General features: G+C 53.6%; 64 protein-coding genes, 2 pseudogenes and 1 riboswitch (2 of these 67 only partly in view). Of the genes and pseudogenes, 26 read left to right on the plus strand and 40 right to left on the minus strand.

What is annotated here, in order from left to right; genetic code table 11:
• Positions 1–1943: the 5' portion of a nuclease-related domain-containing protein gene (locus tag F384_RS10270; protein ID WP_046481377.1), read on the minus strand. The gene continues 121 nt to the left of window position 1, outside the view; the window shows 1943 of its 2064 coding nt (coding positions 1–1943); its start codon is at positions 1941–1943; its stop codon lies off the left edge, out of view.
• Between the two features lie 416 nt (positions 1944–2359).
• Here F384_RS10270 and F384_RS30220 point away from each other — a divergent pair.
• A pseudogene (locus F384_RS30220) lies at positions 2360–2665 on the plus strand (IS3 family transposase); the annotation flags it as partial.
• Positions 2656–3096: pseudogene (locus tag F384_RS29845) on the plus strand (integrase core domain-containing protein); the annotation flags it as partial. The pseudogenes F384_RS30220 and F384_RS29845, both read left to right, overlap by 10 nt.
• Here F384_RS29845 and F384_RS10275 read toward each other — a convergent pair.
• Complete coding sequence (locus F384_RS10275; protein WP_046481378.1) at positions 3086–4462, minus strand: hypothetical protein; 1377 nt, start codon at positions 4460–4462, stop codon at positions 3086–3088. The pseudogene F384_RS29845 and the gene F384_RS10275 overlap by 11 nt on opposite strands.
• Before the next feature lie 229 nt (positions 4463–4691).
• On the opposite strand from F384_RS10275, the gene F384_RS30225 reads away from it, so the two are divergent.
• Positions 4692–4880, plus strand: coding sequence for a hypothetical protein (locus F384_RS30225; RefSeq protein ID WP_080949923.1), 189 nt, complete (start codon positions 4692–4694; stop codon positions 4878–4880).
• Positions 4881–4894: 14 nt separating this feature from the next.
• Here F384_RS30225 and ldtA read toward each other — a convergent pair whose 3' ends face one another.
• The 23 genes from ldtA to pduF form a co-directional block, all read right to left on the minus strand.
• The gene (gene ldtA, locus F384_RS10280; protein WP_155403990.1) at positions 4895–5827 is read right to left on the minus strand and encodes a L,D-transpeptidase; all 933 of its coding nucleotides are present in this window, start codon (positions 5825–5827) and stop codon (positions 4895–4897) included.
• Between the two features lie 129 nt (positions 5828–5956).
• Complete coding sequence (gene cobT / locus F384_RS10285; RefSeq protein WP_046481379.1) at positions 5957–7024, minus strand: nicotinate-nucleotide--dimethylbenzimidazole phosphoribosyltransferase; 1068 nt, start codon at positions 7022–7024, stop codon at positions 5957–5959.
• A gap of 25 nt (positions 7025–7049) precedes the next feature.
• Entirely contained in the window at positions 7050–7793 is a 744-nt protein-coding gene (cobS, locus tag F384_RS10290; protein WP_046481380.1) for an adenosylcobinamide-GDP ribazoletransferase, read from the minus strand.
• On the minus strand, positions 7790–8335 hold the full coding sequence (gene cobU / locus F384_RS10295) for a bifunctional adenosylcobinamide kinase/adenosylcobinamide-phosphate guanylyltransferase (protein ID WP_046481381.1): 546 nt from the start codon (positions 8333–8335) through the stop codon (positions 7790–7792). Before cobU ends, cobS begins: the two co-directional genes overlap by 4 nt.
• The gene (locus F384_RS10300; protein WP_046481382.1) at positions 8332–9852 is read right to left on the minus strand and encodes a cobyric acid synthase; all 1521 of its coding nucleotides are present in this window, start codon (positions 9850–9852) and stop codon (positions 8332–8334) included. The genes cobU and F384_RS10300 overlap by 4 nt, the downstream gene beginning before the upstream one ends.
• Complete coding sequence (locus F384_RS10305) at positions 9849–10664, minus strand: energy-coupling factor ABC transporter ATP-binding protein (RefSeq protein WP_046481383.1); 816 nt, start codon at positions 10662–10664, stop codon at positions 9849–9851. Before F384_RS10305 ends, F384_RS10300 begins: the two co-directional genes overlap by 4 nt.
• An 8-nt stretch (positions 10665–10672) precedes the next feature.
• On the minus strand, positions 10673–11350 hold the full coding sequence (locus tag F384_RS10310; RefSeq protein WP_046481384.1) for an energy-coupling factor ABC transporter transmembrane protein: 678 nt from the start codon (positions 11348–11350) through the stop codon (positions 10673–10675).
• A complete protein-coding gene (locus F384_RS10315) occupies positions 11337–11618 on the minus strand; it encodes an energy-coupling factor ABC transporter substrate-binding protein (RefSeq protein ID WP_042318217.1) in 282 nt (93 codons plus the stop codon). Before F384_RS10315 ends, F384_RS10310 begins: the two co-directional genes overlap by 14 nt.
• Before the next feature lies 1 nt (position 11619).
• A complete protein-coding gene (gene cbiM, locus F384_RS10320) occupies positions 11620–12357 on the minus strand; it encodes a cobalt ECF transporter S component CbiM (RefSeq protein ID WP_042318216.1) in 738 nt (245 codons plus the stop codon).
• Entirely contained in the window at positions 12354–13067 is a 714-nt protein-coding gene (locus tag F384_RS10325) for a cobalt-factor II C(20)-methyltransferase (RefSeq protein ID WP_046481385.1), read from the minus strand. Before F384_RS10325 ends, cbiM begins: the two co-directional genes overlap by 4 nt.
• Entirely contained in the window at positions 13064–13858 is a 795-nt protein-coding gene (gene cbiK / locus F384_RS10330; protein ID WP_046481386.1) for a sirohydrochlorin cobaltochelatase, read from the minus strand. Before cbiK ends, F384_RS10325 begins: the two co-directional genes overlap by 4 nt.
• Before the next feature lie 11 nt (positions 13859–13869).
• Positions 13870–14655, minus strand: a complete 786-nt coding sequence (locus F384_RS10335) for a cobalt-precorrin-6A reductase (RefSeq protein ID WP_046481387.1) — start codon at positions 14653–14655, stop codon at positions 13870–13872.
• Positions 14652–15377, minus strand: coding sequence for a precorrin-3B C(17)-methyltransferase (locus F384_RS10340; protein WP_046481388.1), 726 nt, complete (start codon positions 15375–15377; stop codon positions 14652–14654). The genes F384_RS10335 and F384_RS10340 overlap by 4 nt, the downstream gene beginning before the upstream one ends.
• The gene (cbiG, locus tag F384_RS10345) at positions 15377–16432 is read right to left on the minus strand and encodes a cobalt-precorrin 5A hydrolase (protein WP_046481389.1); all 1056 of its coding nucleotides are present in this window, start codon (positions 16430–16432) and stop codon (positions 15377–15379) included. The genes F384_RS10340 and cbiG overlap by 1 nt, the downstream gene beginning before the upstream one ends.
• On the minus strand, positions 16413–17186 hold the full coding sequence (locus F384_RS10350; protein ID WP_046481390.1) for a cobalt-precorrin-4 methyltransferase: 774 nt from the start codon (positions 17184–17186) through the stop codon (positions 16413–16415). Before F384_RS10350 ends, cbiG begins: the two co-directional genes overlap by 20 nt.
• Positions 17179–17748: a decarboxylating cobalt-precorrin-6B (C(15))-methyltransferase gene (locus tag F384_RS10355; protein ID WP_046481391.1), complete on the minus strand. Its 570-nt coding sequence runs from the start codon at positions 17746–17748 to the stop codon at positions 17179–17181. Before F384_RS10355 ends, F384_RS10350 begins: the two co-directional genes overlap by 8 nt.
• On the minus strand, positions 17738–18343 hold the full coding sequence (locus F384_RS10360) for a cobalt-precorrin-7 (C(5))-methyltransferase (RefSeq protein ID WP_046481392.1): 606 nt from the start codon (positions 18341–18343) through the stop codon (positions 17738–17740). The genes F384_RS10355 and F384_RS10360 overlap by 11 nt, the downstream gene beginning before the upstream one ends.
• The gene (cbiD, locus tag F384_RS10365) at positions 18337–19476 is read right to left on the minus strand and encodes a cobalt-precorrin-5B (C(1))-methyltransferase CbiD (RefSeq protein ID WP_046481393.1); all 1140 of its coding nucleotides are present in this window, start codon (positions 19474–19476) and stop codon (positions 18337–18339) included. The genes F384_RS10360 and cbiD overlap by 7 nt, the downstream gene beginning before the upstream one ends.
• Complete coding sequence (locus F384_RS10370; RefSeq protein ID WP_046481394.1) at positions 19473–20105, minus strand: cobalt-precorrin-8 methylmutase; 633 nt, start codon at positions 20103–20105, stop codon at positions 19473–19475. The genes cbiD and F384_RS10370 overlap by 4 nt, the downstream gene beginning before the upstream one ends.
• Positions 20106–20117: 12 nt before the next feature.
• Positions 20118–21077: an adenosylcobinamide-phosphate synthase CbiB gene (gene cbiB / locus F384_RS10375; RefSeq protein WP_046481395.1), complete on the minus strand. Its 960-nt coding sequence runs from the start codon at positions 21075–21077 to the stop codon at positions 20118–20120.
• Positions 21074–22453, minus strand: coding sequence for a cobyrinate a,c-diamide synthase (locus F384_RS10380; RefSeq protein ID WP_046481396.1), 1380 nt, complete (start codon positions 22451–22453; stop codon positions 21074–21076). The genes cbiB and F384_RS10380 overlap by 4 nt, the downstream gene beginning before the upstream one ends.
• Positions 22454–22541: 88 nt before the next feature.
• Positions 22542–22717: riboswitch (cobalamin riboswitch) on the minus strand.
• 304 nt (positions 22718–23021) lie between these two features.
• Complete coding sequence (gene pocR, locus F384_RS10385; protein WP_046481397.1) at positions 23022–23939, minus strand: transcriptional regulator PocR; 918 nt, start codon at positions 23937–23939, stop codon at positions 23022–23024.
• A 207-nt stretch (positions 23940–24146) separates the two neighbouring features.
• Entirely contained in the window at positions 24147–24956 is an 810-nt protein-coding gene (gene pduF, locus F384_RS10390; protein WP_046481398.1) for a propanediol diffusion facilitator PduF, read from the minus strand.
• Positions 24957–25479: 523 nt separating this feature from the next.
• Between pduF and pduA the strand changes: the two genes are divergently transcribed.
• From pduA to F384_RS10495, 21 genes are all read left to right on the plus strand, one after another.
• Positions 25480–25764: a propanediol utilization microcompartment protein PduA gene (gene pduA, locus F384_RS10395; protein WP_012906330.1), complete on the plus strand. Its 285-nt coding sequence runs from the start codon at positions 25480–25482 to the stop codon at positions 25762–25764.
• Entirely contained in the window at positions 25761–26573 is an 813-nt protein-coding gene (gene pduB, locus F384_RS10400) for a propanediol utilization microcompartment protein PduB (RefSeq protein ID WP_046481399.1), read from the plus strand. The genes pduA and pduB overlap by 4 nt, the downstream gene beginning before the upstream one ends.
• A gap of 18 nt (positions 26574–26591) precedes the next feature.
• A complete protein-coding gene (gene pduC, locus F384_RS10405) occupies positions 26592–28256 on the plus strand; it encodes a propanediol dehydratase large subunit PduC (protein WP_042318193.1) in 1665 nt (554 codons plus the stop codon).
• 10 nt (positions 28257–28266) lie between these two features.
• A complete protein-coding gene (gene pduD, locus F384_RS10410; protein ID WP_043000237.1) occupies positions 28267–28935 on the plus strand; it encodes a propanediol dehydratase medium subunit PduD in 669 nt (222 codons plus the stop codon).
• A 13-nt stretch (positions 28936–28948) separates the two neighbouring features.
• Positions 28949–29470 carry a propanediol dehydratase small subunit PduE gene (pduE, locus tag F384_RS10415; protein WP_046481400.1) on the plus strand — a complete coding sequence of 174 codons (522 nt, stop codon included), beginning with the start codon at positions 28949–28951 and terminating at the stop codon, positions 29468–29470.
• 9 nt (positions 29471–29479) lie between these two features.
• On the plus strand, positions 29480–31312 hold the full coding sequence (locus F384_RS10420; protein WP_046481401.1) for a diol dehydratase reactivase subunit alpha: 1833 nt from the start codon (positions 29480–29482) through the stop codon (positions 31310–31312).
• Positions 31302–31652, plus strand: a complete 351-nt coding sequence (locus F384_RS10425; RefSeq protein WP_046481402.1) for a glycerol dehydratase reactivase beta/small subunit family protein — start codon at positions 31302–31304, stop codon at positions 31650–31652. Before F384_RS10420 ends, F384_RS10425 begins: the two co-directional genes overlap by 11 nt.
• A gap of 19 nt (positions 31653–31671) precedes the next feature.
• Positions 31672–31947: a propanediol utilization microcompartment protein PduJ gene (gene pduJ, locus F384_RS10430; RefSeq protein WP_042318188.1), complete on the plus strand. Its 276-nt coding sequence runs from the start codon at positions 31672–31674 to the stop codon at positions 31945–31947.
• A 23-nt stretch (positions 31948–31970) separates the two neighbouring features.
• Complete coding sequence (locus F384_RS10435) at positions 31971–32462, plus strand: BMC domain-containing protein (RefSeq protein ID WP_046481403.1); 492 nt, start codon at positions 31971–31973, stop codon at positions 32460–32462.
• Between the two features lie 5 nt (positions 32463–32467).
• On the plus strand, positions 32468–33100 hold the full coding sequence (locus tag F384_RS10440) for a phosphate propanoyltransferase (protein ID WP_046481404.1): 633 nt from the start codon (positions 32468–32470) through the stop codon (positions 33098–33100).
• Positions 33097–33588 carry a microcompartment protein PduM gene (pduM, locus tag F384_RS10445; RefSeq protein WP_046481405.1) on the plus strand — a complete coding sequence of 164 codons (492 nt, stop codon included), beginning with the start codon at positions 33097–33099 and terminating at the stop codon, positions 33586–33588. The genes F384_RS10440 and pduM overlap by 4 nt, the downstream gene beginning before the upstream one ends.
• A 3-nt stretch (positions 33589–33591) precedes the next feature.
• A complete protein-coding gene (pduN, locus tag F384_RS10450; RefSeq protein ID WP_012906340.1) occupies positions 33592–33867 on the plus strand; it encodes a propanediol utilization microcompartment protein PduN in 276 nt (91 codons plus the stop codon).
• A gap of 9 nt (positions 33868–33876) precedes the next feature.
• The gene (pduO, locus tag F384_RS10455; RefSeq protein ID WP_046481406.1) at positions 33877–34884 is read left to right on the plus strand and encodes a two-domain cob(I)yrinic acid a,c-diamide adenosyltransferase PduO; all 1008 of its coding nucleotides are present in this window, start codon (positions 33877–33879) and stop codon (positions 34882–34884) included.
• Positions 34881–36266 (plus strand): CoA-acylating propionaldehyde dehydrogenase PduP, encoded by a 1386-nt coding sequence (gene pduP / locus F384_RS10460; protein ID WP_046481407.1) that lies wholly within the window; start codon positions 34881–34883, stop codon positions 36264–36266. The genes pduO and pduP overlap by 4 nt, the downstream gene beginning before the upstream one ends.
• Before the next feature lie 10 nt (positions 36267–36276).
• A complete protein-coding gene (locus F384_RS10465; protein WP_046481408.1) occupies positions 36277–37389 on the plus strand; it encodes a 1-propanol dehydrogenase PduQ in 1113 nt (370 codons plus the stop codon).
• Positions 37386–38741 carry a 4Fe-4S dicluster domain-containing protein gene (locus tag F384_RS10470; protein ID WP_046481409.1) on the plus strand — a complete coding sequence of 452 codons (1356 nt, stop codon included), beginning with the start codon at positions 37386–37388 and terminating at the stop codon, positions 38739–38741. The genes F384_RS10465 and F384_RS10470 overlap by 4 nt, the downstream gene beginning before the upstream one ends.
• A 2-nt stretch (positions 38742–38743) precedes the next feature.
• A complete protein-coding gene (gene pduT, locus F384_RS10475; RefSeq protein WP_046481410.1) occupies positions 38744–39298 on the plus strand; it encodes a propanediol utilization microcompartment protein PduT in 555 nt (184 codons plus the stop codon).
• Positions 39298–39648: a propanediol utilization microcompartment protein PduU gene (pduU, locus tag F384_RS10480; protein ID WP_042318179.1), complete on the plus strand. Its 351-nt coding sequence runs from the start codon at positions 39298–39300 to the stop codon at positions 39646–39648. The genes pduT and pduU overlap by 1 nt, the downstream gene beginning before the upstream one ends.
• A gap of 4 nt (positions 39649–39652) precedes the next feature.
• Positions 39653–40105, plus strand: a complete 453-nt coding sequence (pduV, locus tag F384_RS10485; RefSeq protein WP_046481411.1) for a EutP/PduV family microcompartment system protein — start codon at positions 39653–39655, stop codon at positions 40103–40105.
• Positions 40090–41304 (plus strand): acetate/propionate family kinase, encoded by a 1215-nt coding sequence (locus F384_RS10490; RefSeq protein WP_046481412.1) that lies wholly within the window; start codon positions 40090–40092, stop codon positions 41302–41304. Before pduV ends, F384_RS10490 begins: the two co-directional genes overlap by 16 nt.
• A gap of 91 nt (positions 41305–41395) precedes the next feature.
• Complete coding sequence (locus F384_RS10495) at positions 41396–42262, plus strand: L-threonine kinase (RefSeq protein ID WP_046481413.1); 867 nt, start codon at positions 41396–41398, stop codon at positions 42260–42262.
• 34 nt (positions 42263–42296) lie between these two features.
• Here the strand turns inward: F384_RS10495 and F384_RS10500 are convergent, their stop codons facing one another.
• From F384_RS10500 to dacD, 4 genes are all read right to left on the minus strand, one after another.
• A complete protein-coding gene (locus F384_RS10500) occupies positions 42297–42632 on the minus strand; it encodes a DUF496 family protein (RefSeq protein WP_046481414.1) in 336 nt (111 codons plus the stop codon).
• A gap of 160 nt (positions 42633–42792) precedes the next feature.
• A complete protein-coding gene (locus F384_RS10505; protein ID WP_046481415.1) occupies positions 42793–43851 on the minus strand; it encodes an FUSC family protein in 1059 nt (352 codons plus the stop codon).
• Between the two features lie 125 nt (positions 43852–43976).
• Complete coding sequence (gene sbmC, locus F384_RS10510; RefSeq protein WP_046481416.1) at positions 43977–44450, minus strand: DNA gyrase inhibitor SbmC; 474 nt, start codon at positions 44448–44450, stop codon at positions 43977–43979.
• 122 nt (positions 44451–44572) lie between these two features.
• On the minus strand, positions 44573–45745 hold the full coding sequence (gene dacD, locus F384_RS10515; protein WP_046481417.1) for a serine-type D-Ala-D-Ala carboxypeptidase DacD: 1173 nt from the start codon (positions 45743–45745) through the stop codon (positions 44573–44575).
• A gap of 443 nt (positions 45746–46188) precedes the next feature.
• On the opposite strand from dacD, the gene F384_RS10520 reads away from it, so the two are divergent.
• On the plus strand, positions 46189–46437 hold the full coding sequence (locus F384_RS10520; RefSeq protein WP_044258215.1) for a DinI-like family protein: 249 nt from the start codon (positions 46189–46191) through the stop codon (positions 46435–46437).
• A 788-nt stretch (positions 46438–47225) separates the two neighbouring features.
• Here the strand turns inward: F384_RS10520 and F384_RS10530 are convergent.
• Genes F384_RS10530 through F384_RS10570 form a run of 9 tightly spaced genes read right to left on the minus strand, consistent with a single transcriptional unit; the run spans position 47226 to position 54188 of the window.
• Positions 47226–47408 (minus strand): hypothetical protein, encoded by a 183-nt coding sequence (locus tag F384_RS10530; RefSeq protein WP_046481418.1) that lies wholly within the window; start codon positions 47406–47408, stop codon positions 47226–47228.
• A gap of 28 nt (positions 47409–47436) precedes the next feature.
• Positions 47437–47679, minus strand: coding sequence for a hypothetical protein (locus F384_RS10535; RefSeq protein WP_046481419.1), 243 nt, complete (start codon positions 47677–47679; stop codon positions 47437–47439).
• On the minus strand, positions 47672–47971 hold the full coding sequence (locus F384_RS10540) for a hypothetical protein (protein ID WP_052746917.1): 300 nt from the start codon (positions 47969–47971) through the stop codon (positions 47672–47674). Before F384_RS10540 ends, F384_RS10535 begins: the two co-directional genes overlap by 8 nt.
• The gene (locus tag F384_RS30350; protein ID WP_226991642.1) at positions 47968–48915 is read right to left on the minus strand and encodes a hypothetical protein; all 948 of its coding nucleotides are present in this window, start codon (positions 48913–48915) and stop codon (positions 47968–47970) included. Before F384_RS30350 ends, F384_RS10540 begins: the two co-directional genes overlap by 4 nt.
• A 9-nt stretch (positions 48916–48924) precedes the next feature.
• Complete coding sequence (locus F384_RS10550; RefSeq protein WP_046481420.1) at positions 48925–49887, minus strand: DUF6453 family protein; 963 nt, start codon at positions 49885–49887, stop codon at positions 48925–48927.
• Between the two features lie 7 nt (positions 49888–49894).
• On the minus strand, positions 49895–52606 hold the full coding sequence (locus F384_RS10555; protein WP_046481421.1) for a DUF1983 domain-containing protein: 2712 nt from the start codon (positions 52604–52606) through the stop codon (positions 49895–49897).
• Positions 52606–53004 (minus strand): DUF6950 family protein, encoded by a 399-nt coding sequence (locus tag F384_RS10560; RefSeq protein ID WP_046481422.1) that lies wholly within the window; start codon positions 53002–53004, stop codon positions 52606–52608. The genes F384_RS10555 and F384_RS10560 overlap by 1 nt, the downstream gene beginning before the upstream one ends.
• A 6-nt stretch (positions 53005–53010) precedes the next feature.
• Positions 53011–53595 carry a hypothetical protein gene (locus tag F384_RS10565; RefSeq protein ID WP_046481423.1) on the minus strand — a complete coding sequence of 195 codons (585 nt, stop codon included), beginning with the start codon at positions 53593–53595 and terminating at the stop codon, positions 53011–53013.
• A complete protein-coding gene (locus F384_RS10570) occupies positions 53595–54188 on the minus strand; it encodes a hypothetical protein (RefSeq protein ID WP_046481424.1) in 594 nt (197 codons plus the stop codon). The genes F384_RS10565 and F384_RS10570 overlap by 1 nt, the downstream gene beginning before the upstream one ends.
• A 166-nt stretch (positions 54189–54354) precedes the next feature.
• On the opposite strand from F384_RS10570, the gene F384_RS10575 reads away from it, so the two are divergent.
• Positions 54355–54570: a hypothetical protein gene (locus tag F384_RS10575; RefSeq protein WP_046481425.1), complete on the plus strand. Its 216-nt coding sequence runs from the start codon at positions 54355–54357 to the stop codon at positions 54568–54570.
• Here F384_RS10575 and F384_RS10580 read toward each other — a convergent pair.
• Positions 54562–54927: a hypothetical protein gene (locus F384_RS10580; protein WP_046481426.1), complete on the minus strand. Its 366-nt coding sequence runs from the start codon at positions 54925–54927 to the stop codon at positions 54562–54564. The genes F384_RS10575 and F384_RS10580 overlap by 9 nt on opposite strands.
• A gap of 45 nt (positions 54928–54972) precedes the next feature.
• Positions 54973–56570, minus strand: the final stretch of a protein-coding gene (locus tag F384_RS10585; RefSeq protein WP_046481427.1) for a phage tail tape measure protein. Its footprint extends 1732 nt past the window's final position; the window shows 1598 of its 3330 coding nt (coding positions 1733–3330); the start codon falls outside the window, past its right edge; the stop codon is at positions 54973–54975.

The following is a 56570-nucleotide window of genomic DNA, read 5'->3' on the forward strand; positions in this document are numbered from 1 at the left end:
TTAAAGAACACTTTTCTCCGTTTAATTATCAATGGATATTCACCTATTTTTTCATATTTTATAAAGTCCTGTAATTGCACTGGATTATTGAAATGGTTAATAATATCTGAAGCTTTTAAAGTATCGCTTCCCCACATGGAAAAAACAGGATTGTGGTCTGTAATTCTATATTCATCTTGATGGCTGATTATACCTGAGTTAATATAGCGAGACCTAAGAAGCCGGCCAAATGACGATGAGTCAGTCACGAATACCCCGTCAACGCTTCCCGGTATTGAAAATGGTAGATTGTTCATGATGACAGGTATTATCTCATAATCACCGATATCTTTATCAAAATGTTCCTTGAATACCTCGGGGTGTGAAGTGAGCCCCACAACTAATCGTTTTACTTGTAATGCAGTATCGAAAATAAACTTTTTCTTTTGATAGGCTCTTGTTACTGAACCCCCTGATAAATTTGTATTTTTACATTCTAATATAAAAACCTTATCATCCAGTAAGAAAATAACATCATATTCAAACTCATCATTACCACGTTTAAATTTAAAACTTCTATTTTCTAATTTTTTATCATTTAATATTTCGATAATGTCTTTTTCAAATCCGTAACCTTTCTTCGTGAGATCTGCTTGTTTAGATGAAAATTTTGAAAGTATTATATTGCTGATAAGTGGCGATGTGTATGCTGGTGTATATAGAAAAAATGAATAATCGGATATTTTTACAAGTGGTGAGTCATAAAGATCTCGACTATCATCACCAAAAGTGATGTGTTTAATAAATGTTTCGGCTTTTTTCTCCTTAAATCCACCTAGTCGCAGCATACTCATCAGTTCCCCTTTTGTGTATAGAACTTTCTGTTTAATTTCCTTAGATAAGTAAGCGATAACAGAATAACCCCTTACCCATTCGCGCAAGCTAAGTCCCAAAACCATATGATCTTTATCATGACTTGCAATAGCTTCCATCAGTGAAATCAAAAATTGGAACTCCTCAAGTAGAATGGGATTGTCCAGAGTTCCAGACCAACCGGTTACATATTTAGGTATTATTTTTTCGATATTAGAGCTTGCAATACCCTCCCAAAGGTTCTGACTTAACCGCCTCGAGAGCCTTTCATTTGAAATTGCATCATATCGCTCAAATTTATCTATGGTTCTATTAAATAACACACCGCTATCTATACCTTTTTCTTTAATAAAGTCAGGAATTTCTTCTACTTTAGCAATTTGAATATTATTATCAAATAAAATACAACTTTTAGCACATGTAATTAGTTCGTGCCAGAGTAACGAGCAATAGAATACCTCGGTAGCATTGCTTACAACAGGTTCTTCAACGCCAATTTTACTCGGGATGACAATTTCCCCTGAAGATAATAAATTATGCTCATAGGAAAACATTTTTAGCGTCAGTGTCAAAAATTGCACAATTTTATCTAGGGATGAATCTGGAGAAAATGACTCGCCATCTTGTGTAGTAATGTTTTTATTATTTAAGCTAAAAGGTTTTTTGTTTCTTCCAATGTTCTGAATATGGTCCTCCATTAGACCCTGAAGAGAATACCCATCTCTTAATGCACACTCAATTACAGCCCAGCACTGCGTCTGAACGTCCAGTTCCATGAGTGGGATTGATTTAAGTTCTGTCTTGATGTCGTCAATATAACTTTCCGAAACTTGGCATACAGACAATATTTTCTTTAATTTTTCTACAGTGCCATGACAATTAATATTGGCAATTAATTCACTGAAAAACTCATTCCTCTTTTCCCTTTTTTTTGTATCGTGTATGTGAAAATTTTTAAAATTCGTCGTTTCATATTCAACTAAATTTCTGAGAGAGGCATTATTGGAATATTCTGGCAAAGCTTTCAATAACTCTTTGTTTATATAAGCCTTGCACTCTTTCGATATTTTTTCAAAGTTTATACTTGACATCAAAATTTCCTTTTTTAAACAAGCAGCAGAATTTATTGTATTGAAGATTATGATATACCTCTTGAGTCAATTACTTCCAGCGCATTTTTCAGCGTTTTTTCGTTACCCAACTTAGCGGGCTTTATCACTTCATCCTCGTCTCTACTGCACCCTGCTCTTCCTCGTCCGGCAAAACGGGTAAAGATCCGTAAACGCTGCATTCCTCGATTTTCACCTATGTAGTATCAAAACAATGAGTGACGCTCTAAATGTGAAATTTATTCGCCTTGCCCGTCAATTCGATAAAAATGCCTGAGGCAAAACGACATATAGGAAGAAACTTCCACACAATGAGGTACAATTTATGGTAATTAGGATGGCCGGTTCCTCTGGCATAATAATGGTGGATCAGTCATTTCGGGCGGTGTTGTTGACACTATCCATCTAAAAGAAATCTAAGACGCTGGATCCGTTTACGGGAAGCGAGTGGCGGTACGACAAAAGGTATACGCCGTAAACCCCGTTACTCTGATACTCAAAGGAAGGCTGCTGTCGAACATTATCTTAGCCACGGTTGCTGCCTGACATTTAGCAGGACGCTTGGATATCCCTGCTGTGATGTACTGTCTTGCTGGATTAATAAACGTCATCCCGACAGACGGCGTATCTTCATTAGTAAGCTCAATCCGTGTGCCCCCTTGGAACCGGAATTTAAACGTCAGGCAGTTATGGCGCTCTACACGATGTGTATCCGGCTACGATAAGAACTTACCAGGGGCCGGAGCTTACCGCAGAGCACTGGACCAGTGGGCTTATGAGCATGGTGTAGACCTGCGGCTTATCCAGCCCAGAAAGCCGACGCAGAACGGATTTATTGAGAGTTTTAACGGACGCTTTCGCGATCAATGCCTGAATGAACACTGGTTCAGCGATGACAGTCATGCCAGGAAAATCATCAGTGAATTGCGTAAAGATTATAATGCGTGTCGCCCTGTCAACACGGCTTAATGACCGCTTTGGAGGTGCAGACAGCCCGCACTCCGCGCTGAATTATCTGACACTATCTGAATTCGCAGTTGGCTGGAGAAAGGGAAATTCGGAGAGTGAAGGAACCGGCATTACTGAGACCGTATCTAATCCTGGGGGGCAGGTCAGTGCATCCATCATTTTTTGAACTCACTAACGACCCTTTCTTTAAGCTCTTTGATGCTTATGAATTTTGTGCCTAACCCAAGAACTGAATAGATGAAAGTACCACGTATACGTAGTCTCTTGTCATCAGTAACAAAATAATCGGCCTTCCATGCATGTTTCAAGTGCTCCGTATCCTGCAGGCTGCTACGGATTTTGCTCAGTTCAGAAAGAGGCTCCGTCTTATAATTTATCAAGTCAAGGAAGTCGCAAAGATGCTCAATGTGCGTCATGCATTCAGCGTCGCTCTCATACTTGATCGATTTATCAATAAGTTCCTCCAAGGAAAATGACTTCTCGATAGTTGCCGCGCTCAGCCTTTGACACAACGCTTGATCACTTTCATAGTCATTGAAATCAAAGTCACAGCCGCTGTCATCTAAATAGGGACGAAGAGAATCCAAAAACTTATCAATATTCTCATTGGCCCTATCCGATAGTTTTGATTGCCTTGAATAATGAGGATATCCCCAATGATTAAAGTGCATTCTTTGCACCTTTAAATCCTCAGCAGCTCTCGTTGCATTTCTCCAGAGAAAAACACGATCGAACGTAACCTTAATATCCTCCCTCGCAAGCATCACACCGCTCTCAGAGGGAACCAGCATAGTGTTATCTGTAAGTACTTCGATCGTCTCGAAGTACTCGGCAAGTCGAACACGGCTCATTTTTACACCATCTTCAATCACATAAGGACTATAGACGAACTTGCAATCCACCTTGCTTTTAAAATTATCAACCTGCCGACTAAAATTTTCATCTCGCCCATATTTACTGACAACATTTTGATCAACGTAAAATAATTCCTTCCCGACAGGCATTTCTATTGGCTCATAAGCAATGATTTGCTCTCGCTCCAGATTTGCGTAACCAAGAATTGTGTCATTACACTTCTCCCTTTCATGTTGAAAATGATCCAACGCCAAGCTAATAACCTCTCCCTTGACCTTGCCCACGTATGTTTCATAAACTGGCATGGACTTTTCAGGAATTTTTGATTTCACATAGTCAGGAGAAACAACTAAGTCCAGCGCAAGGACGATAGGATTGGAATCATCCGGAATGGCAAAGATACGGCATAATTCAGTTACGAGCGCTTCACTTTCCTTGTTTGCACTCAATATCCCATTAATGAAATTGGAGAGCATCGTCACCATCCTAGCGAACTTCAGGCAGCCCAGACACTGCTTCTGACAAATCTGCCGTTCAACAACAGATTTATCCAAACTCATCAGCAACCGCCAATCTTCCATTGTCAGTAAATAAGAGTACTCATTGACGTCCTCGATTAGTCGCTTGACTACACTTTCAATAACAAAGCTCTGGCAGCGCTTAATTAGGCAATTCATTTATTCTCCAAAACTCAAACTTTATCGTAATTTTCCGCCACCAAACATGAAACGTGAGACACGGTCATACCGGGTTCCATAGTCTGCTGAATAATAAAAATTTTTTACTGCGGTGTACGACGCTGACACCGTTCAGGTCCTGATAACACTTCAATCATCTTATTTATTCTGACCAGTGTTAAACATAGATCCAAGACTACCTCTTATTTTAGGAGAGGAGAAGTGTCAGGTGCTCTATGGAGCCAGTCTAACTACTTATATCCCCTCGTTAAATTTGGTGGTCACTCTGGTAGTCTTGACAGAAACGGACTTCTGGTTTAGCTTAATTATTAGCCAGTTACTGGCAAAGGCGATCCCAGTCAGAGGAGCCAGATTAAAAAAAGCCCGCTTTTTAGCGGGCTTTTTGCTTTTCGGATAGCAACCTCTGCACCATCAAATTCTGGTTTGCCCCTGGCTAATATTGACGGGCATCCCCGAGCGGCGTTCGAGCGCTTCGCTGGCGCGATGAACATCCACACCCTCACCGCTCATAAAGCTACGCATCACGGGCGTGATCGGCAGTGGGACTTTTCTGTCTGATTCATATTCCGCGCGGTTACGGGACAGGGGTTCGTGCACTTCTATCCAGCGACTGCCATCCGGTTCCGTGGTGGTTTTCACCGGCTGATCGATGATCTGCACGCGAGTCCCGACAGGTACATTCTGGAACAGATGTTCGATATCATCGTTGCGTAAACGAATGCAGCCCTGGCTTACGCGCAGACCAATACCGAAATTAGCATTGGTGCCATGAATAGCGTACAGCTTGCCGATATAGATGGCGTACAGCCCCATGGGATTATCCGGCCCGGCAGGAACGAAGGCGGGCAGGCTTTCTCCCCTTCTCGCGTATTCACGACGGGTATTCGCCGTTGGCGTCCAACTCGGCGCTTCTTGCTTACGCTCAACTCTCGTCACCCAGTTACGCGGCGTTTCCCGCCCTGCCTGACCAATACCAATGGGGAAAACCTCAACGGTATTACTGCCGTTCGGATAGTAGTAGAGACGCATCTCCGCCACGTTTACGACAATGCCCTGACGAACGGTAGCCGGCAGAATGATGTGCTGCGGTACAACCAGCGTTGAACCCGACTTCGGCAGGAACACATCCGCATCCGGATTCGCTTCCAGCATATTGCTCAGCCCTTGTCCGTACTGCGCGGCAAAAGCTTCAAGCGGTTGCGTATTCTTGTCAGGGACAGTGATCGTCAGCGGATTTCCGACCAGACGACTTCCTTCAGGCGGTAGTGGATAGCTGACAGCCAGCGCGCTCTGGCTTGCAAGCAGCATAAATAATGAACAGAACAATTTTACACGAGGCAACATTTCCCTTTCCTCAGTCGCGGCAGATGTAGGGAAATTATAGCTTTTTTAGCGGTCGTAAACCTACACTCTCTGTCGCCTTCTGAAACTGGCCAGCGAGCTACACAGTGCGCAGGCCAGAAAACAGACGCATCAGACGGTCTCTTTACCATCCGGCAGTACGATATTGCTGGCAGCCAGTTGCCCCATGTTGCTGTACATCGCGCAGGCGGCCTCCACGATCGGCATAGCCAGTGCGGCACCGCTGCCCTCCCCCAGGCGCATCCCCATATTGAGATAGGGATCGAGCTCCAGATGCTCCAGCGCAATCCGCGCCCCTTTTTCGGCGGAGAAGTGCGAAGGAATCAGATACGGCTTGATCTCAGGTGCAATCTGGCAGGCTGCCAGCGCAGCGGAATAGGACAGGAAACCATCCAGCAACACCGGTAAACCGCAGGACGCGGCCCCCAGAATGACCCCCGCCATGCCCACCAGATCAAAACCACCGACTTTCGCCAGCACGTCCAGCCCATCATACGGATTGGGTTGGTTGACGGCAATCGCGCGACGAACCACCTCCACTTTATTGCCCACGCGGGAAAGCGGTAAATTAGCGCCAATCCCTACCACGGCTTCCGCCTTGCTGCCTGTCAGCACGCTGACAATCGCCGCAGCAGGCGTGGTATTCGCCATCCCCAATTCACCGACGCCAAACAGCGTCACGCCGCGCTGTGCCTGTTCGCGCGTGTAGCGAATAACTTCCAGCAACAGCTCTTCCGCCTGTGTACGACTCATTGCCGGGCCGGTGGCGATATTCCCGCACCCTCGCGCCACGCGCATGTTCACCACGCCGGGGATGAGTTCAGCATCTATCCCCACGTCGATCACATGAACCTTTGCACCGGCATGGGCCGCAAGTACGCAAACGCCCGTCGTACCGCGCGTCATATTTGCAGCCTGAATCGCAGTCACCACTTTGGGCGAAACGGCAACCCCTTCATCCCAGACACCGTGATCGGCACACATCACCAGTATCGCTTTCTCACCGACATGCGGTACACCGTTCAAACCCGGCATACCCGCCAGTTGTACCGCCAGCGCCTCCAGTCGCCCAAGACTACCCGGCGGCTTAAGCAGGCCATCAATATGCTGCTGAGCACGCGTCATGGCGTCATGGTTTATCGGCGGAATGTCGCACAGTAAAGAGGTTAACGTTTGCATAAGGGTTCTCATTGTGTTGGCTGACTCACAGCAGAGCCAGCAGGAATATCAGCTCACCAAGTTCGATTGCCGCACCCAGCGTATCGCCGGTTTGCCCACCCAACGTACGTTTTAACAGTTGTCCCAACAGGAAGATCGCCACCATCGTCACGACCAGCGCCGCAATGCCCTGCATTCCGGGCAGCAAGACCGCCGCCAGAATCGCCGCAAGGCCAAGGGTAAAGCAGGTTTGTGTCCCGGTGACATGACCGATGAACACATTGCCTAACCCCTCTTCACGGGCGTAGCGATGGCGATACATCAACAGCACGGCCGTCCCGCGCCCTACCGCACAGGCGGCCGCCAGCGCCGCCAGCATAGGGGTACCGCGTAGTGCCAGTTCGCTGACCACCAGTACTTTCGCCAGCAAAACAAAAATGAGCGCCAGACCGCCGTGTGTGCCCAGGCGGCTGTCGCGCATAATCTCCAGCATACGTTCCCGGCTGCGGGCAGAGAAAACGCCGTCACAGGTGTCGGCCAGACCATCGAGGTGAAAGCCTCCCGTCATCAGCGCCAGCGCTAACACGGTGAAAAGCGCCGCCAGCGGTGCGCCGCACCAGGGTTGAAAGAGCATGAACACCAGTCCACTCAAAACGCCAAGCAGTAAACCAATGAGTGGGAAAGTCACAATACCGCGTGAATACTGATCGAACTCCAGTCCTTGCGACCAGCGACCAGGAACAGGCAAACGCGTAATAAAAGAGAGCATTGCCCAGAACAACTTACTCATTTAATTTTGACTCCAATACCCGATACCACCAGCCAGACCTCATCCGCCGCAGCCGCCAGACGCTGATTCACGCGTCCGGCGATATCCCGAAAGTGCCGTGCCAGACGGTTTTCCGGCACGATGCCCATCCCGACTTCGTTGGTCACCAGCACCACCTTCGCTGGGCATCGCTGGCAAGCCGCAATCAGCGTCTGGATTTCCGCCTCAATCGTCGTTTCCAGCGCCGCGTAGTCCCAGCCGTCAGGATCACTGTCACCGCCAAAGGCAAACAGCAGGTTAGTGACCATCGTCGTGATACATTCCAGCAGAATGGCTTCATCCGGCGCGTTGTCCGCAGTGATCAGCGTATCAAGATGTTGCCAGCGCTCGGCGGTACGCCAGTGCGCAGGACGTCCATCACGATGATGCTGAATACGTGCTGCCATCTCGTCATCAAAAATCTGCGATGTCGCGATGTACAGCACCTGCGGGAAATCCGCAATCAGGTTTTCGGCATGACGACTCTTCCCGCTGCGCGCACCGCCAGTCACCAGAATCATCATACGGACTCCCGGTGTTGCTGCATGATGGTATAAATTTTCTCAATATCGATGTGTTGCCGCATCGCATCCGCCAGCAGATCAAACTGCTGCGATTTATATTGCGCGTATTGGAAGGCAGGATCCAGGGGAGCTAGCCCTTTACGCACGCGCAGGCCATTGACCAGCGCCCGCGTAAAGCCATCGCTATCGAACAGACCGTGCAGATAAGTGCCAAACGCCCGTCCGTCTGCCGTGACAGCGCCATCCGCGACGTTCTCACCGTGCTTCTGGAGTTGCATCACCGACTGACAGTCACCGTTCAGCGTCGTTTCACCCATGTGAATTTCATAGCCGCGTACCGGAAACCCGGACGCCGCAGACAGCCAGTCAGGCAGTGTCGACGACATCGTCGCCGTCACCTGAGTGGTGGTTTTCCGCTGGGCAAAGTGGGTGACAGTATCAAGTAACCCCAGCCCCGGCAGCGTTCCCAGTCCCGATTCAACCTCATCAATGATGGTCTCGCCGAGCATCTGATAGCCACCGCAGATCCCAATGATGGGAATATTTTGCTGGTGCGCCTGCAACACCGCATGGGCCATGCCGCTTTCACGTAGCCATACCAGATCGCCGAGCGTATTTTTGCTGCCCGGCAGGATAACCAGATCAACGTCCGTCAACTCTTGCGGATGGCGTACATAGCGCACGCGCACATCAGGTTGCGCTGCCAGCGCGTTAAAATCGGTGAAATTGGAGATATGCGGGATTTGCACTACAGCAATGTTGATATCGCGTTTTTCCGTGCGCAGGTATTTCCCCTTCTGCAACGCCACGCCGTCTTCATCTTCGAGATCGACATCCAGCCACGGCATTACGCCCAGCACGGGAACACCGGTCAGACTTTCAATCTGTTCGATACCGGGATTAAGCAGCGCCACGTCGCCGCGAAACTTATTGATGATCACCCCTTTCACCCGCGCACGCTCGTGTTCATGCAGCAGCGCCAGCGTACCGTAAATGGAGGCGAACACCCCGCCGCGATCGATATCGGCGACCAGAATCACCGGGCACTGCGCCATCTCGGCCATCCCCATATTAACGATGTCCCGATCGCGCAGATTGATCTCCGACGGACTGCCCGCCCCTTCCAGCACCAGCACATCAAACTCCTGCGCCAGACTGGTGTAAACGGAGAGGATTTGCTCGCGCAGACGCGGTTTGTATTCGTGATAGCTGACCGCGTCCATATCGGTCGCCACCTGGCCCATTAGCACCACCTGCGCCTTGCGATCGCTGGTCGGTTTCAACAGCACCGGATTCATGCGGACATCAGGCACAATGCCCGCCGCTTCGGCCTGGAAAATTTGCGCGCGACCCATCTCTTTCCCCTCCGGCGTGATGCCGGAGTTGAGCGCCATATTCTGCGACTTGAACGGTGCGGTCCGCCGACCGTCCTGATAAAAAATGCGGCACAGTCCCGCCACCAGAACGCTCTTGCCGACGTCAGACGCCGTTCCCTGCAACATAATGGCCTGCGTCATGACGCCTCCTTGATTGCGCGTTGTCGCATACAACTGAAAAATTCATCTTCGGTTTTGCATAGCGGCATGCCTAACTGCGCGTGCAGTTTCACCAGCCAGGGCTGCGTTAACCCAGCCTCTTCAATCAGCGCCGTGCGGGCAAAGACCTCGCCCGGTTCACCGTGCACCAGCACTTCGCCATGACGCAAGACGTAAACGGCGTTGCTGACCTCATAAATCAGATCAATATCATGGCTGGAGATAACCACATGGTTTCCCTGCGCCACAATCCGCTTGATGATGTCAATCATCTGACTGCGCCCCGAAGGGTCAAGACCCGCCGTGGGCTCATCCAGTAACAGGTATTTCGCCCGTAATACCAGCGCACCGGCGATGGCCACCCGTTTCTTCTGCCCGTGGCTTAGACACTGAATCGGCTGCTGGCGAAAATGCTGGGCATCGACCAGCGTTAACGCCTCGTCGACTCGTCGGGCAATTTCCGCTTCCTCTACGCCAAGATTGCGCAGGCTGAAAGCGATATCACTGTCGATATCGGTGTAGAAAATTTGCTGATCGGGATCCTGAAACACCGTCGCCACCTGCTGACGTAACGCCAGCAGGCCACGCTTGCTGTAGTCCAGCGGTTTTCCCTGCCACAGTACCGCGCCCTGCTGCGGTCGCAGTAAGCCGCTCAGATTCATAAACAGGGTGGATTTCCCACAGCCGTTGGCCCCGACCAGTCCGGTAACAGCGTGCTGCGAAAAATCCAGCGTCAACCCTTTAAGTACCTGCGCATCCTGATAACGAAACCAGAGTTCGGTGGTGGCAAGCATGTTTTTCCTTACAGGTGAAAATCACCCTGATACAATTTGATATCTAACGTCGCCGCCATTTGCTGATAACGAATCAGCACCCGGGTAAACAGAACGCCCACCAGCATAGCCAGCGAACGATAGCCAATCGGCAAACTACGATAGCCAAAACGCAGCGTTTGCGCGCGATGAATTGCCATCGCTTCATCTAACAGAATAAAAATAAAGCGCCAGGTCAGCAGGATCTGTTCCGTCAGCAGTCGCGGTACCCGCGCCCGTTTGAGCAGTAATATCAACTGCGGAAACGGCAGGTTAAGCACCAGCCAGAACGTGGCGGCCAGCGCAGCCAGACTGCGCCAGAACGTCTCATTGGCGGTATGCAACCCAGACGCCGTCACGCCCAGCCAGTAACTGCCGACCGGAAAGCTCACCAGCAGCGTTTGCGGATCGCGACTGACGCTGAACAAAATAGTCACTACGCCGACCAGCAAAAAACCAAACGGCAGCGCCATCCACCGACACCAGCGGCGCAGGGAGATACGCAGCAGCCAGCAGGTCAGCCCGGCGATCAACGCCAGTTCGATCCCCTGCCCCCAGGCTGGCAGAGTAAACGCCAGCGTCATCAACAGCAGCCAGAACAGAAACTTACGCTCCGGCGCAACGTGAAACCAGCGGCTCTGATAGCTCAGTCGATCAAGCCCGGTCATCACGGCGCTGTCTGCCTTTGGTGTAGCCCAGAATATAGAAAATCACCGCCGCGCCAATCGACCCCTGCAACGTAAACAGCAGGCTTTCAATTTCCCCGCTCGCCGGTTCGTACAGCGGCTGGAACCACGGCTCATAATGCGGAGCCACTACCTGAATCTGGCTTTCCGCCTCGCCGTCTGAGCCACCAAACTCTCCGCCATGGTCAATAAAAAACGGCAGAATAACCAGAGCAATCACCATGGCTAACAATATCAGCGTCTTTTTCATCTTAATGTCCTTGCGCGGTAATCAGTTGCCGTTTCGTCAACTGGTCGTAGATCATCACGGTCAGCAGCCCTTCGGCGATAGCAATTGGGATCTGCGTCAGGCAGAAAATCCCCATAAACTTGACGACAGACCCTGTCGCACCCGCTTCGGGATCCGGGAAGGCCACGCCCAGCTGCACCGACGTGACAAAGTAGGTCACCAGATCCGCCAGCATGGCGCAGAGGAAGACGCCGACATCCCGGCGGATCCCGGCACGGCAGGCCATTTTCCACACCATATAGCCGACAACCGGGCCAATCACCGCCATCGACATGCCGTTCGCGCCCAGGGTGGTTAAGCCGCCGTGCGCCAGCAGCAGCGCCTGGAACAGCAGCACAATAGCGCCGAGAACCGCCACCACGCCAGGACCAAACAGGATAACCGCCAGCCCGACGCCTGTCGGATGTGAGCAGCTACCGGTGACCGACGGGATCTTCAGTGCGGACAGCACAAAGATAAACGCCCCACACAGCGCCAGCAGCACCTTCTGATGACTGTCGTCCATCACGATATGCCGCAGGCGCACCAGTCCATACCACAGGCACGGTAAAAACAGCAGCCACCAGGCCAGTGCCCACATCGGCGGTAAAAAACCTTCCATAATGTGCATGGCGAACGCCTGCTCCGGCACAATCATCAGCAATAGCGCCGCAGCCAGCCCACTGAATGACAGCTGTTTCAGCTGTTGTTCGAGTTTCATTCTGCATACTCCCACTGTTTGTTGACCAGGATGGTCGAGAAATAAGGCAACGGCCGATCGTCGCTGACCTCGTTGAGATGCCGCCAGCATTGCTCACCAGGGAGCGTGGCCTCAGACATCATCAGTGCACAGCCCAGTAATCCGGCCTGATCCAGTAGCGCTTTGATGCGCGCGAAACGGCCATAAACCTTCATCAGCACCAGGCTGTCGTGTTGACGGAGCGCCTGGGCGATGTCCGCTTCCGGCGCGGTACAGGAGATCACCGCCAGTGACTGTTGTTCCATCGCCAGCGGCGTTTTGGATCGTGCGGCAATAGCGGCAAACGACGTCACGCCTGGGACAATCTCCAGCCAGTCAGGACACCCGATGCGCTGTAGCAAAAAGACCCAGGTGCTGAACAGCATGGCGTCACCGAGGGTGATAAATCCCACCTGTTTGCCCGCCTTCACTTCCTTAACCAGCGCAGCGGCTACCTCATCCCAGACCGCCTCTTTTTCCGCGCTGTCTGCGCTCATGGGAAAATGGCAACAGCGCACGTCGGTGTTTTCACCGATGTATTCCCGCACGATGGAAAGCGCGAGGCTGTCGCCGCCCTTACGCCCCGCAGGCGCATAGAGAATATCAAGCGTTCCCAGGATACGTGAGGCGCGAACGGTAATCAGATCGGCCGCACCGGGGCCGGTGCTCAGGGCGTACAGTTTGCCGCTCATGCCGCTTCCTCCATCGCCACGCTCAGCGCCTGCTGCAGGTGCGCGACGAACATCTCCCGCACCGCCGGGTTTTCGCCAAGACCGCTCAGCCACGGCGTTGCCGTGATCCCCGCCGCCGTAAACAACGTTTTCCACGAGTCATCGTCGTCAGAGGCCATATCGTTGATGGCGTGATCCCCTGCCACCAGCATCAGTGGCATCAGATGGACGGCGTTGACCCCCTCTTTGCTCAGGCTCTCAATCAGAATGTCGACTTCCGGATAGCTCTCCACCGCGCCGACGCGCGCCGGGAATCCCTGTGCCATCATCATGTGATCGAGGCAGGCATAGGCGGCAAACGCGTGATGGCTGGCGCCGTGGCCCATGAATACCACTTTTTCATTGTCGGCAGCTGCGGGCATCTGCTGTTGCAGGGCCAGCATTAACTGCGCGTAATCGTCATGGCTACTCAGCAGCGGAACGCCCAGCGTCAGGCGGACAAACAGCGGACGCAGGCTCTGCACTTCACGGACAATTTTTTCGTATTCGTCGCCGTTAATGATGTGCAGTGACTGAATCGCCACATCCTGATATCCCTGCTCAGCCAGCTTTTGCAGTGCCTGCAATGGGGTGTCTATTTCGATACCATCACGCTGTTTGAGCTTGCGAATAATCATTCCCGAGGTAAAGGCACGAAACAGATCGCGGTCAGGACAACTGGCGGCCAGATCGCGCTCGCAGGCCACAATGTTCTTCTCGCAGGTATCGTGATAGCTGGTGCCAAAGCTTATCACCAGAAGCGCTTTTTTCATTTTCTGACTCCTTAAGCAGCGGCCAGCCAGCGCGCCAAACGCTGCGCAAATGCGGCCTGACTTTCCAGTAACTCATCTCCCGTCACCAGCGGCGCCGGGCGGGTAATCACGATGCAGGGAATGCCCGCATCCAGACAGGGTTGAACCTTTTCCTGATAACCGCCCTCTGCGCCAGAAGCCTTGGTTATCACGACGTCAGCCTGACACTGACGATAAAACGCGGCGTTGAACTCGGCGCTGAACGGTCCGCACAGCGCGAACGTCTCACCAACGCCAAAGCCAAGATCGGCGCATTGTTGAATCACTTCGGGTACGGGCAACACGCGGGCGAGCAGCGTTTTTTCCGGTAAACCCGCGCGCCACGTCGCCAGATCTTTACTCCCGGTGGTCAGCAGTACCCGCTCGCCAAACCGCCGCGCAACGTCGCACGCCTCATTAATGCTTTGTACGGCAAAGAGCAGCGGATGCGTCAGATTACTGAGCTGCTCCGGGCGCTGGTAACGACTGAGCAGCACCCCTGCCCGTTCGCAGGCACGCAGAATGTTGCGGCTCACCACTTCGGCATACGGGTGCGAAGCGTCGATCACCCATCGCGTTCCGTTTTCCTTCAGCCAGTTCACCATTTCATCCTGCTCAAGCCGTCCGCAGCGCACCTGCCCTTTGATGTCGCCAGCCAGTTGTTTCCCGGTCGGCGTCGCCACCGACAGGGTGTACGCCACGTTGGCGGCATCGAGTTGCTGGCACAGCGCGCGGGCATCGCTGGTGCCGCCCATGACCAGAACCTCACCAAAATTCACAACACGTAACCTCGTGGCGTGATCATCAGACCGTCCTGCACATAGGTCGCTTTGTTACCAACGATCACCAGACTGGTCATGTCCACCGGTTCAAAATCCATCTCACCCAGCGTGGTCAGCCATTTCTCCTGTTTTTTACGCCCGGCAGATTTCACCACCCCCACCGGCGTTTGCCCGCTCTTGTTGGCGGAAAGCAGTTCAAATGCGCGCGCCAGATGGCCCTCACGACCCCGGCTGCGCGGGTTGTAGAAGCAGATAACGAAGTCCGCTTCTCCGGCGGCAATAATGCGTTTTTCGATAACCGGCCACGGCGTCAGGAGATCGCTCAGGCTGATGTGGCAAAAATCGTGCATCAGCGGCGCGCCGAGCAGCGACGCGGCAGCGATGCTGGCAGTCATCCCTGGGATCAGGCGTACTTCAACGTCCAGTTTCTGTTTGCTGACCAGTTCCAGCACCAGACCCGCCATGCCGTAAATACCGGCGTCACCGCTGCTGATCAGCGCCACATTGTGCCCGGCCTGCGCCAGTTCAATCGCCGCATGGCAGCGCTCGATCTCTTTACACATACCGGTTTTGATCACCTGCTTGTCACCGGTAAACGCTTTGACGAGGTGGGTGTAGGTTTTGTATCCCACAATAATCTCTGCCGCCTGCAGTGCTTCAACGGCTTCCATGGTCATCATGGCCTGTGAGCCGGGGCCGATTCCGATTACGGTTAACATCAGTGTGAAACTCCCAAAGTGATAGTGACGCCCTGCTCACGCAGGGTTTCGCCGGTCAATTGCCCATGACTCAGCAGCCACGCTGCCGGACCCGAGACGCTTCCGACGCCAACCGTCTGGCGAACAAACGGTGATGCCGGAAAGTGATGTTCATGCTCACGCAGCGCGTCAGCGGTAAAGGTTTCAAACGGTACGCGCCAGCAGGAAGCAAGCTGGATCAGCCCCTCTTCGTCTTTCTTGAGCGACACGCTGCCGATGGCTTTCAGCGCCAGCGGGTCAAAACGCTGCGCTTCAAGCTGACGGGCCAGAAGAGCCGCCAGTAGTGGGAACGGCGTATCACGACGACAACCAATGCCGGCGACCACACGCTGCGGCACCAGTTTCCAGTGCTGAACCGGGATGTCCGGCAGGTCGTTACGTAACGTGACGCACACCAGCGCATCCAGTTCTGGCAAGTGCTGGAGATCGGTGACGGTAATGAACCCACGGCGATCGCAGTGACGGACGTCTTCATCCAGTTCTTCATCCCACCACAATCCCACTCGCTGATTGCTCACCAGCATCTGATTCACCACTTTCACCGCCGTGCGCAAGTCAGTCATGCGGGCATTAAGCTGAAACGCGAGGGTATCCAGCGCCGCCATTTCATTGACGTCAGTGGCGGTCGTAATCACCGGATCGGCCCCCAGCATGCCGGCGAGATAACGAGTCAGCGCGTTCGCGCCGCCCGCGTGACCGGAAAGTAGGCTGATCACATGCTGCCCGCGCTCGTCGATCACCACCACCGCCGGATCGCTGAACTTGTCATTCACCAGCGGGGCCAGCACGCGCACCGCAATGCCGGTCGCCCCGATGAAAATCAGCGCGGAATAGTTCGAGAACGCATCGCGCGCGGCGTGGGCGAACCCGCCGTCGAAAGGCAGAAAACCGTCCTCCAGCAGTTTTTCACTGGTAAAACAGGTCAGCGGCAACATCGCTGCCAGCCGTTTTGCCAGTTGAACGCCGCCGGGCGTCAGGCAAAACAGCGCGATTGATTCAGGCTTTACGGTATTCATGGCTAAAGTCCGCGGCATAGAGTCTGGAGTAGTGATACTCATCTCCGAGGAAATTCCCGACCAGGATGAGCGCCGTTTTGCGGATCCCGGCATCGCGCACTTTATCGGCGATGTCCGCCAGCGTGCCGCGCACGGTCTGACTTTCCGGCCAGGTCGCTTTATAGATAACCGCCACCGGCGTGGTCGCCGGATAACCGCCCTCGATCAACCGTTCCGCCACCCGATTGATGCGCTGGACGGAGAGATAAATCGCCATCGAGGTCTGGTGGCTGGCGAAGGATTCCAGTTGTTCGCGTTCCGGCACCGGCGTGCGGCCTTCGAGTCGCGTGATAATCAGACTCTGCGAGACTTCCGGCACGGTGTATTCGACGCCCAATTCCGCCGCTGCGCCGAGGAAAGCGCTGACGCCAGGCACCACCTGCCAGTTGATGCCGCGTTTGGTCAGCTCTTCACCCTGTTCGCGCACCGATCCATACAGCGACACGTCGCCAGTTTGCAGGCGTACCACCGTTTTCCCGGCCTTCACGCCCTCTTCCATCAGGGAGAGGATTTGCTCCAGGTGCAGTTCCGCACTGTCGTGACACTCCGCGCCCTCCGGGCAATATTCCAGCAGTTCGGTGTTGATAAGCGATCCGGCGTAAATCACCACCTGCGCCTGTTGCAGCAACCGGTAACCCTTGAGGGTAATCAGCTCACGGTCACCGGGACCTGCGCCGACAAACCACACACAACGGGGATCAAATGTCTCAGACATGGTGTTCTTCCTTCTGACAGGCGATAACAAAAACGGGATTATTCGGTTTGAAGTAGTGACCCGCACCCAGCGTGGTCAGTGACGAAATCTGCATTTGCAGGCAGTCCACCTCCTGCATGCCGAGCTGTTGCAGATGAGCCAGCGCGGTGTTGAGGTTTTCCTGCAGGATAAAGGTCATCACCAGACGCCCGCCAACGTGCAACTGGCGCATGGACCAGTCGATCAGTTCCGTGAGATGCCCCCCGCTGCCGCCCATAAAGACGGCATCGGCTTTCTCGGTCATCGTCATCGGCGCTTCGCCCGGCAGAATATCGATATTCGCGCAGGCGAAATGCTGACGATTTTCGTCGAGCAAACGCAGCGCCGCCGGATTGCGCTCGATAGCCGTGATGTGCAGAGACGGAAACTGCAGCGCGGCTTCGATGGATACACTGCCGGTCCCGGCACCAATATCAATCAGGTGGCTGGCCCGGTGCAGCTCAAGTTTTGCGAGAGCGAGCGCACGTACCGCTTCTTTGGTCATCGGCACCTTCTCACCGCGCAGGAAAAGCTCATCTTTCATCAAGGATCACCACTGCATTCATCTCGTATTCGGCATGGACCTCGCTGACGCGCAGCCAGTGGATCCGTTCGTTTTCCATCGCCAGGTTTTCGCCAATCACCATCCAGCGATCGCCCTTTCCTCGTGCAACCAGTTGCGCGGCAATTTCACGCGGTCCGCACTGACCGTCGGTGACCATTGCCACTTTGTTATGTTCGGCCAGCGTATCGAAACAGACGCTGCGCCCGTGGCTACTGGTGAGCCACATGTCATTCATGTCGATTCCCGACTGCGCGCACAGATACTGCACCGCGCTGATGCCAGGGATGATGCGTACCTGCGCGATGCCAAAATGCGCCACCATTCGCGTACCGATGCCGTAAAACAGCGGATCGCCGGAGGCCAGAACCACCACCTGCTTATCCTGATGCGCGTCAATCCACGTCAGCAGCTCGGGAATGTTGGCCCCCAGCGCAAACTGTTCGCCGCGAAAGTCCGGAAACTGCTGCAAATGGCGCTGACCGCCAACCAGCACATCGGCCTCGTCAACCGCCGCGCGCGCCGCCGGCGTCATCAGTTGCAGACCCGCGGGCCCCATTCCAACCACCGTCAGCATTGCATCTCCCGGGCGATAGCCTCGACGGGCCGGTTGCTGCCGAGTACCTGGTTATCAAACGAGAACATGATCGCGTCGCAGGTCGGCGGGGTTTTGGTAAAGCGCAGCATCTGCATTACGCGCAGGCAGATGCGTTCGGCAAGGTGGTTGTAGATGTGCTGAAAACCGTACGCGTCAATATGCTCCATTGCCGCTTCGGTGGTATCGCAGTCGCTCACCAGCGTCAGCAACTCCAGCGGCGCGCCGAGCAGCGCCAGATGCGCCACCAGCGTTTCCATCCGCGCATCGGCGATGTGGCTGTGGGTATGGAAGATCCCGGCGGCAATTTTGATAAGCTTTCCAGGATGACCGACGAGCACAACCTGGCGAAATCCCAGCCGCACCGCCTCTTCAATCATGTAGCCGACAAAGTTACTCATGGTGACCACCACACTGGTGTCGATGCCCATCTGTTCGCGGACGAAACGCTCACCGTGGTTACCCGGCACCAGCACCACCCGTTCCAGTCCGGCGGCGCGTTTAATTTCCAGCTCCAGTGACAACGACCGCTTCCAGCTCTCTTCGGACATCGGGGTCACGATGCCGGTGGTGCCAATAATGGAAATGCCGCCAAGAATACCGAGGCGCGAGTTGTAGGTTTTTTGCGCCCGCGTTTCGCCTTCCGGGGCAAAAATTTCGATTTCCGCCCCGCGTGCCGGACCTATTGCCTCACGCACGGCAGATTCAATGGTATGACGCGGGGTGCGATTAATTGCCGCACTGCCAACGGGTAAACCAATCCCTTTGCGGGTGACGGTGCCAACGCCTTCGCCGCCGAGCAGAACAATTTCGCCGCTATCGTTCAGCGTGACGCGGGCGAAAATCAACATGCCGTGGGTGGCGTCCACATCGTCGCCGCCGTCTTTGCGGATGGCGGCAATAGCCTGCTGTCCTTCGATGTGCGGCGATTCGACGTTCAGGCACAGCGTGACGCCGGACGGCGTGACAATCGACACCTGGTGGATCAAATGCTGGCGCAGGACCATCAGCGCGGCGACTTTTGCCGCCGCCGTGGCGCACGATCCGGTGGTGTAACCTTTGCGTAGCGCTTTGCCGTTATGCCAGACAGGCGCGTCGAAAGTCTGATCGCTCATCGCGCCCCCTGTATGTGATACAGCATGGCGTTAACAATCGCCGCGGCAACGTTGCTGCCGCCTTTACGTCCAAGGGCCGCAATGGCGGGCAGTTGACTGTGCGTCAGCGCCTCTTTAGACTCCGCCGCGCCGACAAACCCCACCGGCACGCCCACCACGCCGCTTACCGCCACATCGTGCTCCAGCAGGCGAAACAGCGCGGTGGGGGCATTGCCAAAGACAAACACTTTTTCACTCTCTTCCGTCACGGCAATATCCACCGCCGCCATGGAGCGGGTGATCCCCTGCGCTTTCGCTTGTGCCACCACGCGCGGATCGCTGATATAGCAGCGGCACTCACCACCCGTCTTCGCCAGCAGGGTTTTGTTGATCCCCGAAAGTGCCATGGTGGTGTCGGTATAAATAACCGTCGGACGACTCAGCGCCGCACAAAGTTTTTCCAGCGCATCGCCCGAAAACCAGAGAATATCCAGCCAGTCAAAATCAGCGGTGGTGTGAATCACCCGCTTGATGATCGCTTCATGCAGCGGGCTGGCAAACTGGTACTCCGGGCGCGTTTCATTAATGATCTCGCCAATGATGTCAAAACTTTTGGCTTCAATCGCCTGGGGTTGCTGGATGTATTGCATTGTCATTTATCCTCAGGCCACCCCAACCACCAGCCAGCGCGTTACGAGGAACAGCGCCAGAGCCAGCGTTGAGGCAACCCACATCAGTCGAATCGTTTGGGGAATGTCATCTACGGAAATGGTGCGCTGCGCATCGCCGATCCACGGCTTTTCAACGCGCTCACCAAAGTAATCGTTCGGGCCACCCAGTCGAATGCCCAGTGCACCGGCAACGGAGGCCTCCGCCCATGCGCAGTTTGGACTGCTGTGGTTATAGCGATCCCGCCACCCCACGCTGAGCGCCCTGGAGCCATCGCGCCGACACAAAACCGCCGCCGCGCTCAGGAACAGCCAACTCAGCCGCGCGGGAATATAGTTCGCGACGTCGTCCAGTCGGGCGCTGACCATACCAATCGCCCGGTATTTTTCGTGCTTATAGCCCACCATGGAATCCAGGGTGTTCACCGCTTTGTAAGCCATCGCCAGCGGCGCACCGCCGATTAACAGGAAGAACAGCGGCGCGATAATGCCGTCAACCGTATTCTCCGCGACGGTTTCCACGACCGCCCGGTTGATCTGTTCCGGTTGAAGTTGCGAGGTGTCACGCCCTACAATCCACGAGAGTTTTTCACGGCTTTGCGCAAGGTTGCCTTCACGTAACGGGCGCTCAACCTCCTGCGCCGCCGTCGCCAGACAGCGCCCCGCCAGCACGGTGAAGATCATCCAGACTTCAACGACCCAACCGAGCCACGGATGAATCAGCGCCGCCAGCCATAACACACCCCAGGCAACCGCCCACGTCAGCCCCACCACCACCAGCCACATCACCCCACCGCCGATACGTAACGCCCGGTCGCTGTGGCAGTAGCGGCGAATAATCCGCTGCACGACGTTGATCAGATTGCCTATCCAGCGCACCGGATGCGGCCAGTCTGGCGGGTCGCCAATCACGACATCAAGAAGCCAGGCCACGCACCATGCCAGTAGCGTCATAGCGCCTCCCGTGCGGCGTTCAGCCAGTGATTAAGCATTAATGGACGCTGAGCAAAGTGAACGTGCAGATAGCTGGCAAAGGTGTTGCCAACTCGCCAGCCGCCGGACCACGCCTGCAGCGTCTGACCGTCACGGACTTTGCGGCATGCCAGCACGGCAGGCGTTTCAGGGGAAAAGTCGGAGTAATGAAATTCATGACCGCGCAGCACGTCACCTTCCGCAGCCAGCAGCGTGGGCTGCAGAGCCTGTGCTTCGCAATAGCCAAAGCGGGTCAGCCGTTTACCCATTTTGCTGTGACCGGGAATGATATCGGCCATGCGATGCTCGACTCCGTCAGCATCTTCCAGCAGGCTGCCGAGGTACATTAATCCACCGCATTCGGCGTAGATCGCAACGCCGCGCTGGTGTGCCTTGCGCAGGCTTGCCAGCATTGTGGTGTTGGCCGCCAGCGTGGCCGCATGCAGTTCCGGATAACCGCCGCCCAGCCAGACCATCTGGCAATCAGGCAACGCGCTATCGTGGAGTGGACTGAAGCGCACAATGTTGACACCGGTACGCGCCAGCAGCGTCACGTTGTCGGGATAATAAAAATTAAAGGCTTCATCATCGGCTATCGCCAGCGTCAGACCTTCCCCGGCATTCGCCGCAGGCACTTCTGGCCAGTCACCCTGTGGTAACGCCTCAAGATGGCTTAACGCCAGTAGCTGGTCGATATTCAGCGTGCTTTCCAGTCGAGCGGCAAAATCCTGCCACGACTGTTGATTGACAACGGACTCGCGCGCGGTCACCAGCCCCAGATGCCGCTCGGGCAGCGCGACGCCATCAACGCGCGGGACGTAACCCAGCACCGGCACAGCGCAGTAGTGCTCAATGGCAGTTTTCAGCAACTGGAAATGGGACTCGCTGTTGACGCGATTAACGATAATGCCGGCAATGTTCAGTGTCGGGTCAAAATGCTGGAAGCCCATCACTGTGGCGGCAATGGAGGTAGAAACGGCTTTCCCATCAACCAACAGGAAAACCGGACAGCCCAACTGTTTTGCCATCGCGGCGGTGCTGCAGTAGCCAGGGTCTGTACCGTAGCCGTCGTACAGCCCCATCACACCCTCTATCACCGCAATATCCGCATCCTGCATCTGTTCGCGGAACAGCGCATTAAGAATCGACTTGGGAAGCATGAAGCTGTCGAGATTGCGGGAAGCGGTGCCGCTGATGGCCGTATGCCAGGCGGTATCCAGGTAGTCAGGGCCGACTTTGCAGGGCTGAACGCGTAAACCTCGTTGTTTCAATACGTTCAGCAAGCCCAGCGTCACCGTGGTTTTACCACAGCCGCTACCGGTACCTGCCAGAACAAACGCGTACTGCTTTGCCGCCATGACCCTGATCCTGTTCAGGGTGGTAGGGATGTACTGACACCCAGTCTTCCGACTGTACGTATCTGAGCAACCCACTTCCCACCGAAGTTGTTGGTAGTAACCGACAGGCTGGTCTTCTGGCTTAGCGTCGTCCTCGCCCGTCCTTCCCAATCTTGCGATCAGTGGTCTTCACGGGGTTGTCAGCATCACAGCAGCGGGGGCTGCGGGGGATTTTCACCCCCTTCCCAGACACAATTGTGTCAAACCTGTCAGCTTAAAGGATGAGCAGAATGAATTCTCCTCATCACAACAATACTTTTTCGTTACTTATTCGTTGCGCATTTTTTATCAACAAAAAAATACCGCAATAAAACGATTCTGAATGAAATGTCATGCAAGAGAATAATGAAACCTCTTAACAATGACACTGTATCTCATCACAGAAATAAAAACTGGTGAAGTTTATTCCGTAAAGAGCGATATTTTATTGCGCTATGACAATTTATTGCTGTAGTAAAAACACTTAACCATTATAAATGACCGGATTACACGGGAATATCAAAAATCGGCAATAGCAAAATATTGCTATTTATGCCGACTCAGCAGGCAAGTTTTCATTTATTTTTTGTCGATAGGCCTGCGGCGTAACCTGATAAGTCTGACGGAACACTTTGCAAAAATAGCTGGTTTGCGAAAAACCTAAATTGCGGGCAATACTGGCAATGCTCCAGTCACTGTGGCAAAGCAGTTCTCTGGCACTGGCCATACGCTGTTGATTGACCCACGCGTTAAAACCAATGCCCTGGTATTTTTTGAACAGTTTGCTGAAGTAGTACGGGCTCAGATAGACGTGCGACGCCACATCTTCAAGACGAAGATCGTCAGACAGATGCGCATCAATATAACGCAATGCCTTTTTCATCTTGCTGTCATGGGGGCTGGCGGCGCGAGCCTGGCGTGAAGGTTCCGCAGGCTGCGTACTGTCTTTGATCACCACGAAATTGAGTTGCTTTTTGAGGCAGTTTTCAACAATGAGTTTGAGCAGATCCGCTGAGGCCATCACGCGTGAATAGTCCATTTCCGGGACATTACTAAACTCATTAAGCAGTTCAGGATCGGCCTGCCAGCGATCGTCAACCTTCATGATATCGAGCAGATCGGCACTATCATCGTTACGTAAACGCACCTGGCCGCACAAGACGAACCCGACAAGATGGCCTGCGATCACGAGAGGAATAGAAAAATCGGTAAGCCCGGCATGACAACGATAGATACAAGGTTGATCCGATTTTGACGCTTCCAGTCCCCCACAGCGATCGCTCATACGACACCGGGTACTGTGTTGCGGATGCTGACGCATCAGTTGGCAAAAAGGTGTGAAATTAAACAGCTCAGAAATCTCATCACCGTGAATATTGACAACCACAACAGCCAGGCTGGTCGCTTGCGCAAAATCCTGTGCGATTTTATTAATGAGTTCTGAGTTCAGGGTACTCGCAGAAATCATGATAAAATCCCTCAGTTAATCCATTGTTATAATGAAACATAAATTTCACATTTACTTCTTATCATCCCCTATCCTTGTATGTAAATGACAGAAAGTATAAGGGACAATAACAAAAGTCTCCCCGGGTGGGGAGACTTTTTAGTCAGTTCGTGAAAGCAGATCACGAAATAGAAATTAAAGACGTGATAATAGCCGTATATGTCCGAATTACGCGTCTGTCTCTTCAATTTTACAGGTATTACAGGGCAAATTTTTACCAATAAGGTACTTGTAGATAGCTGCGCCCGCGCATGCCCCAATCAGTGGCGCAATAATCGGCACAATAAAGTACGGAATATCACGTCCGCCGGTCATCGCAATATCCCCCCAACCTGCCATCCAGGCGAACAGCTTAGGACCAAAGTCACGCGCCGGGTTCATGGCAAACCCTGTCAACGGGCCTGTGGATGCACCAATCACCGCCACCAGAATACCGATCAACAGCGGTGCCAGTGGTCCCTTAGGTACGCCGTTGCCATCATCCGTCAGCGCCATAATCAGCCCCATCAGAATTGAGGTGATGACGATTTCAACCCCTGCCGCCTGCCACACGCTCAGCGCGGCTGCCGGATACGTACTGAAAATGCTGGCCAGATAGAGGCTATCCGCGCTGCCGCGAACCATGTTGTGGGCAGTTTCGTACTCGGTGAATAAACTGCCGTAAAGCAGATAGGCCAGCACCGCACCGCCAAACGCACCCGCAACCTGCGCGATGGTGTAAGGCAGAACTTTACGTCCCGGGAAGCAGGCAAACAACCAGAGTGCGACGGTGATAGCCGGGTTCAGATGTGCCCCGGAAATTCCTGCTGTCAGATAAACCGCAAGCGAAATTCCCAGACCCCAAATAATACAAATTTCCCAGAGACCCAGACTGGCACCTGCAACTTTCAGTGCGCTAAGGCAGCCGATACCAAAAAACAAAAACAATCCGGTACCCAAAAACTCGGCAATGCATTGCGCTTTCAGTGAATCATTCATTGTGACACCTTCTTAGAAGCGTTCGTGTCCTTACCAGCGGACCCTTGCTGGTCGTAGAGTACAACAACACATACTATAGAAAGAGGTCACTGAAAATTGTTGGCAAACTGAGCACTCTGAGACCTGGAAAAATCGTGTTGTTATAGCAATTTCTTGCCATTCATTTATTCAGAAGCAGCGTGTAGAGTGCCTGAATGTAATTAACCAGGACAATTCAGAATAATAAAATTTGGTTATTTGAAGATTTCCCTTTTCCAATCAACGTCACAAATCGGTTTTCGCGCATAGCAAATTAAATTAAACCTGTCACCCTCTAAAATGTAAATCTGGAATAGAAAAAGCCAAAATATCACATTTATAAAAATTAACAAAACAAATAAAAACAACAAGATAAAATACAACAAAGCAAGTTTATCACATTCATAACCCACTAATTTTTCACCCTAACCTTCAAGTCAGCCATTCTTTTTCCTCGCTTCTTCTTATAGTCGTAATTATCGGGACAAACCCAGGCGAGGTCTTTATGCAACAAGAAGCATTAGGAATGGTAGAAACCAAAGGCTTAACTGCAGCCATAGAGGCCGCAGATGCAATGGTGAAGTCAGCCAATGTCATGTTGGTCGGCTACGAAAAAATTGGCTCAGGGCTGGTAACCGTCATCGTACGCGGTGATGTCGGTGCCGTAAAAGCAGCGACCGATGCGGGTGCTGCTGCTGCGCGCAACGTGGGAGAAGTGAAAGCCGTACACGTCATTCCACGCCCTCATACCGATGTTGAAAAAATCTTACCGAAGGGAATTAACCCATGAGCAGCAATGAACTGGTTGAACAGATCATGGCGCAGGTCATTGCCCGTGTGGCAACGCCTGATCAAACGGGCATCCCTGATAAAACCCATCCAAAACGAGAGACGGCTATGGCAGAGAAGAGCTGCAGTTTAACGGAATTTGTTGGCACCGCGATTGGCGACACCGTAGGTCTGGTGATTGCAAACGTAGACAGTGCCCTGTTGGAAGCAATGAAGCTTGAGAAGCGCTATCGCTCCATTGGCATCCTGGGCGCGCGTACCGGCGCGGGTCCCCACATCATGGCGGCTGACGAAGCGGTTAAAGCCACGAATACCGAAGTGGTGAGCATTGAACTCCCACGTGATACCAAAGGCGGTGCAGGCCACGGTTCGCTCATCATTATCGGCGGTAACGATGTTTCCGACGTTAAGCGCGGGATTGAAGTGGCGCTGAAAGAGCTCGACCGTACCTTCGGTGATGTTTATGGCAATGAAGCCGGACATATCGAACTGCAATACACCGCACGCGCCAGTTACGCACTGGAAAAAGCCTTTGGCGCGCCGGTTGGCCGTGCCTGCGGTGTAATTGTCGGTGCCCCGGCCTCCGTCGGCGTGCTGATGGCGGATACCGCGCTGAAAGCCGCAAACGTTGAAGTCGTGGCTTACAGTTCTCCGGCGCATGGCACCAGCTTCAGTAACGAAGCGATCCTGGTTATCTCCGGCGATTCCGGCGCAGTGCGTCAGGCGGTTATCTCGGCGCGAGAAATCGGTAAAACCGTCCTTGCGACCCTCGGTTCAGAACCGAAAAACGATCGCCCGTCCTACATCTGATATCCGTGAGGCTCATTCATGAGATCGAAAAGATTTGAAGCACTGGCGAAACGCCCTGTCAATCAGGACGGATTCGTTAAGGAGTGGATCGAAGAAGGCTTCATTGCGATGGAAAGCCCGAACGATCCTAAGCCGTCGATTAAAATCGTTAACGGCGCCGTCACCGAACTCGATGGTAAATCAGTCAGCCAGTTCGACCTGATTGACCACTTCATTGCCCGCTACGGCATCAACCTGGCGCGCGCAGAAGAAGTGATGGCAATGGACTCCGTTAAGCTCGCCAACATGCTGTGCGATCCTAACGTGAAACGTCGCGATATTGTGCCACTGACAACGGCGATGACCCCGGCAAAAATTGTCGAAGTGGTTTCGCACATGAACGTGGTTGAGATGATGATGGCGATGCAAAAAATGCGCGCACGTCGTACGCCATCTCAACAGGCACACGTCACCAACGTCAAAGATAACCCGGTGCAGATTGCCGCCGACGCCGCAGAAGGCGCATGGCGTGGATTTGATGAGCAAGAGACCACCGTGGCCGTGGCGCGTTATGCCCCGTTCAACGCCATTGCTCTGCTCGTCGGTTCCCAGGTAGGTCGTCCAGGCGTGTTGACGCAATGTTCGCTGGAAGAAGCTACTGAACTGAAACTCGGCATGCTCGGTCATACCTGCTACGCCGAAACCATTTCCGTTTACGGTACTGAACCGGTCTTTACCGATGGCGATGACACGCCGTGGTCAAAAGGCTTCCTCGCCTCTTCTTACGCCTCCCGTGGTTTGAAAATGCGTTTCACCTCTGGTTCAGGTTCCGAAGTACAGATGGGATATGCCGAAGGCAAATCCATGCTGTATCTGGAAGCACGCTGCATTTACATCACCAAAGCCGCAGGTGTGCAAGGTCTGCAAAACGGCTCTGTGAGCTGCATCGGCGTTCCGTCCGCGGTTCCATCAGGGATCCGCGCGGTGCTGGCAGAAAACCTGATCTGTTCGTCACTGGATCTGGAATGCGCCTCCAGTAACGACCAGACCTTTACCCACTCCGATATGCGTCGTACCGCACGCCTGCTGATGCAGTTCCTGCCGGGAACCGACTTTATCTCTTCCGGTTATTCCGCCGTGCCGAACTACGACAACATGTTCGCGGGCTCCAACGAAGATGCGGAAGACTTCGATGACTACAACGTTATCCAGCGCGACCTGAAAGTAGACGGCGGTCTGCGTCCGGTGCGTGAAGAGGACGTTATCGCCATCCGTAACAAAGCAGCACGCGCTCTGCAGGCGGTTTTCGCTGGCATGGGTCTGCCGCCGATTACGGATGAAGAAGTCGAAGCCGCAACCTACGCTCACGGTTCAAAAGATATGCCTGAACGTAACATCGTTGAGGACATCAAGTTTGCGCAGGAAATCATCAACAAAAACCGCAACGGTCTGGAAGTGGTGAAAGCGCTGGCTCAGGGCGGCTTTACCGATGTCGCGCAGGACATGCTCAACATCCAGAAAGCCAAGTTAACCGGGGACTATCTGCATACCTCCGCCATTATTGTCGGCGACGGACAAGTGCTCTCGGCAGTCAATGACGTCAACGATTATGCCGGTCCGGCAACAGGTTATCGCCTGCAAGGCGAACGCTGGGAAGAAATTAAGAACATCCCTGGCGCACTTGATCCCAACGAGCTTGGCTAAGGGGTGAACAATGGAAATTAATGAAAAATTGCTGCGCCAGATTATTGAAGACGTTCTGTCCGAAATGCAGACCAGCGATAAGCCCGTCTCATTTCGCGCGCCGGGAACGTCAACCGCGCCTGCTGCACCGGCCGGTGACAGTTTTCTGACGGAAATTGGCGAGGCAAAACAGGGCACGCAGCAGGATGAAGTGATCATTGCGGTCGGTCCGGCGTTTGGCCTCTCTCAGACCGTCAACATCGTCGGTTTACCGCATAAGAACATTTTGCGTGAAGTGATTGCCGGGATTGAAGAAGAAGGCATCAAAGCGCGTGTGATTCGCTGCTTTAAATCGTCCGATGTGGCCTTCGTTGCCGTTGAAGGTAACCGTCTGAGCGGCTCTGGCATCTCTATCGGCATCCAGTCAAAAGGCACGACGGTCATCCACCAACAGGGCCTGCCGCCGTTGTCCAACCTGGAGCTGTTCCCGCAGGCACCGCTGCTGACGCTGGAAACCTATCGCCAGATTGGTAAAAACGCCGCGCGTTATGCCAAGCGTGAATCACCGCAGCCGGTTCCGACGCTGAACGATCAGATGGCTCGCCCGAAATATCAGGCTAAATCCGCCATTTTGCACATTAAAGAGACGAAGTACGTCGTGACGGGCAAAAATCCGCAGGAACTGCGCGTGGCGCTTTAATAAGGATCCCTTTATGAATACCGATGCAATTGAATCGATGGTACGGGATGTGTTGAGCCGCATGAACAGCCTGCAGGGCGACACATCTGCCCCGGCGGCCGGTTCGAGCAGTACGACCCAGACCGCAAAAGTGACCGACTATCCGCTCGCCAGTAAGCATCCTGAGTGGGTTAAAACGGCCACCAACAAAACGCTGGATGAGTTCACTCTCGAAAACGTTCTGAGCAACAAAGTGACCGCGCAGGATATGCGCATCACGCCGGAAACGCTGCGTATTCAGGCGTCTATCGCCAAAGATGCCGGACGTGACCGCCTGGCGATGAACTTTGAGCGTGCCGCAGAACTGACCGCAGTTCCGGACGATCGCATTCTTGAGATCTATAACGCCCTGCGTCCTTACCGTTCAACGAAAGAAGAACTGCTCGCGATCGCGGACGATCTTGAAAATCGCTATCAGGCCAAAATCTGCGCCGCGTTTGTTCGTGAAGCGGCAGTGCTGTACGTCGAACGTAAGAAACTGAAAGGCGACGACTAAGGAAAGGTCATGAGATATATAGCTGGCATTGATATCGGCAACTCATCCACAGAAGTCGCGCTGGCGACGGTGGATGGCACTGGCGCGCTCACCATTACCGGTAGCGCGTTGGCGGAAACCACCGGGATAAAAGGCACATTGCGTAATGTGTTTGGGATTCAGGAGGCGCTCACGCTTGCGGCCAACCATGCAGGCATCAATGTCAGCGATATCTCGCTTATCCGTATCAACGAAGCCACCCCGGTGATTGGTGATGTCGCGATGGAAACCATCACGGAAACCATCATCACCGAATCCACCATGATCGGTCATAACCCGAAAACACCGGGCGGTGTCGGTCTGGGTGTGGGGATCACTATCACGCCGGAAGAGTTACTCACCCGACCGGCGGATACCCCGTTAATTCTGGTGGTGTCATCCGCTTTTGATTTCGCTGATGTCGCCACCATGATTAACGCCTCTGTCCGCGCCGGTTATCAGTTAACGGGTGTCATTTTGCAACAGGACGATGGCGTTCTGGTCAGTAACCGACTGGAAAAACCCCTGCCTATCGTTGATGAAGTGCTGTACATCGACCGTATACCGCTCGGCATGCTGGCGGCCATTGAGGTCGCTGTCCCCGGTAAGGTTATCGAAACGCTGTCAAACCCTTATGGCATCGCGACGGTGTTTAATCTCAATGCGGACGAGACCAAAAACATTGTTCCGATGGCGCGGGCGCTGATTGGCAACCGCTCCGCCGTGGTGGTGAAAACCCCTTCGGGAGATGTCAAAGCGCGCGCCATTCCTGCCGGAAACATTGAATTGCAGTCACAGGGACGTACGCTACGTGTTGATGTCGCTGCAGGTGCCGACGCCATTATGAAAGCGGTCGGCGAATGCCCGAAACTGGATAACGTCACCGGTGAAGCGGGCACCAATATTGGCGGCATGCTGGAACACGTTCGCCAGACGATGGCAGAACTGACCAACAAGCCAAGCAACGAAATTTTTATCCAGGATTTGCTGGCCGTCGATACCTCCGTTCCGGTCAGCGTTACCGGCGGACTGGCCGGTGAGTTTTCTCTGGAACAGGCCGTCGGTATCGCCTCGATGGTGAAATCAGACCGTCTGCAGATGGCGATGATCGCCAGTGAAATCAAAGAAAAGCTGAACGTGGACGTTCAGGTTGGCGGCGCTGAAGCTGAAGCGGCGATTCTGGGTGCGCTCACCACGCCCGGCACCACGCGTCCGCTGGCGATTCTGGATTTAGGCGCAGGCTCGACCGACGCCTCCATCATTAATCCCAAAGGCGAAATTATCGCCACCCACCTTGCCGGGGCTGGCGACATGGTCACCATGATCATCACCCGGGAACTGGGGCTTGATGACCGCTATCTGGCGGAAGAGATCAAAAAGTATCCGTTAGCCAAGGTCGAAAGCCTGTTCCATCTGCGTCACGAAGACGGCAGCGTTCAGTTCTTCCCGACGCCGCTTCCCCCTGCAGTGTTTGCCCGCGTCTGCGTGGTCAAGCCGGATGAACTGGTACCTCTTCCCGGCGATCTTGCGCTGGAGAAAGTTCGCGCCATTCGCCGTAGCGCCAAAGAGCGCGTGTTTGTCACCAACGCCCTGCGCGCACTACGACACGTTAGCCCGACGGGCAATATCCGCGACATTCCGTTCGTCGTTCTGGTGGGCGGTTCCTCGCTGGACTTTGAAGTGCCGCAACTGGTGACGGACGCCCTGGCGCATTATCGACTGGTTGCCGGACGCGGAAATATTCGCGGCACCGAAGGTCCGCGAAACGCGGTGGCTACAGGCCTCATCCTCTCCTGGCATAAGGAGTTTGCCCATGGACAGTAGTGTCACTACGCCTGCCATTGTGATTTCGACTATCGGCGACTGTCTTTCTGTCTGGAAAGAGGTGCTGCTCGGCATTGAAGAAGAAGGCATCCCGTTTGTGATTCAACACCATACGACGGGAGAAGTCGTTCAGAGCGCATGGCAGGCAGCACGCATGTCGCCGCTGCTGGTTGGCATCGCCTGCGACGAAGAAACTCTGGTCGTGCACTACAAAAATTTACCCACTTCAGCGCCGCTTTTTACGCTGACGTATCGCCAAAACAGCCTTGACCGGCGAAGTACTGGAAACAACGCGGCAAGGTTAGTCAAAGGGATCCCTTTCCGGGATCTCAATGCTTAATCCACAGGAGAATCGCAGTATGAATAACGCACTGGGACTGGTTGAAACAAAAGGGTTGGTCGGCGCGATTGAAGCCGCAGATGCCATGGTGAAATCCGCCAACGTGCAACTGGTCGGTTACGAAAAAATCGGCTCCGGTCTGGTAACTGTCATGGTTCGCGGTGACGTCGGCGCCGTTAAAGCCGCCGTTGATGCGGGCTGCGCGGCAGCAAGCGTCGTGGGCGAGGTGAAATCCAGCCATGTTATCCCGCGTCCGCACAGCGACGTTGAGGCTATTTTACCAAAATCTGCCTGAGTACTATCGAAAAGGAGCACAGCGTGAAGCAATCACTGGGATTACTCGAAGTTAGTGGTCTGGCATTAGCCATCTGTTGCGCAGATGCCATGGCGAAAGCGGCTTCCATCACGCTGGTTGGCCTTGAAAAAACCAACGGTTCAGGCTGGACGGTGATCAAGATCACCGGTGATGTGGCGTCAGTACAATCTGCCATCATCACCGGTGCTCATCTCGCCGAACAGCAAGATGGCCTGGTCGCACATAAAGTGATCGCCAGACCCGGTGAGGGCATTCTCTCCCGCGCGATGGCAGCCACTCCGGCGCCTGTAAAAGCACCCGCACCGGTGTCTGTACCTGAGCCCGTGCCTGCCGCCATCGAAGAACCTGAAACTGAAGTCGTTGTAGAAGAGTCAGCACCGGAAGCGGCGCCTGAAGACGGGATTATCAGCTGCAATTTGTGTCTGGACCCGGCCTGTAAGCGCCAGAAAGGCGAACCCCGGTCGCTCTGCCTGCATTCAGGTAAACGAGGTTAAGCGTAATGGATAAGCAACTTCTGGAGACGACGGTCAGCAAAGTGCTGAATGAATTGCGGGATCGCCCTATTCCACTGGGCGTTTCCAACCGTCATATCCACCTTAACGCTGAGGATTATGCCCGTCTTTTTCCGGGACATCCGATTAGTGAGAAAAAAGGACTCCTGCAACCGGGACAGTATGCGGCTGAGCAGACCGTCACGTTAGTGGGGCCCAAAGGTCAACTGAAAAATGTCCGCCTGCTGGGGCCGCTTCGCAGCACCAGCCAGGTGGAGATTTCGCGCACGGATGCCAGAACGCTGGGTATCGCCGCGCCGTTGCGGATGTCCGGTAATCTCAAAGGTACGCCGGGTATTCGCCTTGTGAGCCCCTTTGGTGAAGTGGAACTCTCCTCCGGGGTGATCGTCGCCCAGCGCCACATTCACATGTCGCCGCTGGATGCGCTGATCCTGCGCGTTGCTCACGGTGATAGCGTCAGTGTCGCCATTGAGGGAACCGATCGTCGGCTGATCTTCGACAACGTCGCGGTACGCGTTTCCCCGGATATGCGCCTGGAGATGCATATTGATACCGACGAGGCCAATGCTGCTGGCGCAGATGACGCCAATGCTTTCGTCACACTGGTGACGCCGCGATGAACGGCGAACTGTTGCAGCGAATCGTCGAGGAGGTGGTCTCCCGCCTGCAACGTCGTGCGCAAAGCACCGTCACGCTGAGCGTCGCGCAACTGCGGGAAACACCGTCCCACACCCTGTTTTGTCAGTACGCCTCCCTGCATATTTTGCAGGTCGATCTGCCCCTGCTGGAGCAGATCGCCGACAACGATTCGTCGCATGCCGCCGCCGTCACAATTCATGAGGCACTGGCATGGGGTCTTCGGGTGCAACTGTCGTTGCAACATCGGTTATTGCCCGCATTGCCGGTGAAGAAACTGGCCCAGCTCCCGCTGGTTCTCTGCGACGAACAGGGGCAGCCAGTCATGCTGCACCCTACCCGACTGTTAAGTTATGCCGATGTTGCCCGGTTACCCGCAGGGTGGCTGGTGCTGCATCGCAAATGTGTTGTTACCGCGCTGGCTCGCGAGACCGCGAGTTCACGCCACATCCACTTGATTAAGCAGGAGTGAACCATGCATCTGGCACGTGTTACAGGCGCGGTGGTATCCACGCAAAAATCGCCCTCGTTGGTCGGTAAAAAACTTCTGCTGGTACGCCGGGTCAGTGCCGATGGCGAACTGCCGGCGAATCCGACGGCAGGCGATGAAGTCGCCGTTGACTCCGTCGGCGCAGGCGTTGGCGAACTGGTGCTCCTGAGCAGCGGTTCCAGCGCCAGGCATGTTTTTTCCGGGCCGAATGAGGCCATCGATCTGGCCGTTGTCGGCATTGTCGACACGCTTTCTCGTTAAGGGGGAGTTATGGCGATTTATACCCGCACAGGCGACGCAGGCACAACGGCGCTCTTTACCGGACAGCGCGTCAGTAAAACGCACCCTCGAGTGGAAGCGTACGGCACGCTTGATGAGCTTAACGCCGCGCTGAGCCTGTGCGTCTGCGCTACCCGCAACGCCCAGCATCGCGCGCTGCTGGAAGCCATTCAACTGCAAATTTTCTGGTTCAGCGCTGAGCTTGCAAGCGATAGCGAACAGCCCTCTGCGGACCAGCGCTATATCAGTTCTGAGGAAATAGCCGCGCTGGAAGCGGCTATCGATACCGCGATGGGACGCGTCGCGCCCTTGCGCAGTTTTATTCTGCCAGGCCGCTGTGAAGCCGCAAGCCGCCTGCATTTTGCCCGCACGCTGGCACGCCGGGCTGAACGCCGTCTGGTGGAACTCGCAGCCGATGTCACCGTCAGGCATGTGCTGATGCGCTATATCAATCGCCTGTCAGACTGCCTGTATGCGCTGGCACGTGCGGAAGATCACGACGCCCATCAGGACACGATTATCCGGGAAGTGACGAAACGCTATCTGGCTGCCGGTCACGCCCCTGTCAAAAAGGAATCCGCGATGTCGCTCTCTTTTGGCGATCTCCATCAGTTAACCCGCGCCGCCGTTGAGCGGGCGCAAGCCTTAAACGTTCCGGTGGTCGTCAGCATTGTTGATGCCCACGGCACTGAGGCCGTCACCTGGCGGATGCCGGACGCTCTGCTGGTCAGCAGCGAACTGGCACCGAAAAAAGCCTGGACCGCCGTGGCGATGAAAACCGCGACTCATGAACTCGCGTCGGTGGTTCAGCCCGGCGCGCCGCTGTACGGGCTGGAAAGTCATATGCAGGGAAAAGTCGTCACCTTTGGCGGCGGCTACGCGCTATGGCGTGATGGATTGCTTATTGGGGGTCTTGGTATCAGCGGTGGAAGCGTTGAACAGGACATGGACATTGCACAGGCTGCCATTGCGGCAATAAACGTGAGAACACATCAATGAATACTACTGAACTGGAAACCCTCATCCGCACCATTTTGAGCGAGCAACTGGCTCCCGCAAAAACTGAAATCAAAGGGAACGGAATCTTTCAGTCTGTTGGTGAAGCAGTCGATGCCGCCCACCAGGCGTTCTTGCGCTACCAGCAGTCACCACTGAAAACGCGCAGCGCCATTATCAGCGCTATCCGTGAAGAGCTGGCGCCACAGCTGGCAACGCTGGCAGCAGAGAGTGCAGCGGAAACCGGAATGGGTAACAAAGAAGACAAATTACTCAAGAACAAAGCGGCGCTGGACAACACCCCAGGCATCGAAGACCTGACTACCACCGCGCTCACCGGCGACGGCGGCATGGTGCTGTTTGAGTATTCACCGTTTGGCGTGATTGGTTCCGTCGCCCCCAGCACCAACCCGACAGAAACCATTATCAACAATAGCATCAGCATGCTGGCGGCAGGCAACAGCGTCTATTTCAGCCCGCATCCGGGCGCTAAAACGGTGTCGCTGAAGCTTATCGCCATGATTGAGGATATCGCGTTTCGCAGCTGTGGCATTCGCAATCTGGTGGTGACCGTTGCCGAACCGACATTTGAAGCCACCCAGCAGATGATGGCGCATCCGAAAATTGCCGTACTGGCCATTACCGGCGGCCCGGGCATTGTGGCAATGGGCATGAAGAGCGGGAAGAAAGTGATTGGCGCAGGCGCGGGGAATCCCCCCTGCATCGTCGATGAGACAGCGGATCTGGTGAAGGCCGCAGAAGATATCATCAACGGCGCGGCGTTTGACTACAACCTGCCCTGTATCTCAGAGAAGAGCCTGATTGTGGTGGAGTCAGTGGCGGAACAACTGATCCAGCAGATGCAAAGCTTCGGCGCACTGCTGTTAAGCCCGGCCGATATCGAGAAACTGCGCGCGGTCTGCCTGCCCGAAGGCGTCGCCAATAAAAAACTGGTCGGTAAAAGTCCTTGCGCCATGCTCGACGCCGCCGGCATTCCGGTCCCGGCAAAAGCGCCGCGTCTGTTGATTGGCGTCGTCAGCGCGGATGACTGCTGGGTAACCAGTGAACAACTGATGCCGATGCTGCCAGTGGTGAAGGTTAAGGATTTTGACGCCGCGCTGTCGCTGGCGCTGAAAGTGGAAGATGGGCTGCATCATACCGCCATCATGCACTCGCAGAATGTGTCTCGTCTGAATCTTGCGGCGCGGACCCTGCAAACCTCCATTTTCGTTAAAAACGGCCCCTCTTATGCGGGAATTGGTGTTGGCGGCGAAGGGTTTACCACCTTTACCATCGCCACGCCAACCGGTGAAGGGACAACATCGGCACGCACGTTTGCCCGCTCCCGTCGCTGTGTGCTGACTAACGGTTTCTCTATCCGCTAATGAGGTTGTGATGAATACGTTTTCACTGCAAACCCGGTTGTACAGCGGCCCTGGAAGCCTGAAGGTGCTTGGCCGTTTTACGAACAAGCACATCTGGATTATCTGCGATGGTTTTCTCGCCCGTTCGCCGCTGATTAATACGCTGCGCGAGGCGATACCGGCGGATAACCGGATCAGCGTCTTCAGTGAGATCACGCCCGACCCGACCATCGGAATCGTCGTTCAGGGGATTGCGCAAATGCAGTCCCTGCGTCCCGACGTAGTGATCGGCTTCGGCGGCGGCTCCGCGCTGGATGCGGCGAAAGCCATTGTCTGGTTCAGCCGTCAGTTTGATATCGATATTGAAACCTGCGTGGCGATCCCGACCACCAGCGGAACCGGGTCGGAAGTCACCAGCGCCTGCGTGATTAGCGATCCGGAGAAAGGCATTAAGTATCCGCTGTTTAACAACGCGCTCTATCCGGACATGGCGATCCTTGATCCGATGCTGGTCGTCAGCGTCCCGCCCGCCATCACCGCCAACACCGGAATGGATGTTCTGACGCACGCGCTGGAAGCCTATGTGTCCACGCACGCCAGTGACTTTACCGACGCACTCGCTGAAAAGGCAGCGCAGATCGTCTTTCAGTACCTGCCCGTCGCCGTCCGTAAAGGCGACTGTCTTGCCACACGAGGCAAAATGCACAACGCCTCTACGCTGGCAGGGATGGCATTCAGCCAGGCAGGGCTTGGCCTGAACCACGCCATCGCCCACCAGCTAGGCGGCCAGTTCCATCTGCCCCACGGTCTGGCAAATGCTCTGCTGCTGGCGTCGGTGATCCGCTTCAACGCGCACGATCCGCGGGCGGCGAAACGCTACGCCCGATTCGCGAAGGCCTGTCATTTATGTGCTGACAGCGCCAGTGAAACGGCGAGTGTGAATGCGCTGGTGCAGCACATCGAACAGCTGAAAAAAGCGTGTGCTATCCCGACTCTCGCCGTCGCGCTTAAAGAACAAAAACAGGACTGGTCACAGCGTATTCCGGCAATGGTTCAGGCCGCGCTGGCGGACGTCACGCTGAAGACCAGTCCCAGAGCAGCGGATGCCGGGGCCATTCAGGAACTGCTTGAGGAGTTGCTATGAATACCGCCCTGAATGATGAACTGAGCGCACTGGATCCGCCGACCCTCGTTGAACGCGTTCGCGCGGCAGGCATTGTGGGGGCAGGCGGAGCCGGCTTTCCGACGTATGTCAAACTCCAGGCTCAGGTGGAGATTTTCCTGGTCAATGCTGCCGAATGCGAGCCGATGCTGAAAGTCGATCAGCAACTCATGGCGCAGCAGGCGGCACGTCTGATTCGCGGCGTACAGTATGCGATGAAGGCCACTGGAGCCCGCGAAGGGATTATCGCCCTGAAAGAAAAGTACCAGCCAGCGATTGCCGCCCTGACGCCGCTTTTGCCCCCGGCTATCAGACTGCACATTCTGCCCGACGTCTACCCGGCGGGCGATGAAGTGCTGACGATCTGGATGGCAACGGGTCGCCGCGTTCCCCCAGCCGCCCTGCCGGTCAGCGTGGGAGTAGTGGTCAACAACGTACAGACCGTACTGAATATCGCCCGCGCGGTCGAGCAGCAGTATTCCGTGACGCGCCGTACGCTCACCGTTAACGGTGCCGTTGCCCGTCCACAAACGATAACGGTCCCTATCGGGATGTCTTTACGCGACGTGCTGGAGCTGGCTGGCGGCGCAACCATCGACGATCCGGGATTTATCAACGGCGGCCCGATGATGGGAAGCCTGTTGACGTCGCTGGACGCGCCGGTCACCAAGACCACCGGCGGACTGCTGGTTCTGCCGAAATCACATCCGCTGATTCAGCGACGTATGCAGGATGAGCGCACCGTGCTGTCAGTGGCGAAAACCGTTTGCGAACAGTGCCGCCTGTGTACCGATCTCTGTCCGAGACATCTCATCGGTCACGAACTCTCCCCGCACCTGTTGGTGCGCGCGGTCAATTTCCATCAGGCCGCTACGCCGCAGCTGCTGCTCAGCGCCCTCACCTGTTCCGAATGTAACGTCTGTGAAAGTGTGGCCTGCCCGGTAGGTATTTCGCCCATGCGGATTAACCGCATGCTGAAACGCGAACTGCGCGCACAGAATCAGCGCTACGAAGGCCCGCTGAATCCGGCGGATGAGATGGCGAAATACCGTCTGGTGCCGGTTAAACGACTCATCGCCAAACTGGGGCTAACACCGTGGTATCGGGAAGCGCCGTTAGTTGACAGCGAACCGGTTGTTGAGAGAACGACGCTGCTGCTGCGCCAGCATATCGGCGCCAGCGCGGTGCCCTGCGTTCAGAAGGGCGAGCACGTCGCGCGTGGCCAGTGCGTTGCTGAAATTCCGCAAGGTGCGCTCGGTGCACCTGTTCACGCCAGTATTGACGGCATTGTCTGTGAGATTACAGATCAGGCCATCATCGTTGTAAGAGGTTAACCATGTCTCAGGCCATAGGTATTTTAGAACTCACCAGCATCGCCAAAGGGATGGAAACGGGCGATGCCATGCTGAAAAGCGCCAACGTGGATCTGCTGGTCAGCAAGACCATTTGCCCGGGCAAATTTCTGCTTATGCTGGGTGGCGACGTCGGCGCAGTACAGCAGGCCATCGAAACCGGTGCATCACTCGCTGGCGAGATGCTGGTCGACAGCCTGGTGCTCCCCAACATTCACGCCAGCGTGCTTCCCGCGATCAGCGGCCTGAACAGCGTGGATAAACGTCAGGCGGTGGGCGTTGTCGAAACCTGGAGCGTGGCGGCTTGTATCAGCGCGGCTGACCGGGCGGTAAAGGCGTCCAACGTTACGCTGGTTCGCGTTCATATGGCGTTCGGTATCGGCGGTAAATGTTACATGGTGGTCGCAGGCGACGTCTCCGATGTCAACAACGCGGTTACGGTTGCCAGCGAAAGCGCGGGTGAAAAAGGTCTGTTGGTTTATCGTTCGGTGATCCCACGCCCGCACGACGCGATGTGGCGTCAGATGGTGGAGGGATGATGGAAAGACAACCGACCACGGATCGCATGATCCAGGAGTACGTACCGGGCAAACAGGTCACGCTGGCGCATCTGATTGCGAATCCCGGCAAAGATCTGTTCAAAAAACTGGGATTGCAGGACAGCGTCTCGGCGATTGGCATTCTCACCATCACGCCAAGTGAAGCCTCGATTATTGCCTGTGACATCGCGACGAAATCCGGCGCAGTAGAGATAGGCTTTCTCGACCGTTTCACCGGTGCGGTGGTGTTAACCGGCGATGTGTCGGCGGTGGAATACGCCCTGAAGCAGGTCACGCGCACGCTCGGTGAAATGATGCGTTTTACCACCTGTTCCATCACGCGGACGTAGCGCTATGCAGCGCATGATGTTGATTGGCCCCAGCCAGTGCGGCAAGACCTCGCTGACGCAATGTCTGCGCGGCGAGGCTCTCGAGTATCAGAAAACACAGGCGATTGTCTGGTCTGCCGAGACCATCGACACCCCTGGCGAATATCTGGAAAACCGTTGTCTGTACAGCGCACTGTTGGCGAGTGCCTGCGAGGCGGATGTCATTGCGCTGGTGCTCAATAGTGATGCGCAGTGGTCCCCTTTCTCCCCCGGTTTTACCGCACCGATGAACAGACCCGCGTTCGGCGTGGTGACCAAATCAGATTTAGCCGACCCGCAGAAAATTGCGCAGGTCATCGGTTGGCTGGAGCAGGCTGGCGCACAACGCGTCTTCGTAACCAGCGCCGTCAACCATTCCGGACTCGATGCACTGTTTGCCTTTCTGAACCAAAAGGAATCTTCATGTCTCACAAAATAATGGCGATCAACGCGGGCAGCTCGTCCCTTAAATTTCAGCTGCTGGACATGCCGCAGGGCGATTTGCTGTGTCAGGGGCTCATTGAGCGTATCGGCCTGCCGGATGCCCGGATCACCCTGAAGGCGCAGGATCAAAAATGGCAGCAGACCACGCCGGTTGCCGATCACCGCGAGGCGGTGACTCTGCTTCTCGAAATGCTGATTAGCTACGGTATTATCAATAGCCTGCAGGATATCGAAGGTGTCGGCCATCGTGTGGCGCATGGCGGAGAATCATTTAAGGATTCTGTACGCGTGACCGATGAATCGCTGGCGGAAATTGAACGCCTTGCTGAACTGGCGCCCTTGCACAACCCGGTTAACCTGCTCGGTATCAACGTGTTTCGCCAGTTGTTGCCTGATGTGCCTTCCGTTGCCGTTTTTGATACCGCGTTTCATCAGACGCTGGAAGAAGCTGCCTATATCTATCCGCTTCCGTGGCGGTATTACGCGGAGTTTGGTATCCGCCGCTATGGTTTTCACGGGACAAGCCATAAGTATGTCAGTGCAACACTCGCCGAAAAGCTTGGCGTACCGCTTAGCGCGCTGCGTGTCGTGTGTTGTCACCTGGGCAACGGCAGCAGTATTTGCGCGATCAAAGGCGGGAGGTCGGTGAACACATCGATGGGCTTCACCCCACAGTCTGGCGTGATGATGGGAACCCGCAGCGGGGATATCGACCCTTCCATCTTACCGTGGGTTGCCCAGCGTGAAGGCAAAACGCCACAGCAGCTCAACCACCTACTGAACAATGAATCTGGTCTGCTTGGCGTTTCAGGCGTCTCGCATGACTATCGTGACGTTGAGCTGGCCGCTGACGACGGGAATCCCCGCGCCGCGCTCGCCCTGTCGCTGTTTGCAGAACGCATTCGCGCCACCATTGGCAGCTATATCATGCAGATGGGGGGACTGGATGCACTGGTGTTTACCGGAGGGATTGGGGAAAACTCGGCGCGCGCCAGAGCGGCAATCTGCCAGAATCTGCACTTCCTGGGTCTTAGCGTAGACGACGAGAAGAACCAACGGAATGCAACTTTTATTCAGACGGAAAACGCGATCGTTAAAGTGGCGGTCATCAACACCAACGAAGAGCTGATGATAGCCCAGGACGTGATGCGGATTGCTCTCGCAGAATCAGAAACTTTCGCCGTGTCAGCCTGAGTTCGCGCCGCGCAAATTGCGGCAAATCATGGTAATAGCGCAATCGCCATGACACTATGCGCCGAGGATTGCTGAGCAGAAAGGTGATAACGTGGCTGTTGCGCAGTGCCCCGCGTCGTGCGGAGAACTTATTCAGGGCTGGATTATGGGCAGCGAGAAACTGGTCTCCTGCCCGGTTGACTGGTACAGCACCGTCGAGGTCAGTACCGGTTCCCCTTTAGCGGATGAGCGTCCTCTTTCCCGGGCGATGGTCAACCAACTCCTTGAACACTGGAATTACCCTGCGCACCTTAGCCAGGATATCCGTATTTCAATCCATTCAACTATCCCGATTGCCAAAGGCATGGCCAGCAGTACGGCAGACATCGCCGCAACTGCCGTCGCCACCGCGCAACATCTCGGTCATCAACTGGATGAATCCACACTCGCGCAGCTTTGCGTCTCGCTGGAACCGACTGACAGCACCGTTTTTCAACAGCTGACACTGTTTGACCACAACGACGCATCGACGCAAATCCCCTGCGACTCCCAACCCGCGCTTGACCTTCTCGTGCTGGAAAGCCCACAAACCTTACGCACCGCCGACTATCATCGCATTCCACGGCAGGCCGGTTTGCATGCTGGCGCGCCTGCGCTGAAGCGGGCATGGGAAAAAGTACAGGAAGCTTGTGCGGAGCAAAATCCGTATCGCATGGGAGAAGCGGCGACGCTGAGCGCCATCGCCAGCCAGATGCTGTTGCCGAAACCCGATTTCGATGCGCTATTGTCGCTGGTTGAAGAGTGCGATTTATACGGCGTGAACGTGGCGCACAGCGGCAGCGTCGTCGGATTGATGCTCGACAGGCAGCGACACGATGTGGACTACGTTAAGTGGCTACTGGCAAAAAACAGACTGACCGAACACTGGCCAGAACAGCACCTGTTGCGGATGGTCAGCGGCGGCGTAAAACGTCAGTGAGGATCGCATTGCGGACCCTCACTGCACACTAACGTTACTCCGCTTTCGCGTCGCCGTTTTTCATTTCGCCCATCGCTTTCAGCTTTTTGGAGATGTCGCGGCGCTCTTTGGAGATCTCTGCATTTTTGATGATGTAGTCATCAACGCGATCTTCATAGTCACTTTTCATGCTGGCGATGATGCCCTGAATAGCGTCAACGCTCATACCCGGCTTGATGTAATCGCTCAGGTTGTCCAGCAGCAGAACACGTTTCTGGTTGTCACGGATCTTTTTCTCAACGTCCTGGATTTCACGCTGCAGTTTGTTTTTACGACGGAACAGACGGACAAATTCCAGCACGTCCTGGAAAGATGGCTTGGTAGTTTCCATTTTTACACCCCTGATAATGTGAGAGTCGGATTCGTTTAAACGATAGGGCTAACATTACTTTTCACAGCCACAAATGACAATGGCTTCATTCTGGTTTCCATCATACCCTTATTCCTTGCTGAATCGAAGCAGCAGCGGCAGCATTCCCCTTACCTGCTTTTTATTTGCGCAGTGCGCGGCAGATAAGATGCGACAGCAGCTCCAGTTGACGGGCGGTTTCCAGACTTAGCCAGACATAGCCATGAATCGGCGTTTCGGCCACATTGTGTTCATCGTGCTGACGTATCAGCGTACGCAGTTCGTTAACGGTCTCATTCAGTTTTTCGCTGTTGGCGAGAATCGGTTGCGGATTGCCCTCAAACAACGCATGAGCCATCGTCAGTAGCGCCTGCTGGGTCATTTGCTGCGTTTCCCGCAGCGTATGGGCGTTGAGCATGACGAAATGGCTTTCACGGGTCGCCCACAGGGCATTGATCTGTAATTCGAGCATGCAGACCAGATTACGGTTAACGGTCTGAATGGCTTCAAAAATGGATTTCTGGATGCGCGTTTCTTTGCTCGCCGGCGTAATCAGAGCGCGCATTTTTACCACGTCACCCAGTAGCTGTTGCAGATGTTTGTCCAGCCGGGGACGTTCTAACAAATTGGGCGACAGCGCCGCCTGATACACCCGGTTATAGGCCGTCACGCAGTGCGCCAGTTGGATACGCCAGTGGATGAAGGCGCGCTGCGGCCAGATTCCGGTGAACAGCATGGCGAGGAGCGACCCGAGAATGACATCGCCGCCGCGCCAGAGCGCGGTCTCCATATCGCCTGCCGGGGCGCCCACCACCACGGCGAGCGTGATGCCAATTAAAAGCGCCTGATACGGTTTTTTCCCTAACGCGAGCCATCCGCACAGGAACATGGCCGCCGCACACCAGAGCAGCATCAGCGGCAATGAGAAAAGCTCAAGACGCAGCGCCACCAGACCCAGCACTGACCCGAGGATCGTACCGCCAATCCGTTCATACGCGCGGGGAACCACGTTTCCCCAGAACGAGATTGGCCCCATGATCACCACCAGCGTAATCAAAGGCCATGTCCCTTCCGGAATGTTAAACAGGCGCACAAGCAGAAAGGTCAGGATGAAGGCCAGCGCAATGCGAATACCATGCACGATGCGGTAATGGCGATACAGGCGGATTTCAAATGGACTCAGTGACTTGTCGGCACGCACTCATGCACTCCGTCAGGAAAAGACAAAAACAGATTGTACCTGTTTTTACGCGCAGAAGATCGCCGCGGCGGACAGGACGTCTCGCTAAGCGTAGTCGCTCAGCGCCGGTCCGCCTGGTTTTATGCTTACTTCGTGGTAGGTTGCACCGAGATATACATCTCGATATCCCAGTAACCGTCTTCACAACCGTTATTCAGATAGACTTCAAAGCAGGGTTTGCACGTCATTTCATACGTTTCATCCTGCATCAGGCTATTAAATAACTGATGCCATGGTGTCGCAAAGTCACCATTGTCAACGCGCGCAACCGCCGTCGCATATTGGCCGCCTTCGATTTCGCTGAGCGTCACGCCCTCGCTGTTTTCCGGTATGACAAAATCAGCGGGCACCGAAACGACCGTACTACAGCGCAGTTTCTCGGCTGGCACTTCATCCGGATTGTCGAAGTAAACGGCGATCCACTCCTGCGTCACAATCTGCTTGCCATCCACCCACATCATCAACTGGTCAAAGCCTTGCTTCACCGTTTGTTCCCACGGTCCCACCAGGTGGAAACCTGCAACGGTGCGCTTGTCAGCGTGTCTGATCTCGTAGTTCATGTTGCCTCCATTGTTACACTGTATTTATATACAGTGTAACTAAGCCTGAATAACCGTCACAAGAAATTTGTGACTATTATGTGAGCAGAGCCGAACTCCTGCCAGTCTCTTGTCAGTGCAAATCAGACTTTATGATGAAAGTAATCGCTCAGGCGAGATAAGACGCCTCCCTTACCTACCGCTTCCAGCGTCACCAGAGGCCAGTGAGCAACCAGTTTGTCACGGTCGTAGAGCTCAATTTCGCCGACCCGTTGATGCGCGGCGAGCGGTGCTTGCAGTTCCTTCTTATTCAGGATGTACTTCGCTTTGATGTTCGGGATTTCCGCCTTCGGCAGCGCCATCCAGAAATCGTGCTCGGTGCCTAACGCAATGTTCTCTTTATCGCCGTACCAGATGCGCTCCGTTCCAACCTGCTTACCGCTGCGCAGGATCTGCACCGTGTCGAAATGTTGTTGGCCCCAAAGCAGCAGTTTGCGCGCCTGCTCCTCACGCCCTTTCGGGCTATTTGCCCCCATCACGACGGCAATCAGTCGGCGCTGGCCATCCACCGCAGAGGCAATCAGGTTGAAGCCCGCGCCCGAGGTGTGCCCGGTTTTCAGCCCATCAACATTCATGGTTTTATCCCACAGCAGCCCGTTACGGTTCTGTTGGGTAATACCGTTCCAGGTGAGGCTTTTCTCACTGTACATATGATAAAACTCAGGCTCGCCATGAATGATGGCCCGGGACAACACCGCCAGATCGTAAGCCGAGCTGTGCTGACCGGGGGCATCCAGTCCGTGAACCGTCTCAAAATGGGTATCCTGTAAATTGAGCTTCTTAACGTAATTATTCATCATGGCGACAAACTGCGGCTGTCCACCGGCGATATAGTCAGCCAGCGCGACGCAGGCGTCGTTACCGGAATCGACAATCAACCCACGGCTTAAATCGCGCACGGATACCCGGTCACCTTCTTTGAGGAACATGAGCGAGGAGCCGACGAAAACCGGATTGTCTTTTGCCCACGCATCGCGCCCCACTGTGACCATGTCATCCGGCGTAATCCGCTGGCTGTCAATGGCGCGATCGACCACATAACCGGTCATCAGTTTGGTCAGGCTGGCAGGATTGCGCTGCTGATGTTCATTACCCGCAGTGAGAATTTGACCCGTGGTGTAATCCATAAGCACCCACGAACCGGCCTCAATGTCAGGCGGAGGGGGAGCAAAACTGGCCGAACTCGCGGCAAAAGCAGAAGAGAGATTCATCACAAGTAAAGAAGCGGCAATAAACAGACGGGGTTTCAACAGCATGTCCTCAGGTGTTTCAAAAGAGCCGTCCTTTTTACGGAAAACTGACAAAACAAACAGGGATTAATTGCAAGGAAATGTGACTTGTCGCAGAGTTTTCTCTCTTTAGTTGTTCTGAGCGCGTTTCCATTCACGAGTTTCTTTATTGCTTCGCGGCGAGTGCGGGCTGATTACCGCGCCGAACTTTGGTACTCTGTGCAGTCCAGGCAGCGCGCAACCAGAAGTCACGGAATCCACTTATTTATGAATGACGGCAAGCAGCAACCCACCTTTCTCTTCCACGATTAACATACTAAAGATCTAATTCACTGATTTTATTAAAAATAAAAATGAAAAAATAAAAATTATGTACTTGTTTTTGTACTTAAATAAGTGATCTGCACATTTGACTGATAGTCTATTTAAGGCATAATACTGTATATTCAACCAGCAAAAGGAAGGCAGTTATGCGTATCGAAATCAGTATTGCAAAAGAGAAAATCAGCAAAATGCCGAAGGGATCTGTAGAAGCATTAAAGCAGGAAATGACACGCCGGGTCAGTAAACGTTATGACGACGTAGAGGTCATCGTTAAATCAGCCAGCAACGACGGATTATCAGTACTCCGAACCAGCGATAAAGAAGATGCTAAAGCATTTGTACAGGAAACATTGCAGGATGCCTGGGAAAATGCGGATGACTGGTTTGTTCGTTAATCGTCATGTAGACTCTGCGCCGGCTGGCAATCATTCAATACCCGCACTATCGAACGATCGCCAGCCGCCGTCCGTTCCTGCATACGACGAACAACGGCAACTTTTTTCAGGCGCATTTACTGGTGACATTCTTTGTCGTAACCCCCGAAGAGGCGAGCTTAAGCGCCCGGTTAAATGCAACAACTGTCACGGGTTTTTCCTCTGCTTTAACTCGATTAGAATGACTCTGGAAAACATAAACATCATCAGGATAAATTTCCCTTCTGCGTAAAATTATGTTTCGAACCGGCGAAGGAGCTATTATATTTATTTCCTTCAATCTTCCTCTTTGCTCAAAGGTCAAATTACTACCAACCAAGTTAGTATAGCGAAGCATTCTTACCCTTCCGATACCAACTGGTAAATAGTGAAGGCACACCCACAAATCGGCCCATGTATCACTGATATCCAGTAATCTATGGTTGATTGATGCAATCTCATAAAACGTAAGCAAATCCCTCTCCCCTCATTTTACGCAAGAAAATCCTTCTATATTGTTTACTACAGACTGATAGACGATATCCACTAGTTACCTAAATTGAGCTAAATTTTTATAATGATTACCAGCCTTCGGATACGCAAACATTACAGGTTTTAGTATGCCGAAATGGACTATCATGCCCGGTTCGACACAGTTTAATACAGGCGGAAACTATCAATATTTAACACTGAGTATCTTGCTGATTTTTAAACTCAGAGCTCACTGACTGGAAGCTGAACAAAAAAAGGAGCCTAATGGCCCCCTTCTTTTACTCGCCTTTCAGCGTCTTTAATTCGGCCTGCAACTCTTCCACCTGCCGCGCCAGAACCTTAACGGCGGAAATGGCATCCAGCAATAACGGGTTGCTGTCCAGCACCAGGTTTACTTCGTCACCGTTGTGCACTTCCTTGACGTAGCACGGATCAATGTTGCGGATCTGCTGGGCAATCACCCCGCGCCGTACACGTCGCCTCGATGGTTCAGGAACCTGACTGTTTATCTGGAATGGGATAGCGGGATTTGATTTCTTTCACTTTCGCTATCCATACACTGTAATCTGGCGGTTTTCCCGCAATAGTTGCGTCATAATCTGCCTCAGTTTTTAGATGATCTGACTCGGCGCGGTACGCGCCCAGTCTCTGGCTGGCCACAGCATCATATTGCTGCTGCCAGGCTTCCTCAGCAACCTCATCTGCTTTTTTGAGCTTCGTCCAGTCAATCATTAACGGCGACCTCACCAAAGTTATATACGCGTCCAGTTTCCATCTTCAGATCATACTGTTGTTCGCCATCGCCGCAGGGATATACCATCGCTGCATGTATGTCGCCATTCTCATCGCAGGTAATTCTGCCGACAAAAAAATCACAACCAACAGCGGTAAACGGCAATTCGTCGCCGGGTGACATGGGGCTGAAATCAAACGCTTCTCCGTTAATTACAAGCACCGGACCATTACACGACAGAGAAAGCATGTCATCACGGCGTTGAGGGATAAGGGTAATGTTAAAATTCATTTCCATTTTCCTACTGCGAGTAACGTTAATGGGCTCAAAGAAGCAAAGCTGGCAGGGGAATAAACTCGCGCAGTGAATGATGTGGTACTCAGATCCTGAATGGATGAGCCTGTCATAACTGCGGATGTACCAGACCCGCCAGCAGAACCCCATGCAGTCGCTGCGACAGATACAGCGATATTTGTATTAATAAACGCAGCAGGAAAAACCCATGGATAGGCCATCCAAAAAAATGATATAGAACCTTCGGTTCTGGCTGATGAGGCAACATCAATACTTCCGCGGTTAAACTGACAGATTAATGTGCCGTCGGCAAATTTGATGTATTGACCCTGTGAGCCTGTACCCTGTTCAATAATTGCAGTGTTGCTCGCCACGTTGCCGATCACATCATAAACAGCGGCGGACTTTAATTCGAGCTTTGAGCGAGCGCCGGCGGCAGTAGTTGATCCAGTACCGCCCTGGTCAACGCCAAGTGCCGTTGTCAGTCCGGTAATACTGGTGATGTCACTGTTTGCGCCTTTGCTTGCCTTATCGGCAACACTGTTGATAAGTTTCTTTGCTGATGGACCCGTGGTCTGACTGGTGTCTGGAAGCGTAATGGTTACATCACCATTAGCAGTGAAAAACTGCTGCCAGTTCTGCTTGTCATAGTTGAGTCCACGCAGCGCTTCAGTGCTCTGCGCTACCAGCGCTGCTGTGACCATGTTAAGGGTGACGCGGGGAACCGCATTCCAGGCTGCGCCGGAAAGAGTAGGACCCGTATAATTACTGACGAGAGATACAGACGTGTTGCTGTTAACTGCTCTTACTGCCAGTGTGTAAGGCACCCCGCCAACGGTGATCATGATGAAATCACCAGCACTCAGGTCTGTTGTGAACGTAGTACCACTGCCTGTGACAGCGGAATTATTATTGGTCAGGGTTAATGTTCCTGCTGACATATTATTTCCTCAATACATGGGGGGAAGGACAAGGATCGGCATTGCGATGTTCTGGTTAAAATTATTGTTAAACCCCTGGTTGTAATAATTACCAACAACCCGACTAAGCCCGGCGCGGATATTACTCCCTGACCGAATCATTCCCTTAAAGCGGACATTATCGTAGTCACCAATCTTGCGACTATTTGACCCGACAAAACATAATTGCGTAAAACTGGTTCCTACGGACTGGTTACTGTCTGACACGGTAAGAAGGCGTTCGTAAACAAACGGGCGCTTGAGTGTGGAAAATGTCACCTGCCCCGCTGAGTTGGTCATGGTGATACCGTCCCCCCCAACCGGAGCGGTATTATTGAATATTACCAGGTCTAATGTAACGCTCCCTGTGACGTCATCAGACCCGGTGTAATTAGTATCCCGCACGATAATATTGGTGCCGTCAAATCCTACTGATACACCGCCGTTATCCCAGCGGGCGAAGGGTATTCCGCTAACAGGAAGGGCACGAGACCCATTCACAACCCACTGCCCAACCCAGGCGCATGTCATTAATTTAGCGTTATTCGATATAGCGGTGAAATCGGTAGCGTCAGCCACCAGCAGGCCGGTGTTATAAGTTCCAGCGGGCAATATCTCAAGAACAGTGCCGCGCCAGTCATAAGGGGTAAGATTGTAGCCGAACTGCGTCCCGCCGTTGATGGTAACGCCGGTATTGCCATTACGCACAACGGACGCCATCGACACCGGCACGTTTACTTCGACCTGGTTGTCGATGATGTATTGCATCTCGGCGGGCACCGTAGGGACGACGATAACCTGTGATCCCGCCGTTAGCGGGGTGCTTATTGTCATTTGATTACCGGCCGTACCGCGCCCGGCAAAGTTCGTGCAAAAAGACGGGGCACGAAGCCCCGCTGTAATCGCCATCACCGGGCGACCATCGTTATAATCAATCAGAATACCTTCTGGCATAATTCACCTACCATTTACCGACAACAACTCGCCCACCGCCAGACAGATTGACAGTAATTCCATTGCCGTTAATAACGACCGTATTATTCACACCGTTAAATGCAAACTGGCCGCTGGTCGCATACAGTTTTCCATGGAATTCACAGTCGCCACTCTTATCAATATTCCAGCCACGTGTTCCGGCGAGAAAATTATTAGATCGGATATAGCTGGCAATTTTGGCGTTGGTAATACTGGCATCCTGAATAAGCGCATCGCGGATAAATACCTGCCCGTTATAGACAAAGAAAGCGGCGGTGTAATTTCCAGGATCACTACCAGAATAAATGCCGAACTGATCAGCAGCAAAAACCACTGTGGATTTATATGTGCTGCCCGATGGCTCAATGGACATGCCAAACCCGGTGTTATATTTCACACCGTTTCTGACAATCCCAAGGTTCAGTGTGTACGACGCTTTCGCAGTGCCATCGTTTTTCACTTCGGCTGTTAATTTCTGATTTACAGCCGCCATCAGTTCACCATCAGGCCCGATCTGCGCCTGTACATAATCAGCGAGTTCAGCGAATGCGCCATCAAGATTTGCAACCGTGGTGGTCACCGTCATGACTTCGGCTTTCACTTCACCATACTGCTCAAACTGCCGCTGGACCGTGCCGTGATTGGCGAGGGCATTTTCCATTATGCCTTCAAGGTTTGTATCAACCCCGCCTTTAACGTTCTGGAATGCTTCAGAATTCTGAACAGAATCATCAATGAGGTCGATCAGGCTTCCTGTATCCATTGAGCACAGAGCAGGAACTTCGATAAATGCAGAAGCGCCGAATGCGTTAATGGTCCTGATATACCAGTAATAGGTATGCCCGACCTGCAACTGATTGCTGGTCCATGTGGTCCCCATCCCCTCTCTGCTGGCGTTGCCCTCAACGATCTCAGTTGAGGTTCCCGGAAGCTTCGTCTCACCTGATGTCCAGAAGTCGAACTGGGTGGAAACGTTAGTGATCGCAGCAAGACGGGGGATCATTGTCACTGCAAAGAACCCCTGCTCAATATCAACATGCGAGGGCGGCGGCGGCGCTTCAACACTGAACTCAAGATAAGCTTCAGGCGATTCAGCCCCCATCTGATTCACCGCTGAAACATGCGCCGTGTAGGTATTCCTTGGCAACCCAGTCAGACGAGTGAAAGACCCCGGCACCTGAGCAGAAAGCACCATCTGGCCATTTCGACGAATGACGACTTTGTTATAGACAACCTGCCCGATATTTTCCCAGGACAGTATCCCCTGGACCACCTGGCCGATTTCTTCAACGGTGTACTTCATGTTCTGCGGCTGGGCAACACCACCGGACGGTAACTGAGTGAATGGAGGACGCTCAATAGGCTTACCGACAGCATCACCCCATACATCAGCCGTTTCCTGTTTCAGTGTCAGTTGCACGCCGTTCTGCACACCAAATTTCCAGTCCGTCACCCGCATCTCAACGTTCACGATGCCAATAGACGGGAAATTGACCTTCACATACATTCCGGGACGATATCGGTAGCCGCTGAGATTCAGCGTAACGTTCATCGTTCTGGCAATACGGGTACGCTTTAACTTCACATCAGCCAGGCGCTGCGCCTGAAACTCACTCGTCACAAATCGCAGTTTCATATCCTGCGAGATTTCGACGCCGTCCTCCGCCACCCACTCGCTTACCGATACGGATGGGAAATCAGCTTCAGTAAATCCCTGTTGCGGATCGACGAATGTTCCCTTGATAGTGTTAACACGCTCCGACTGGGAGACTTCCGGCATGATTTCTATATCACCGGCCAGCTGGCTTTCGGTGATCACTTCCGTTGCCGGGCCATAATACGCGCCAACCAGCAAACCATGCTTGCCGGCAATATAGGTCACGTCACCCGCACAGGCCGCAAGCATCCCCTCCAGAATGCTCACCTTGTTTTCGCTGAGGTCAAACTCGCCATTGATCGTGTAGCGTCTTTCGACAGTATTACCGCCGGTGATCACATCCTCATCGCAGATGTTGGCGGCTTCCTGAAACTGATCCCAGTTGATGTCTGAATCAGGAACCTTCAGGTAGTTGCGGTAATAGTCCAGGATAACCAGCGCCGCATTGTTACTGTATCCGGTCAGGCCTGTTCTCGGGTCGTATACGACGCGCCCAAACTTCTCTACTTTGATATTGGGAATACCGGAAGGGAATTTCTCTGCGCTGAATTTCAGGGAGACACGAAGCCATGTGATCCCCTTGCCGATCATGTCATTTTTCCATGACGGGCAGTTCGCCAGCATGAACGGATCTGCAGTCTGCCGGTTCGTGTGTAACTGGAATGAAGCATGCTCGGGATAACTGCTGATGGGTTCATCGCCGAGCCAGACCGTTCCGATGCTGGATAATGAATGCCCTGCGAGAGCAACGGCCAGGTGCAACATTTCACCATCATCCTGCTGGCCGGGCTGTTCTTCTGAAAAGAACAACGTACCGGCGGCAGTGGTACGTCCATAAACAACAGTTTTCGCGCTGGCAGCGGCACGAAGAACCTGTTTACGTTCTGATGTGTCACGGTATGAATCGATGGATGGTTTTTTGGTGAGAGCCTGAGTTGCGATCTGGGCAGCGACGGTGATCGCCATTGCGATCCCGTAATACTGATATGAAGCAGCAGCACCTGCTGCAACGGTCGCAATGACAGGAATAGCAGCAGGCATTAACGAATCCTCCAGACACTCAGCGGTTTAACCCGTAAGCTCACCAGACCATTTTCACCCGGCACCCAGACCGAGCCGGAATACACCACGCCAGCGCACTTCGCCCCGCCGTTCTCGACAATGGCAATGTCCCCACGCTGAGCCAGTTTCACCGGAACCTCGTCAAGGTATTTGCCGATCACTTTTTCCAGCGTCCCGCCACCTGTAAGAATCGCTTTCTTTGCGCCGGTTTCACTGTCATAAGTTCCACGCCAGTCTGCCGCATAGTCATCGCCACACATGGCCTGAGCGCAGTCTGCCGCAAACAGGCAACAGTCATGTTTGCCCCATGAAAAAGGCCGCTCAATAGCGGCCTTCATCACTGCATTTAGTCTGTTTTGCCAGTCAGGGTGCTTCATGCTTCCTCACTTATAAGTAAACCCAGGCGCATCCTTTTTGTTGCCCCAGAAAATGGAACGCTCAGCCATCTGCGCCACATAGCGAAATATGCGGTCACCAGAATAAGAGGCCTGTTGTGATTCATCGGTATAGCGATCCGGGAACGGGCGCTGCCAGTCTTCAAAAATATTACTGATGGTGTACTGAAGAGCGTTGGTCTCTCCGGCAGTGCCCCCGGTACCCGATACTTTCCCTTTAAACAGAAGATCGGCAACCTGCACCGCGCCATTGTCATTCATCGCAACCAGGTAGATTTCAGCATTGCGACCAACACAACGTTCATTCAGTGTTTTGGCGAACAGTGACAGGTCAAGCCCGGAAAGCGTCATCTTCACTTGCGTCGGGCTGGTCGTGTTCGTCTCAGTGGCATCATCAATCGAGCCCATGCGTCCCATGCCGTAATAGACGTAGCCACCCAGTACGATCGTCCCGGTACCGGAATGCACATAGACGGTGCCGGATTCAAACTGAATATTGGCGGCGATCGCTACCGTCACCCTGTCGCGGGATAACCAGTCCACCATCGAATCAGAAAAGGGGGAATACAGCATTAAAATGCCTCCTCAAGCTCCAGGGTATAACTGGTAAAAACACCCGGCACACGGTTACCGGCGCCCTGCTGGTTATCCTTCAGTTTGAAAATACCGTAGGGTTTCGCAACTTCAATGGCAGCATTAGCAGGTGGCGAGCTGCGCATCATCGGGGCAAATACAATTATTGCGGTACCGTTCGCCGCGCTCGTCACGTCGGCTGTAACCATCTTCAGTTCATCGTTAACAGTGAAATAATCGCCCTGTCTGAGCACAACTGTTCCCGGCGTCCAGCCCTTACTCTGAAGCTGGATTCCTGTCTGATTAGCGCCATCAACAACGGGCGCACCAGCAGGTGCTCTGCCACTTCTCCCCCAGTCACGGACTTTTACCCTTCCATATTCGCCATCAAGGGAAGCCACCAGGGCATCAATACGCCTGGATTTTTCGTCAGTAAGGTTATTAAAAGTCAGGGAACATACCCAGCGAGTACCGGGGAAGCGTGCGGTTTGTGATGATCCATTGAAGGGGGAACGAAAGGTTTTGGTGTTGCTTTCAGGTCGCCACGTTAAAGACGCCGGACAGATATCATCCGGCCATTCAAGTGCAGCCATAAATCTCTCTCCTGGAGGAATACGCACGAGGCGGATACTGATCGTTTATCAGGATGTTAATGGTTTACATACCTGGCTATGGTTGATGCTCAGCCCGTCAGTGGTGGGACACTGACGCACTCAGATTAAGGAGGGATAGCTGATTACCTCTGGATAAGGAAATAAAATGAAGTTTTACCTGTCTAAAGTGCAACTGCTACACATTGGAATGCCAGGTGATTACGAACCAGAAGCCGGGGCTCCAAATGTCAGATTTACCGTTTATGGTGAGCACGGAGAAAGCATCACCAATCATATATACATTAAGGATGCGAAGAGTCGCACTCTCGTGGATCTTGAAAAAGAAGTTAATCAGTACCTCAATGGATTATATTCAGCCTAAGCCAAGTAATCGGCGTAGTGGTCCACGAAAAATAAAGTCTTGATGTATTTGTTTCATAGCCGCCTCCGCACCAGCAGTAGCGGCTTTCTCCATTGCCTGGCGTAATTTATCTGATTCGCTTACAGGGGCACTAAAACAGTTAATAACAATAAACCCTCCCCCTTTAAGATGAACAGTAATACCGCCATCTGCTAATGTAACTTTGTCGCCCTGCTCCTGAAGTCCCTTATCATTAACTTTCAGTTGCTGTCGAACAGAAGCACTGAGTTCATCAATCGCGCAGTTAATCTCATTGTTGGCCTGACGCATACGCAAAAGCGACTTTTCCAGCGCTTCAACACGTTTCTCTAAAGCCATAACTATCTCCCGCCTTTCGGCAATTTAAATAGAAAATGTTGGACATCACACGCCTAACAAACGACGAGCTTGGCCACGATTGGAAAAGTCCTGAAGCAAATCCTGACGCGCCTGCTTAGCGCCATCATTCGCCCCCTGACGGGCGGCTTCCTGCATAGCCTGTTTCAGTGCCGCATCTCCGTTACCGGAGATGGAAAAGTGCTGGGTAATATTTATATCCCCATTCCCACCAGATGCGGGCTGTGCCCCAACCATACGGACCCCCAGAGAACCATCGGCAGAACGCGTCAGCGGCATAATCGCTTCTGGCCCAGCTTCTCCCATCAGCCCCGCGCCCTTTGCGAAAGCAAAATAAGTTGGTGTCCTCACAATGCTGTTGCTGTAAGCACTGAGACTTTCAGAAGCATAGGCACCTCCTTTGGCATTCAACTTAATACCAGACGCAGCAGAGTTATAAGCGCCTGAGGGTGTACTTCCACCAGCCCCAGACGCACCAAACATTCCGCCAATAGAACTGAAAAAACCGCTATTACTGGCCGACCGCAGGGAATCCACCAGCATCGCGTTCAGAATGATTTTCTGCATAGACTGAAGCACCGAATTGGCCCAGTCTTCCCAGTCGACTTTATTACCGGCCAGAGCATCAGAAATATTACCGACCAGCCCAGACATGGAGTTATTAACCAGATCAGCAGACTGCGAAGCGTAATCCGAAGCAGTATCAGCCCAGTTAGCGAATCCTTCACGCATGCCAGCGGTCCAGTTGCTGCGCTGGGCATCAGAGGCAGTGTAATAAGCTTCCTGATCGCGAAGACGTTCATCGAGATAGCGCTTATTCAGCGCCAGTTCCTGACGGTAGAGGTCCTCGGAAATATCTCCAGATTGATATTGCCGCTGTAGATCAACGTTCTTCTGCTGAAATTCCTCTCGTATGCGCAGCATTTCCTGCATTCGCTCGCGGATACGGCTTCCCTGCCCATACCCTGTCAGCTCTGCCTGATTAGAAGATCGCGCACTGGCGTTGGCATCAGCGAGGTTTGCTTCATATGCTGCCAGTTGTTCACGAATCTTCTGCTGGTCGATAAGTGCTGCATTTTGCAAAAGAGTTTGTTTCTGCGTTTCGGTCAGCGTAGCAAGCTCCCCCTGGCTTACCTGATATTTCAGTTTAGCCAGTTCGGTATTTTGCCCAGCCAGAGCGATTTGCTCTTTCTGCTGTTTAATCAGCTTGTCGTAAGTATCCGCCGTTTTTTCAGTTTCTGTTTTCCCACCTTTAGCTTTCGGCTTATTAGCCTGATTATTTCTCCATTCCGCCAGGCCGTTGTTTATCAACTCCTGTCTGTTTGTCTGATACTGAGGATCATTTGTAAGCCCGAGATCGTCAGCGGCGTATCCGAGTCGCGCCCGCTCTTTCGCCTCTCCCTGTAACCGTGACAGCTCCAGTTCGCGGCGACTCTTCGCCAGTGCATCAGTCTGCTTGCTGGTCAGATCGGCCTGAGGTATACGTAGAGGAATGTTGGCAAGTCCCTGTCTCGCACGAAGAAGATCATTACCAAGCCCCAGTAGCCTGTTGAATTCAGTATGCTGGCCATTCATGTTTACCAGAGACTGATACTCAGCATTTTGACGCCAGGCTCGCTCTTTAA

Source organism: Citrobacter amalonaticus Y19, from assembly GCF_000981805.1.
In the GTDB taxonomy this organism is placed as follows: domain Bacteria; phylum Pseudomonadota; class Gammaproteobacteria; order Enterobacterales; family Enterobacteriaceae; genus Citrobacter_A; species Citrobacter_A amalonaticus_C.

Coding starts and splice junctions, on each gene's coding strand:
- F384_RS10550 (WP_046481420.1), bottom strand. CDS start 49,887: ATGCCAGAAGGTATTCTGATTGATTATAACGATGGTCGCCCGGTGATG.
- cobS (WP_046481380.1), bottom strand. CDS start 7,793: ATGAGTAAGTTGTTCTGGGCAATGCTCTCTTTTATTACGCGTTTGCCT.
- pduN (WP_012906340.1), top strand. CDS start 33,592: ATGCATCTGGCACGTGTTACAGGCGCGGTGGTATCCACGCAAAAATCG.
- pduM (WP_046481405.1), top strand. CDS start 33,097: ATGAACGGCGAACTGTTGCAGCGAATCGTCGAGGAGGTGGTCTCCCGC.
- F384_RS10325 (WP_046481385.1), bottom strand. CDS start 13,067: ATGAGCGGCAAACTGTACGCCCTGAGCACCGGCCCCGGTGCGGCCGAT.
- sbmC (WP_046481416.1), bottom strand. CDS start 44,450: ATGAACTACGAGATCAGACACGCTGACAAGCGCACCGTTGCAGGTTTC.
- F384_RS10490 (WP_046481412.1), top strand. CDS start 40,090: ATGTCTCACAAAATAATGGCGATCAACGCGGGCAGCTCGTCCCTTAAA.
- pduB (WP_046481399.1), top strand. CDS start 25,761: ATGAGCAGCAATGAACTGGTTGAACAGATCATGGCGCAGGTCATTGCC.
- pduC (WP_042318193.1), top strand. CDS start 26,592: ATGAGATCGAAAAGATTTGAAGCACTGGCGAAACGCCCTGTCAATCAG.
- pduD (WP_043000237.1), top strand. CDS start 28,267: ATGGAAATTAATGAAAAATTGCTGCGCCAGATTATTGAAGACGTTCTG.
- F384_RS10540 (WP_052746917.1), bottom strand. CDS start 47,971: ATGAATTTTAACATTACCCTTATCCCTCAACGCCGTGATGACATGCTT.
- F384_RS10560 (WP_046481422.1), bottom strand. CDS start 53,004: ATGAAGCACCCTGACTGGCAAAACAGACTAAATGCAGTGATGAAGGCC.
- pduE (WP_046481400.1), top strand. CDS start 28,949: ATGAATACCGATGCAATTGAATCGATGGTACGGGATGTGTTGAGCCGC.
- pduA (WP_012906330.1), top strand. CDS start 25,480: ATGCAACAAGAAGCATTAGGAATGGTAGAAACCAAAGGCTTAACTGCA.
- pduP (WP_046481407.1), top strand. CDS start 34,881: ATGAATACTACTGAACTGGAAACCCTCATCCGCACCATTTTGAGCGAG.
- pocR (WP_046481397.1), bottom strand. CDS start 23,939: ATGATTTCTGCGAGTACCCTGAACTCAGAACTCATTAATAAAATCGCA.
- F384_RS10305 (WP_046481383.1), bottom strand. CDS start 10,664: ATGCTTGCCACCACCGAACTCTGGTTTCGTTATCAGGATGCGCAGGTA.
- F384_RS10465 (WP_046481408.1), top strand. CDS start 36,277: ATGAATACGTTTTCACTGCAAACCCGGTTGTACAGCGGCCCTGGAAGC.
- pduV (WP_046481411.1), top strand. CDS start 39,653: ATGCAGCGCATGATGTTGATTGGCCCCAGCCAGTGCGGCAAGACCTCG.
- F384_RS10340 (WP_046481388.1), bottom strand. CDS start 15,377: ATGTTAACCGTAATCGGAATCGGCCCCGGCTCACAGGCCATGATGACC.
- F384_RS10500 (WP_046481414.1), bottom strand. CDS start 42,632: ATGGAAACTACCAAGCCATCTTTCCAGGACGTGCTGGAATTTGTCCGT.
- F384_RS10425 (WP_046481402.1), top strand. CDS start 31,302: ATGGACAGTAGTGTCACTACGCCTGCCATTGTGATTTCGACTATCGGC.
- F384_RS10535 (WP_046481419.1), bottom strand. CDS start 47,679: ATGATTGACTGGACGAAGCTCAAAAAAGCAGATGAGGTTGCTGAGGAA.
- F384_RS10470 (WP_046481409.1), top strand. CDS start 37,386: ATGAATACCGCCCTGAATGATGAACTGAGCGCACTGGATCCGCCGACC.
- F384_RS10275 (WP_046481378.1), bottom strand. CDS start 4,462: ATGAATTGCCTAATTAAGCGCTGCCAGAGCTTTGTTATTGAAAGTGTA.
- pduT (WP_046481410.1), top strand. CDS start 38,744: ATGTCTCAGGCCATAGGTATTTTAGAACTCACCAGCATCGCCAAAGGG.
- F384_RS10355 (WP_046481391.1), bottom strand. CDS start 17,748: ATGAAAGATGAGCTTTTCCTGCGCGGTGAGAAGGTGCCGATGACCAAA.
- pduF (WP_046481398.1), bottom strand. CDS start 24,956: ATGAATGATTCACTGAAAGCGCAATGCATTGCCGAGTTTTTGGGTACC.
- F384_RS30350 (WP_226991642.1), bottom strand. CDS start 48,915: ATGTCAGCAGGAACATTAACCCTGACCAATAATAATTCCGCTGTCACA.
- F384_RS10565 (WP_046481423.1), bottom strand. CDS start 53,595: ATGCTGTATTCCCCCTTTTCTGATTCGATGGTGGACTGGTTATCCCGC.
- dacD (WP_046481417.1), bottom strand. CDS start 45,745: ATGCTGTTGAAACCCCGTCTGTTTATTGCCGCTTCTTTACTTGTGATG.
- F384_RS10315 (WP_042318217.1), bottom strand. CDS start 11,618: ATGAAAAAGACGCTGATATTGTTAGCCATGGTGATTGCTCTGGTTATT.
- F384_RS10310 (WP_046481384.1), bottom strand. CDS start 11,350: ATGACCGGGCTTGATCGACTGAGCTATCAGAGCCGCTGGTTTCACGTT.
- cbiM (WP_042318216.1), bottom strand. CDS start 12,357: ATGAAACTCGAACAACAGCTGAAACAGCTGTCATTCAGTGGGCTGGCT.
- ldtA (WP_155403990.1), bottom strand. CDS start 5,827: ATGTTGCCTCGTGTAAAATTGTTCTGTTCATTATTTATGCTGCTTGCA.
- cobU (WP_046481381.1), bottom strand. CDS start 8,335: ATGATGATTCTGGTGACTGGCGGTGCGCGCAGCGGGAAGAGTCGTCAT.
- F384_RS10555 (WP_046481421.1), bottom strand. CDS start 52,606: ATGCCTGCTGCTATTCCTGTCATTGCGACCGTTGCAGCAGGTGCTGCT.
- F384_RS10440 (WP_046481404.1), top strand. CDS start 32,468: ATGGATAAGCAACTTCTGGAGACGACGGTCAGCAAAGTGCTGAATGAA.
- F384_RS10350 (WP_046481390.1), bottom strand. CDS start 17,186: ATGTCTGAGACATTTGATCCCCGTTGTGTGTGGTTTGTCGGCGCAGGT.
- F384_RS10575 (WP_046481425.1), top strand. CDS start 54,355: ATGAAGTTTTACCTGTCTAAAGTGCAACTGCTACACATTGGAATGCCA.
- F384_RS10580 (WP_046481426.1), bottom strand. CDS start 54,927: ATGGCTTTAGAGAAACGTGTTGAAGCGCTGGAAAAGTCGCTTTTGCGT.
- pduJ (WP_042318188.1), top strand. CDS start 31,672: ATGAATAACGCACTGGGACTGGTTGAAACAAAAGGGTTGGTCGGCGCG.
- pduU (WP_042318179.1), top strand. CDS start 39,298: ATGGAAAGACAACCGACCACGGATCGCATGATCCAGGAGTACGTACCG.
- F384_RS10370 (WP_046481394.1), bottom strand. CDS start 20,105: ATGCAATACATCCAGCAACCCCAGGCGATTGAAGCCAAAAGTTTTGAC.
- cbiK (WP_046481386.1), bottom strand. CDS start 13,858: ATGAAAAAAGCGCTTCTGGTGATAAGCTTTGGCACCAGCTATCACGAT.
- F384_RS10520 (WP_044258215.1), top strand. CDS start 46,189: ATGCGTATCGAAATCAGTATTGCAAAAGAGAAAATCAGCAAAATGCCG.
- F384_RS10360 (WP_046481392.1), bottom strand. CDS start 18,343: ATGCTGACGGTGGTTGGAATGGGGCCCGCGGGTCTGCAACTGATGACG.
- cbiG (WP_046481389.1), bottom strand. CDS start 16,432: ATGAATACCGTAAAGCCTGAATCAATCGCGCTGTTTTGCCTGACGCCC.
- cbiB (WP_046481395.1), bottom strand. CDS start 21,077: ATGACGCTACTGGCATGGTGCGTGGCCTGGCTTCTTGATGTCGTGATT.
- F384_RS10300 (WP_046481382.1), bottom strand. CDS start 9,852: ATGACGCAGGCCATTATGTTGCAGGGAACGGCGTCTGACGTCGGCAAG.
- F384_RS10570 (WP_046481424.1), bottom strand. CDS start 54,188: ATGGCTGCACTTGAATGGCCGGATGATATCTGTCCGGCGTCTTTAACG.
- cobT (WP_046481379.1), bottom strand. CDS start 7,024: ATGCAAACGTTAACCTCTTTACTGTGCGACATTCCGCCGATAAACCAT.
- cbiD (WP_046481393.1), bottom strand. CDS start 19,476: ATGAGCGATCAGACTTTCGACGCGCCTGTCTGGCATAACGGCAAAGCG.
- pduO (WP_046481406.1), top strand. CDS start 33,877: ATGGCGATTTATACCCGCACAGGCGACGCAGGCACAACGGCGCTCTTT.
- F384_RS10420 (WP_046481401.1), top strand. CDS start 29,480: ATGAGATATATAGCTGGCATTGATATCGGCAACTCATCCACAGAAGTC.
- F384_RS10380 (WP_046481396.1), bottom strand. CDS start 22,453: ATGGCGGCAAAGCAGTACGCGTTTGTTCTGGCAGGTACCGGTAGCGGC.